The 57,671-nt window shown below is 33.9% G+C and carries 49 protein-coding genes (1 of these 49 running past the window's edge); 21 read left to right on the top strand and 28 right to left on the bottom strand.

All coding sequences use genetic code 11. From position 1 onward, the window contains the following. The 3 genes from AC0NBN_RS11435 to AC0NBN_RS11425 all read right to left on the bottom strand — a co-directional run. Positions 1–138: the start of a TraR/DksA family transcriptional regulator gene (locus tag AC0NBN_RS11435; protein ID WP_089741706.1), read on the bottom strand. 243 nt of this gene lie to the left of the window's left edge; only the first 138 of its 381 coding nucleotides appear in the window; its start codon is at positions 136–138; its stop codon lies off the left edge, out of view. A gap of 59 nt (positions 139–197) precedes the next feature. Continuing rightward, positions 198–3,587: an isoleucine--tRNA ligase gene (gene ileS / locus AC0NBN_RS11430; protein WP_160812680.1), complete on the bottom strand. Its 3,390-nt coding sequence runs from the start codon at positions 3,585–3,587 to the stop codon at positions 198–200. A gap of 136 nt (positions 3,588–3,723) precedes the next feature. Next, positions 3,724–4,674 carry an HNH endonuclease signature motif containing protein gene (locus AC0NBN_RS11425; RefSeq protein WP_160812681.1) on the bottom strand — a complete coding sequence of 317 codons (951 nt, stop codon included), beginning with the start codon at positions 4,672–4,674 and terminating at the stop codon, positions 3,724–3,726. Positions 4,675–4,995: 321 nt separating this feature from the next. Here AC0NBN_RS11425 and flxY point away from each other — a divergent pair, with 321 nt between their 5' ends. Beyond that, positions 4,996–6,288 carry a flexirubin biosynthesis putative acyl-CoA ligase FlxY gene (gene flxY / locus AC0NBN_RS11420; protein ID WP_160812721.1) on the top strand — a complete coding sequence of 431 codons (1,293 nt, stop codon included), beginning with the start codon at positions 4,996–4,998 and terminating at the stop codon, positions 6,286–6,288. 34 nt (positions 6,289–6,322) lie between these two features. Here flxY and AC0NBN_RS11415 read toward each other — a convergent pair whose 3' ends face one another. Beyond that, positions 6,323–7,567 carry a tryptophan 7-halogenase gene (locus AC0NBN_RS11415; protein ID WP_160812682.1) on the bottom strand — a complete coding sequence of 415 codons (1,245 nt, stop codon included), beginning with the start codon at positions 7,565–7,567 and terminating at the stop codon, positions 6,323–6,325. A gap of 97 nt (positions 7,568–7,664) precedes the next feature. Between AC0NBN_RS11415 and flxA the strand changes: the two genes are divergently transcribed. The 10 genes from flxA (at position 7,665) to AC0NBN_RS11365 (ending at position 18,315) form a co-directional block, all read left to right on the top strand. Continuing rightward, on the top strand, positions 7,665–9,185 hold the full coding sequence (gene flxA / locus AC0NBN_RS11410) for a flexirubin biosynthesis tyrosine ammonia-lyase FlxA (protein WP_160812683.1): 1,521 nt from the start codon (positions 7,665–7,667) through the stop codon (positions 9,183–9,185). Between the two features lie 43 nt (positions 9,186–9,228). Continuing rightward, the gene (gene flxB / locus AC0NBN_RS11405) at positions 9,229–9,960 is read left to right on the top strand and encodes a flexirubin biosynthesis SDR family reductase FlxB (protein ID WP_160812684.1); all 732 of its coding nucleotides are present in this window, start codon (positions 9,229–9,231) and stop codon (positions 9,958–9,960) included. 87 nt (positions 9,961–10,047) lie between these two features. After that, positions 10,048–11,268: a beta-ketoacyl-[acyl-carrier-protein] synthase family protein gene (locus tag AC0NBN_RS11400; RefSeq protein WP_160812685.1), complete on the top strand. Its 1,221-nt coding sequence runs from the start codon at positions 10,048–10,050 to the stop codon at positions 11,266–11,268. Positions 11,269–11,271: 3 nt separating this feature from the next. Then, a complete protein-coding gene (locus AC0NBN_RS11395) occupies positions 11,272–11,523 on the top strand; it encodes an acyl carrier protein (protein ID WP_160812686.1) in 252 nt (83 codons plus the stop codon). Between the two features lie 78 nt (positions 11,524–11,601). Continuing rightward, entirely contained in the window at positions 11,602–12,486 is an 885-nt protein-coding gene (locus AC0NBN_RS11390; protein ID WP_160812687.1) for an LpxL/LpxP family acyltransferase, read from the top strand. A gap of 334 nt (positions 12,487–12,820) precedes the next feature. Next, complete coding sequence (locus AC0NBN_RS11385; RefSeq protein WP_160812688.1) at positions 12,821–14,350, top strand: FAD-dependent oxidoreductase; 1,530 nt, start codon at positions 12,821–12,823, stop codon at positions 14,348–14,350. Next, positions 14,350–16,011, top strand: coding sequence for a C45 family autoproteolytic acyltransferase/hydolase (locus AC0NBN_RS11380; protein WP_160812689.1), 1,662 nt, complete (start codon positions 14,350–14,352; stop codon positions 16,009–16,011). The genes AC0NBN_RS11385 and AC0NBN_RS11380 overlap by 1 nt, the downstream gene beginning before the upstream one ends. A 197-nt stretch (positions 16,012–16,208) precedes the next feature. Further along, positions 16,209–17,177, top strand: coding sequence for a tryptophan--tRNA ligase (gene trpS / locus AC0NBN_RS11375; RefSeq protein ID WP_143883257.1), 969 nt, complete (start codon positions 16,209–16,211; stop codon positions 17,175–17,177). A 35-nt stretch (positions 17,178–17,212) separates the two neighbouring features. Then, positions 17,213–18,088, top strand: coding sequence for an SDH family Clp fold serine proteinase (locus tag AC0NBN_RS11370; RefSeq protein WP_143883258.1), 876 nt, complete (start codon positions 17,213–17,215; stop codon positions 18,086–18,088). A 2-nt stretch (positions 18,089–18,090) separates the two neighbouring features. Continuing rightward, on the top strand, positions 18,091–18,315 hold the full coding sequence (locus tag AC0NBN_RS11365; RefSeq protein WP_143883259.1) for a hypothetical protein: 225 nt from the start codon (positions 18,091–18,093) through the stop codon (positions 18,313–18,315). Between the two features lie 42 nt (positions 18,316–18,357). Here the strand turns inward: AC0NBN_RS11365 and AC0NBN_RS11360 are convergent, their stop codons facing one another. The 5 genes from AC0NBN_RS11360 to AC0NBN_RS11340 all read right to left on the bottom strand — a co-directional run bounded on the left by AC0NBN_RS11360 (position 18,358) and on the right by AC0NBN_RS11340 (position 23,124). After that, positions 18,358–19,053 (bottom strand): YjjG family noncanonical pyrimidine nucleotidase, encoded by a 696-nt coding sequence (locus tag AC0NBN_RS11360; RefSeq protein ID WP_160812690.1) that lies wholly within the window; start codon positions 19,051–19,053, stop codon positions 18,358–18,360. A 202-nt stretch (positions 19,054–19,255) separates the two neighbouring features. Next, entirely contained in the window at positions 19,256–19,843 is a 588-nt protein-coding gene (locus AC0NBN_RS11355; protein ID WP_089741733.1) for an RNA polymerase sigma factor, read from the bottom strand. Between the two features lie 190 nt (positions 19,844–20,033). Next, positions 20,034–20,522 carry a hypothetical protein gene (locus AC0NBN_RS11350; protein WP_160812691.1) on the bottom strand — a complete coding sequence of 163 codons (489 nt, stop codon included), beginning with the start codon at positions 20,520–20,522 and terminating at the stop codon, positions 20,034–20,036. Between the two features lie 148 nt (positions 20,523–20,670). Then, positions 20,671–21,951, bottom strand: a complete 1,281-nt coding sequence (metK, locus tag AC0NBN_RS11345; RefSeq protein WP_143883263.1) for a methionine adenosyltransferase — start codon at positions 21,949–21,951, stop codon at positions 20,671–20,673. 222 nt (positions 21,952–22,173) lie between these two features. After that, a complete protein-coding gene (locus AC0NBN_RS11340) occupies positions 22,174–23,124 on the bottom strand; it encodes a LysR substrate-binding domain-containing protein (RefSeq protein WP_160812692.1) in 951 nt (316 codons plus the stop codon). Between the two features lie 107 nt (positions 23,125–23,231). On the opposite strand from AC0NBN_RS11340, the gene AC0NBN_RS11335 reads away from it, so the two are divergent. From AC0NBN_RS11335 to AC0NBN_RS11315, 5 genes are all read left to right on the top strand, one after another. Beyond that, positions 23,232–24,719, top strand: a complete 1,488-nt coding sequence (locus AC0NBN_RS11335; RefSeq protein WP_160812693.1) for a catalase — start codon at positions 23,232–23,234, stop codon at positions 24,717–24,719. Between the two features lie 106 nt (positions 24,720–24,825). Then, positions 24,826–25,593 carry an enoyl-CoA hydratase-related protein gene (locus AC0NBN_RS11330; RefSeq protein WP_160812694.1) on the top strand — a complete coding sequence of 256 codons (768 nt, stop codon included), beginning with the start codon at positions 24,826–24,828 and terminating at the stop codon, positions 25,591–25,593. Positions 25,594–25,625: 32 nt separating this feature from the next. After that, a complete protein-coding gene (locus AC0NBN_RS11325) occupies positions 25,626–26,051 on the top strand; it encodes a deoxycytidylate deaminase (protein ID WP_143883267.1) in 426 nt (141 codons plus the stop codon). A gap of 20 nt (positions 26,052–26,071) precedes the next feature. Further along, positions 26,072–26,986, top strand: coding sequence for a site-specific tyrosine recombinase XerD (gene xerD / locus AC0NBN_RS11320; RefSeq protein ID WP_160812695.1), 915 nt, complete (start codon positions 26,072–26,074; stop codon positions 26,984–26,986). Next, entirely contained in the window at positions 26,983–27,501 is a 519-nt protein-coding gene (locus AC0NBN_RS11315) for an NUDIX domain-containing protein (RefSeq protein WP_160812696.1), read from the top strand. The genes xerD and AC0NBN_RS11315 overlap by 4 nt, the downstream gene beginning before the upstream one ends. On the opposite strand, the gene AC0NBN_RS11310 is transcribed toward AC0NBN_RS11315, so the two are convergent. The 14 genes from AC0NBN_RS11310 to DarG form a co-directional block, all read right to left on the bottom strand. Beyond that, positions 27,498–27,956, bottom strand: coding sequence for a heme-binding domain-containing protein (locus tag AC0NBN_RS11310; RefSeq protein WP_143883270.1), 459 nt, complete (start codon positions 27,954–27,956; stop codon positions 27,498–27,500). The genes AC0NBN_RS11315 and AC0NBN_RS11310 overlap by 4 nt on opposite strands. After that, the gene (locus AC0NBN_RS11305; protein WP_160812697.1) at positions 27,956–29,731 is read right to left on the bottom strand and encodes an Ig-like domain-containing domain; all 1,776 of its coding nucleotides are present in this window, start codon (positions 29,729–29,731) and stop codon (positions 27,956–27,958) included. Before AC0NBN_RS11305 ends, AC0NBN_RS11310 begins: the two co-directional genes overlap by 1 nt. Before the next feature lie 25 nt (positions 29,732–29,756). Continuing rightward, positions 29,757–31,016: a serine hydrolase domain-containing protein gene (locus AC0NBN_RS11300; protein ID WP_160812698.1), complete on the bottom strand. Its 1,260-nt coding sequence runs from the start codon at positions 31,014–31,016 to the stop codon at positions 29,757–29,759. 130 nt (positions 31,017–31,146) lie between these two features. Beyond that, positions 31,147–32,097 carry a 2-hydroxyacid dehydrogenase gene (locus AC0NBN_RS11295; protein WP_160812699.1) on the bottom strand — a complete coding sequence of 317 codons (951 nt, stop codon included), beginning with the start codon at positions 32,095–32,097 and terminating at the stop codon, positions 31,147–31,149. Between the two features lie 42 nt (positions 32,098–32,139). After that, positions 32,140–32,397 carry a phosphopantetheine-binding protein gene (locus AC0NBN_RS11290; RefSeq protein ID WP_089741758.1) on the bottom strand — a complete coding sequence of 86 codons (258 nt, stop codon included), beginning with the start codon at positions 32,395–32,397 and terminating at the stop codon, positions 32,140–32,142. A 103-nt stretch (positions 32,398–32,500) separates the two neighbouring features. Beyond that, positions 32,501–33,037: a 3-oxoacyl-ACP synthase gene (locus tag AC0NBN_RS11285; RefSeq protein WP_160812700.1), complete on the bottom strand. Its 537-nt coding sequence runs from the start codon at positions 33,035–33,037 to the stop codon at positions 32,501–32,503. Positions 33,038–33,217: 180 nt separating this feature from the next. Further along, on the bottom strand, positions 33,218–34,126 hold the full coding sequence (locus AC0NBN_RS11280) for a hypothetical protein (RefSeq protein WP_160812701.1): 909 nt from the start codon (positions 34,124–34,126) through the stop codon (positions 33,218–33,220). A gap of 116 nt (positions 34,127–34,242) precedes the next feature. After that, on the bottom strand, positions 34,243–35,382 hold the full coding sequence (locus AC0NBN_RS11275; protein ID WP_160812702.1) for a beta-ketoacyl synthase N-terminal-like domain-containing protein: 1,140 nt from the start codon (positions 35,380–35,382) through the stop codon (positions 34,243–34,245). Next, entirely contained in the window at positions 35,379–35,801 is a 423-nt protein-coding gene (locus tag AC0NBN_RS11270; protein WP_143883276.1) for an acyl-CoA thioesterase, read from the bottom strand. The genes AC0NBN_RS11275 and AC0NBN_RS11270 overlap by 4 nt, the downstream gene beginning before the upstream one ends. A gap of 142 nt (positions 35,802–35,943) precedes the next feature. Further along, on the bottom strand, positions 35,944–36,324 hold the full coding sequence (locus tag AC0NBN_RS11265) for a GxxExxY protein (protein ID WP_160812703.1): 381 nt from the start codon (positions 36,322–36,324) through the stop codon (positions 35,944–35,946). 155 nt (positions 36,325–36,479) lie between these two features. After that, the gene (locus AC0NBN_RS11260) at positions 36,480–37,739 is read right to left on the bottom strand and encodes an ABC transporter permease (RefSeq protein WP_160812704.1); all 1,260 of its coding nucleotides are present in this window, start codon (positions 37,737–37,739) and stop codon (positions 36,480–36,482) included. Beyond that, positions 37,729–38,481 (bottom strand): ABC transporter ATP-binding protein, encoded by a 753-nt coding sequence (locus AC0NBN_RS11255; protein ID WP_160812705.1) that lies wholly within the window; start codon positions 38,479–38,481, stop codon positions 37,729–37,731. Before AC0NBN_RS11255 ends, AC0NBN_RS11260 begins: the two co-directional genes overlap by 11 nt. A gap of 1 nt (position 38,482) precedes the next feature. Then, a complete protein-coding gene (darH, locus tag AC0NBN_RS11250; protein WP_160812706.1) occupies positions 38,483–39,478 on the bottom strand; it encodes a BtrH-related acyltransferase DarH in 996 nt (331 codons plus the stop codon). 2 nt (positions 39,479–39,480) lie between these two features. Continuing rightward, on the bottom strand, positions 39,481–39,885 hold the full coding sequence (gene DarG, locus AC0NBN_RS11245; RefSeq protein ID WP_143883281.1) for a flexirubin biosynthesis protein DarG: 405 nt from the start codon (positions 39,883–39,885) through the stop codon (positions 39,481–39,483). A gap of 835 nt (positions 39,886–40,720) precedes the next feature. On the opposite strand from DarG, the gene AC0NBN_RS11240 reads away from it, so the two are divergent. Together AC0NBN_RS11240 and AC0NBN_RS11235 are read left to right on the top strand one after the other, a co-directional pair. After that, positions 40,721–43,633 carry an insulinase family protein gene (locus AC0NBN_RS11240; protein ID WP_160812707.1) on the top strand — a complete coding sequence of 971 codons (2,913 nt, stop codon included), beginning with the start codon at positions 40,721–40,723 and terminating at the stop codon, positions 43,631–43,633. 274 nt (positions 43,634–43,907) lie between these two features. Then, positions 43,908–44,414 (top strand): hypothetical protein, encoded by a 507-nt coding sequence (locus AC0NBN_RS11235; protein ID WP_160812708.1) that lies wholly within the window; start codon positions 43,908–43,910, stop codon positions 44,412–44,414. 42 nt (positions 44,415–44,456) lie between these two features. Here AC0NBN_RS11235 and AC0NBN_RS11230 read toward each other — a convergent pair whose 3' ends face one another. The 5 genes from AC0NBN_RS11230 to AC0NBN_RS11210 all read right to left on the bottom strand — a co-directional run bounded on the left by AC0NBN_RS11230 (position 44,457) and on the right by AC0NBN_RS11210 (position 51,179). Continuing rightward, the gene (locus AC0NBN_RS11230; RefSeq protein ID WP_160812709.1) at positions 44,457–44,897 is read right to left on the bottom strand and encodes an ApeP family dehydratase; all 441 of its coding nucleotides are present in this window, start codon (positions 44,895–44,897) and stop codon (positions 44,457–44,459) included. Positions 44,898–44,993: 96 nt separating this feature from the next. Beyond that, positions 44,994–45,425 carry an ApeP family dehydratase gene (locus AC0NBN_RS11225; protein ID WP_160812710.1) on the bottom strand — a complete coding sequence of 144 codons (432 nt, stop codon included), beginning with the start codon at positions 45,423–45,425 and terminating at the stop codon, positions 44,994–44,996. Further along, positions 45,425–46,564, bottom strand: coding sequence for a dialkylresorcinol biosynthesis protein DarB (darB, locus tag AC0NBN_RS11220; protein WP_160812711.1), 1,140 nt, complete (start codon positions 46,562–46,564; stop codon positions 45,425–45,427). The genes AC0NBN_RS11225 and darB overlap by 1 nt, the downstream gene beginning before the upstream one ends. 1 nt (position 46,565) lies before the next feature. After that, the gene (locus AC0NBN_RS11215; protein WP_160812712.1) at positions 46,566–47,480 is read right to left on the bottom strand and encodes a dialkylrecorsinol condensing enzyme DarA; all 915 of its coding nucleotides are present in this window, start codon (positions 47,478–47,480) and stop codon (positions 46,566–46,568) included. 39 nt (positions 47,481–47,519) lie between these two features. Beyond that, positions 47,520–51,179 carry an MMPL family transporter gene (locus AC0NBN_RS11210; RefSeq protein WP_160812713.1) on the bottom strand — a complete coding sequence of 1,220 codons (3,660 nt, stop codon included), beginning with the start codon at positions 51,177–51,179 and terminating at the stop codon, positions 47,520–47,522. 185 nt (positions 51,180–51,364) lie between these two features. On the opposite strand from AC0NBN_RS11210, the gene AC0NBN_RS11205 reads away from it, so the two are divergent. From AC0NBN_RS11205 to AC0NBN_RS11195, 3 genes are all read left to right on the top strand, one after another. Continuing rightward, complete coding sequence (locus AC0NBN_RS11205) at positions 51,365–52,354, top strand: hypothetical protein (RefSeq protein ID WP_160812714.1); 990 nt, start codon at positions 51,365–51,367, stop codon at positions 52,352–52,354. Next, entirely contained in the window at positions 52,355–53,494 is a 1,140-nt protein-coding gene (locus AC0NBN_RS11200) for an EpsG family protein (RefSeq protein ID WP_160812715.1), read from the top strand. Between the two features lie 257 nt (positions 53,495–53,751). Next, positions 53,752–57,195, top strand: a complete 3,444-nt coding sequence (locus AC0NBN_RS11195) for a T9SS type A sorting domain-containing protein (RefSeq protein WP_160812716.1) — start codon at positions 53,752–53,754, stop codon at positions 57,193–57,195. Positions 57,196–57,671 lie beyond the last annotated feature (476 nt).

The following is a 57,671-nucleotide window of genomic DNA, read 5'->3' as shown; positions in this document are numbered from 1 at the left end:
TGTACCATTGTTCTGGTCATTGATGAAACTTTCTCTGATCAGCTGAAGATCTCTTTCAGCTTTATCTATTTTTTCTTTGATTACTTTTTTAAATTCCTGTAAATCAGCGTCGCTGTATCGCACTCTTTCGTCTTGCATGGCTCTTTTTCTTTTTAATAAAATTATGAATTGGAATTTGAAAAAACAACAATTAAATATTAATTTTTTTCAACATTCACTTTAAAATTTTGGTCATCAATGTCGATTTCGTTAAAATTTGAAAGTGAAGATACAACTTCTATTTTGTTTGACAACACCTCAGATGAAATATATTCTTCATTTTGTCTGATTTGTTCAAGAAAAGGATTGTTTTCTTCCAAAATAATGCTGATTTTATCTGTTAAATCAAAATCTTTTTCTTTTCTAAGATTCTGAATTCTGTTGATAAACTCTCTTGCGATGCCTTCAGATTTTAACTCATCTGTCAGCTTCAAATCTAGTGCCACAGTTGTTTTTCCGTCTGAAGTTACCGTCCATCCCGGAATGTCTTTGGTGGAAATTTCAACATCCGCTGTTGTAATTTCGTATCCCTGAATGTTGATGCTTCCGTTTTTCTCTAAAGATGAAATTTGGTCTGCAGAAAGATTATTGATTTCATTACCAACAACTTTCATATCTTTTCCAAGTCTTGAACCCAAAGTTTTAAAGTTCGGTTTAATCTGTTTTACAATTAAATGGGATGCTTCTTCCGCATTGATTAATTGTAATTCTTTAACATTAACTTCTTGTTTAATTAATTCTGCAACCGCTAAAATTTGCTCTTCTGTTTTCTTATCCAATACCGGAATTAAAACTTTTTGAAGTGGTTGACGCACTTTTATACTTTCTGCACGTCGAATTGACAATACTAAACTTGTAATATTTTGTGCCAAATGCGTTTTCTCTACCAAATCCTGATCAATCAAACTTTCATCTGCAACCGGGAAATCTGTTAAATGTACCGATTCATTGCTGTCATTTCCCGTTACTTTATTCAGATCCTGATACAGCTGATCCATAAAGAATGGAGCGATCGGAGCGGATAATTTAGCAACCGTTTCCAGACAGATGTATAAAGTCTGATAAGCAGAGATTTTGTCATCAGAATAATCTCCTTTCCAGAAACGTCTTCTGCACAATCTTACGTACCAGTTTGATAAATTGTCATTCACAAAAGTGCTGATGGCTCTTGCAACTCTTGTCGGCTCATAATCTTCGTAGAATGCTTTTACTTCCTTAATTAAAAGATTTAATTCAGATAAAATCCATCTATCGATTTCTGGTCTGTTTTCAACTTCTTTTTCAGAATAATTAAATCCATCAACATTTGCATATAAAGCGAAGAATGAATACGTATTGTAAAGAGTTCCGAAGAATTTTCTTCTCACTTCATCAATTCCGTCTTTGTCAAACTTCAAATTTTCCCAAGGATTTGCATTGGAAATCATGTACCAACGCGTAGCATCGGGACCATAATCTGCAAGCGTTTCAAAAGGATCTACTGCATTTCCGAGACGTTTAGACATTTTCTGACCGTTTTTATCCAAAACAAGTCCGTTACTCATTACATTTTTATAAGCAACAGAATCAAAAACTGCTGTTCCGATCGCATGAAGGGTATAAAACCATCCACGAGTCTGGTCAACGCCTTCAGCGATAAAATCTGCCGGGAATGCTTTGTTGTTATCAATTAATTCTTTATTTTCAAAAGGATAATGCAACTGCGCATAAGGCATCGATCCGGAATCAAACCAAACGTCGATCAAATCACTTTCACGGTTCATTGTTTTTCCTGACTCTGAAACCAAAACGATCTTATCAACAATATTTTTGTGTAAGTCAACCAAAGAATAATTTTCTTCAGACATATTTCCGATTTCAAAACCTTTAAAAGGGTTTTCTGTCATTAATCCTGCAGCGATAGATTTCTCAATTTCATTATATAATTCTTCTACAGAACCGATGATTTTTTCTTCTTTCTGATCTTCTGTTCTCCAGATTGGCAACGGAATTCCCCAATATCTTGAACGGGAAAGATTCCAGTCGTTTACGTTTTCAAGCCAGTTGGCAAAACGCCCTTCTCCGGTAGATTTCGGTTTCCAGTTGATGGTTTCGTTGAGTTCTACCAAACGGTTTTTCACCTGAGACATTTTCACAAACCATGAATCAAGCGGATAGTACAAAACAGGTTTATCTGTTCTCCAGCAATGAGGGTAGCTGTGAACATATTTTTCTACTTTGAAGGCTTTATTTTCTGTTTTCAGCAAAATGGCAAGTTCTACATCCCAGGATTTTTCGGGAGCAGTTCCTTCATCGTAATATTCGTTTTTAATATATTTTCCTGAGAAAGTTTCCGGAACATTTTCTCCTTTAATAAATTTACCCTGCAAATCTACCAGAGGAACCAGATTATCATTTTCATCTTTTACCAACATTGGTGGAATTCCCGCATCTTTCGCTACTCTCGCATCATCGGCACCAAAAGTAGGAGCGATGTGAACAATTCCGGTACCGTCTTCCGTAGTTACAAAATCTCCGATAATCACTCTGAATGCTTTTTCAGGGCTTTCATTTGGGGTAAACCAAGGAATTAATTGCTCGTATTGAGTTCCTGCTAATTTTTCTCCGGTAAATTCTTTTAGAATTTTAAATGGAATGGTTTTGCTGTCTGAAGTATAATTTGCCAAATCATCATCAGTTCCTTCCACGAATTTTTTACCGAAATTTTTCTCCAATAAAACTCTTGCCAAAACAACGGTTACAGGCTCAAAAGTATATTGGTTGAAAGTTTTCACAACAACATATTCAATATCTCTTCCTATCGCCAAAGCTGTGTTTGAAGGTAAAGTCCACGGAGTTGTCGTCCAAGCTAAAATATTTACATCTCCGTCAACATCATTGAATAATTCTGAAGAATCTTTTTTTACTTTAAATTGGGCAACAATTGTAGTATCTGTAACATCACGGTAAGTTCCCGGCTGATTCAGTTCGTGAGAAGAAAGTCCGGTTCCTGCTTTCGGTGAATAAGGCTGAATTGTATACCCTTTATACAACAATTCTTTGCTGTACAATTGTTTTAGCAACCACCAAACGGTTTCCATGTATTTTGATTTGTACGTGATATACGGATCTTCCAGATCTACCCAATATCCGATTTTTTCGGTAAGGTGGTTCCAGACATCAGTGTAACGCATTACTGCTTCACGACAAGCTTTGTTGTAATCTTCAATCGAAATTTTTTTGCCAATATCTTCTTTTGTAATTCCGAGTTCTTTTTCAACTCCAAGTTCTACCGGAAGTCCGTGTGTGTCCCAACCAGCTTTACGGAAAACCTGTTTCCCGTTCTGAGTTTGGTAACGGCAGAAAATATCTTTCAACGCTCTTGCCATAACGTGGTGAATTCCGGGCATTCCGTTGGCTGAAGGCGGACCTTCATAAAACACAAACTCAGGATTTCCCTGACGCGTTTCCACACTTTTTGCAAAAGTGTCATTTGCTTTCCAGAACTCCGAAACATTTTCGGCTACGTCTATAAGGTTGAGGTTTTTATATTCTTTAAATTGGCTCATTGTAATTTCTCAATTTCGTTGATTAATCAAGTTGGCAAATTTAGTGAATTTTGTCGGTTTATAATATATGTTTTATTTTGATGCGATTTATTAAAAAGCTGTAAGAAAACTTAATGTTTGAATTTTGAATTTGTTTTTAAATTATTTTTGCTCCTTTTGTTCTATTACATTTCCAACATAAAGTTTGGAGATTATCTAATGTAGTCATTCCTCCTTTTGATAATGGAATTATATGATCAATTTCTAATAATAAATTTGGTTCATGTTTTATTCCTATATTACAAGCACAGCATTGATAATTATCTCTTTGCTTAATCTTCTCTCTTAAATTTGAAGTCATTAGAGCTCTTTGTCCAGCAATACTTTTTGTTTGTTCTATAATATCGTTTAAATAATTTATTAGCTGATTCAAATTTTTAATATTTAGAGGTATAACACAATTTGAGGAACTGTTCCCTCCTGCTGAAACATATTGAAATGTGAAAGTTGGAATATATGTATCACTTATATCTATTGTTTCAAAACCTAATTTTGTAGTTAATTTTTCTTTGCTGAATTTTTGTATTAAAAAAGGAATTGATTTGGAGATGCTATTAACTATTGATTCTCTTTCTTTTAGTAATAAATTTTTACCTTGTTCAACAGAAATAAAATCATTTAATATACCTTCAAATTTAGAAAGTGATTCTTCGTCTATTTTTATATTAAAGTATTTACAGAGATACTTAATTGGTTGTCTACTTGCATTTGTACAAATACTTGCTGAACATTGAAAGGTTTGGTTATTATATGTGATTTTATTCCACTCTTTCCTTTGGAAATTAAATATACTATTATCAATAACTTGACTTGTGCCATAATTATAGGATGCAACTCTTACGTAAGATTTTTTTAATTCTTCGATGTAATGATTTAGATCATTACAATTTATAGTATGTTCACTAATACTTTCCTTTATTATTACAAATTTTTTACTTCTAAAATATATTTCTGTATAAATATCGTAGCCAAACTTTTCAACGAATTTGTAGATTATAAATGCGATGAGTAATACTATAGTGATTACAATGAGTTTATTCCAAATCATTATTGGAACGGATAAAAACAATCTATATACTATATAAAACGGGATGGTTATTAATATCAAAGTTCCTATAAATTTTTTATGCATAGATCATTAAAGTTTAAATTTATAATTAGATCAAATTCTAATTTATATAATTAAGCCATTATTAATTTTGCGAAATATACAAAAGAATTTAAAATAAGTGTATTTGTAACAATTGGAGACTATAACTGTATTATATCCAAATGGTATAAGTCCAAATGCATTTTTGAGCTGGAAAACTAATATTACGCATAATAAATAATTTTAAATTAAATAAATTTGTCATCTAAATTTAAACTATTGGAATTCTTCCCACTCATCGAAAAATCAGACATTCAGGACATCAAAAAGTTTCAGGAAGAAAAACTGAAAGAGCTTTTGAAATATCTTGAAACTTATTCTCCTTTTTATCAGAACTTATTTAAGGAAAAGAGCATCGATATTTCTAACATTTGTACGTTAGAAGATTTGTCTAAACTTCCTGTCACTACAAAGACTGATTTGCAACTTCATAATGATGATTTTTTCTGTGTTCCGATGACCGAAATCGTAGATTTCAGCACAACATCAGGAACGTTGGGAGATCCTGTTACATTCGGACTGTCTGAAAAAGACATGGAACGAATTGCCTACAACGAAGCAATTTCTCTCTCTTGTGCAGGAATTTCCAAAGGTGATGTTGTACAGATGATTACCACAATTGATAAGCGGTTTATTGCAGGTTTGGCATATTTGCTTGGTTTAAGAAAAATCGGAGCGGGAGTTGTGAGAATGGGACCCGGAATTCCGGAGTTGCAATGGGATTCTATTTTCAGGTATCAACCAAAATATTTAATCACCGTTCCGTCTTTTTTGCTGAAAATGATTGATTATGCTGAGAAAAACAATGTAGATTATAAAAATTCAAGTGTAATTGGTGCAGTCTGCATCGGTGAAAGCATCAAGAATCAGGATTTTACAGATAATATCCTTTCTCAGAAAATCAAAGAAAAATGGAATATTCAATTGTATTCAACCTATGCTTCAACAGAAATGAGTACAGCTTTTACAGAATGTGAATTTCAAGTTGGCGGACATCAACATCCGGAATTAATCATCACCGAAATTCTTGACGATGACGGAAATCCTGTAAAAGAAGGCCAAACCGGAGAATTAACGATTACGACTCTTGGTGTAGAAGCACTTCCTTTGTTGAGATTTAAAACAGGAGATATTGTAAAAGCGCATTATGAGACTTGCAAATGTGGAAGAAATACGATGAGATTAGGTCCGGTTATCGGCAGAAAACAACAGATGATTAAATATAAAGGAACGACTTTATATCCACCTGCGATGAATGATATTTTGAATGATTTTGACGGGATTTTATGCTATCAAGTTGTGATTCAGTCAAATGAAATAGGTTTGGATGAAATTATAATCAAATTAAGCACAGAAATCAGCGACGAAAATTTTGAAAACGAAGTTCGGGATCATTTCAGAGCAAAATTAAGAGTAAGTCCGAAAATTGAAATAGTAGATTTTGATATTTTGTCTAAAACAGTTTTTAACCCGAATAGTAGAAAGCCAATTAACTTTGTAGATTTAAGATAAACAAAAGCGGTCTGAAAATTCTCAGACCGATTTTTTATGCTTGTATTTTTTCTGTTTTAATAAATTCTGCCAGATTTTTGATGGCTGTATCGTGTATTCTCACAAAAGTATTTTTCTTGTCCCAAACGTAACCTGCTAAAACTGCGCAGATTTTTCTTTTCACGTCCGGATTTTCAGGTTGATGGAAAAATAATTCCTGAAGATTTCCGGTGTACCACTCTTTTACGTACGTTGTGAAAACATTAACGCCGTATAAAATATAATCTGAATATTCTTTTTGCCAGTCAATTTTTTCTCCGTTCAATTGTCTGATTGCTAATTTTGCAGCCAACATTCCGGATTCTGTTGCGAATGCCATTCCCGATGAAAAAACAGGATCAAGAAATTCTGAAGCATTTCCGGTTAATGCAAATCCGTCTCCGAATAGCTTTTTGACGGAACACGAATAATCTTTCAGATGTTTTGGTTCAAATAAAAATTCTACATCCCCGAAACGCTTTACATAATAATCTGAAAGCGAGATTGCTTTTCGTAAAGCTTCGGCAGTGTTACCATTTTCAGAAAGTTTATCGATATAATCAGTGGGTCCTACAATTCCTACGCTTGTATTGCCATTGGAAAAAGGGATTACCCAAAGCCAGACTTCAGTTTCAATAATGTCAAAAGAAATTAAAGTTCCTTCCGTGCCTTCTTCTCGGTTAATATCTTTTACGTGAGAAAAAATAGCAGAATGCGGAGATAGTTTTGAAGGTTTTTCTAAATCTAAAAGTCTCGGTAAAACTCTTCCGTAACCGCTGGAATCAATCACAAACTTTGCGTGGATTTCTTTGGTTTCTCCGTTTTTATTTTTTACGGTCGTAACAGAATCTGTTCCGTTAAATTCAATTCCGGTTACTTCTGTTTCAAATTCCAGATCTACACCTTTATTAATGACTTCCTGAGCCAGAACTTGATCAAAATCTGCTCTCGGAACCTGCCACGTCCAGTCCCATCCTTCTCCAAATTTATTACTAAAATCAAAAAGACAAACTTCATCGCCTCTTAAAAAACGGGCGCCAAGTTTTTTTTCAAATCCCATTTTATCCAGAGCAGGAAATAGTCCCGCTTCATCAAAATGATCCATCACTCTTGGGATTAAGCTCTCGCCTACAACCAATCTGGGAAATCTGGTCTTTTCAACCACTTTTACATTGATGTTGTTGTTCTTTAAGTATGAGGAAGATACACATCCTGATGGGCCAGCTCCTATGACAAGAACATCAACAAATTCTTTGCTCATCTCCGATTTTTTATTTTATAAATAACTTCTATCTTTGCCGCAAAATTAATTACAATTAATTTTAGATCTGCAAAATTATACATTATTACTTTACTGAATGAAAATAAATAACTTTTTAAAGCTCAGTGATTTTCAAAAAATCATTATTAAAAATGAAAAAATTGAATTGGATGATGAGCTTTTATCTCGGGTAAAAGAAAGTTTTGAGTTTTTGAAGGAATTTTCAAAAAATAAGGTAATTTATGGAGTGAATACCGGTTTCGGACCGATGGCTCAGTTTAAAATCAGTGATGAAGATACCCATCAGCTTCAGTATAATTTAATCAGAAGCCATTCTTCGGGTATTGGAAACCCTTTACCGGCAGATGAAGTAAAGGCCTGTATGTTGGCAAGAATGAATACGCTTTCGAGAGGAAATTCAGGAATTCACGTTTCAGTTGTTAATTTACTTAAAGAATTAATTAACAGAGATATTACACCATTGATTTTTGAACACGGCGGCGTTGGAGCAAGCGGAGATTTGGTTCAGTTAGCACATTTGGCTTTGGTTTTAATTGGTGAAGGCGAAGTTTTTCATCAGGGTGAAAGAAAATCTACAAAAGAAGTTTTTGCAACAGAAGGTTTAACGCCTATTAAAGTTGAGATTCGTGAAGGTTTAGGTTTAATGAACGGAACTTCTGTCATGTCGGGAATAGGTGTAGTTAATGCATATAAAACCAATCAGTTAGTTGATATTTCCTTAAAACTTTCTTGCGCAATTAACGAGATTGTTCTGGCGTATGACGATCATTTGTCGGAAGCTTTGAACCAGACAAAACTACATTCCGGACAGCAAAAAATTGCTGAAAAAATGAGAGCGCATTTGTCTGACAGTCAATTGGTAAGAAAAAGAGCAGATCATTTATACACTCATTTTGAAGAACAGGAAAAGGTTTTTAAAGAAAAAGTACAGGAATATTATTCTATTCGATGTGTTCCCCAAATTTTAGGACCTGTTTTGGATACATTGGAATATACAGAGAAAGTCCTTGAAAACGAGATTAATTCTGCCAATGACAATCCGATTATAGATGTTGAAAATCAGCACGTTTATCACGGCGGAAACTTCCACGGAGATTATGTTTCTTTAGAAATGGACAAGCTGAAAATTGTGGTGACAAAACTAACAATGTTGGCGGAAAGACAATTAAATTATCTTCTGAATTCTAAAATCAACGAAATTTTGCCTCCTTTTGTCAATTTAGGTAAATTAGGATTCAATTTCGGGATGCAGGGAGTTCAGTTTACGGCAACTTCTACAACGGCAGAAAGCCAGATGTTGTCTAACCCGATGTATGTTCACAGTATTCCTAATAATAATGATAATCAGGATATTGTAAGTATGGGAACCAATGCTGCAGTTGTTTGCAGAAAAGTCATTGAGAATGCTTTTGAAGTCTTGGCGATTGAAGCCATTACCATTGTTCAGGCGATTGAATTTTTGGAGTATCAGGATAAAATTTCATCTTCTACAAAAGAGCTTTATGATCATATCAGGGAAATTATTCCTGCATTTTCAGATGATATGGTGATGTATCCGTATCTGGAAAAGGTGAAAAAATATTTAAAGACAACGTAACAATTAAGACCATAAAAATGTCTTATCATAAAAACAAGTAACGATGAAATGTGCAATTGTAACAGGAGGTTCCAGAGGTATTGGTAAAGCGATCTGTATAAAACTGGCTGAAGAAAAAAACTATCATATATTAATCAATTATACTTCAAACGAAACGGCAGCTAAAGAAACATTGGCCAAAGTGAAGGAATTGGGATCTACAGGAGAGATTCTAAAATTTGATGTAGGAAATACCGAAGAAACACAGAAAGTTTTAACGGAATGGCAAGAGAATAATCCTAAAGCGATTGTAGAAGTCATTGTCAACAATGCCGGAATCACAAGAGACGGATTATTTATGTGGATGCCAAGTGAAGATTGGAACTCTGTTATTAACACGAGTTTAAATGGTTTTTACAACGTCACCAATTTCTTTATTCAGAAATTACTGAGAAATAAATACGGTAGAATCATCAATATGGTTTCGGTTTCCGGAGTGAAAGGAACGGCAGGACAAACCAATTATTCGGCAGCGAAAGGAGCTTTAGTAGGAGCTACAAAAGCTTTGGCTCAGGAAGTTGCCAAAAGAAATATCACTGTAAATGCTGTTGCGCCGGGTTTTATCAAAACAGATATGACGCAGGATTTTAATGAAGACGAATTAAAAGCAATGATTCCTGTGAACAGATTTGGCGAAGCCGAAGAAGTTGCAGATTTGGTGGTGTTTTTAGCCTCAAGAAAATCTTCTTACATTACAGGAGAAGTCATTAATATCAACGGTGGAATTTATTCATAAAATAATGTAACAATGTAATAATGTACCAGTTTACCAATGTTTTTAATTGATACATTATTAGACTGATACGTTGTTAAATTTAAAAAAATGGAAAATAGGGTAGTCATTACCGGAATGGGAATTTATTCTTGCATCGGAACTTCTTTGGAAGAAGTGAAAGAATCCCTTTATCACGGTAAATCCGGGATTGTTTTAGATGAAAACAGAAAAGAATTTGGTTTTAGATCAGGATTAACGGGCGTTGTACCAAAACCTGATCTCAAAAATCTTCTCAATCGCAGACAGCGTATAAGTATGGGAGAAGAAAGCGAATATGCTTACATCGCAACACTTGATGCTTTGAAACAGGCAAATATTGACCAGGATTTTTTAGATACTAATGAAGTAGGAATTCTTTATGGAAACGACAGTGTTTCAAAAGCCGTGGTAGAATCCATCGATATTGCCAGAGAAAAAAAAGACACCGCGTTGATGGGTTCCGGAGCAATCTTTAAATCTATGAACTCTACGGTAACGATGAATCTTTCTACTATTTTCAGATTAAAAGGAATCAACTTAACAGTTAGCGCGGCTTGTGCAAGCGGTTCTCATTCATTAGGTTTAGCGTTTATGATGATTAAAAATGGTTTTCAGGAAATGATTATTTGCGGAGGAGCTCAGGAAACCAATCATTATTCAATGGCGAGTTTTGATGGATTAGGCGTTTTTTCGGCAAGAGAAAATGAGCCTACAAAAGCATCCAGACCTTTTGATATAGATAGGGACGGCTTAATTCCCAGTGGAGGAGCGGCAACTTTAATTGTTGAAAGCCTGGAATCTGCCCAAAAAAGGGGTGCGGATGTTATTGCTGAAATCGTAGGATATGGTTTTTCATCAAATGGAGGACATATTTCTACGCCTAATGTTGACGGACCCGCTTTAGCAATGAACAGAGCATTGCAACAATCTGGCTTAGAAGCAAAAGACATAAATTATATCAATGCTCATGCTACTTCCACGCCAATTGGTGATGCCAACGAAGCGAAAGCAATCCACGAAATTTTCGGAAGCGAAGTTCCTGTAAGTTCTACGAAATCAATGACGGGGCACGAATGCTGGATGGCAGGAGCCAGTGAAGTGATCTATTCTGTTTTGATGATGCAAAACGATTTTATTGCACCTAATATCAATCTTGAAAATCCTGACGAAGATGCTCAAAAGATAAATCTTATAGCTGAGACAAAAAGTCAAAAAATTGATGTATTTTTGTCAAATTCTTTTGGATTCGGAGGAACCAACTCCGCGTTAATTGTTAAAAAATTTGAGTAAGAAATGGAAAGAGAAAAAATTGTTGACATTGCTAATGATTTTTTGATCAATGAATTTGAAGTCGATGGCGATGAAATCAGCAATGATGCTCATTTTAAAAAAACTTTGGGTTTAGACAGTTTAGATTATATAGATTTGGTTGTTGTTATCGAATCTAATTTTGGGGTGAAACTAGGTGAAGCTGATTTTAAAAACATTATCACTTTCGATGATTTTTATTCAACAATAGAAAACAAAATCAGCTCTAAAATGTAACAATTTTCCAGTTTAGCAATGTACCAATAATTTTAATTGTTACACTGTTACATAAGTAAATTGTTAAATTAAATTGTTATGAACAAATGGAAAGGTAGATCTAAAGGAACGATTCTGGGTTATCAGATTTTCGTTTGGTGTATTAGAAATATCGGAATCAGAAGTTCGTATTTTGTTCTCTATTTTGTTGCCTTCTATTATTTTTTGTTTGAAAAAGGCAGCAACAGATATTATACTTATTACTTTCGCAAAAGACTTTATTACAGCTATTGGAAAACAAAACTTTCGCTGTTTAAGAGCTATTTTACTTTCGGACAAACCCTTATTGATAAAACTGCAATTTCTGCAGGGCTGCGCCAAAAATACACTTACGAATTTGACGGAATTGATACATTGCGCCAGCTTTTAGCGGAAAAAAAAGGAGGCGTCCTCATCAGTGCGCATATCGGGAATTTTGAAGTGGCAGAATATTTTTTTGCTGATATAGATTTTGACTGTCAGATAAATTTAGTCACCACAGACCAGGAAGTTACAGTGATTAAAGAATATCTGGAAAGTGTTTCTATTAACAAAAGCAGCATCAAATTCATTTACATCAAAGAAGACATGTCACATATTTTCGAGATTAATGAAGCGTTATCTAAAAACGAACTCATCTGTTTTACCGGAGACCGTTATTTTGAAGGTTCTAAGTATTTAGAAGCAAATCTTTTAGGTAAAACGGCAAAGTTTCCGGCAGGTCCTTTTCTTATTGCCTCGAGATTGGGAGTCCCGGTTGTTTATGTATATGTGATGAAAGAAAAAAATCTTCATTATCATTTATATGCGAGAAAAGCCCAAAACATCAAAAAACGTGATGCACAGGGACTCTTGAATTCTTATACCCAAAATCTTGAATTAATGATTCAGAAATATCCGCTTCAATGGTTCAATTATTTTGATTTTTGGGATGATGTAGACTGATTTTTTTCCTCCTTTGACATTTGTTGAAGACTTTTCCAATTTTTAGGGCAGCTATGAACTTCGTTCGTAAATATCAACAAAAGCCTTCGCTTTTCTCTCATTTATGTCTTCCGCTCCCGCTTTTTTGCTCGTCGTTCCTCCTCGTAAAAAGAGCTCCGCTCAAGTCGGGCTGCGTTATTCGGTGTTTATTCTTTCGCTTTACTCAAATGGTAGGTTCACCATTAAATCCTTGTGAAGGTTCAAAACCTTGACAAGGATGATGTAAAATAACCAATATCCATTTTCAAGTAAATAAACTTTTGTACCTTTTGCAATTAAAAACGATAATCAAAATTTGAAAAAACACTACGACATACTGATAATCGGAAGTGGGATTGGCGGTCTTGTTTCAGCACTTATTTTAGCTAAAGAAGGCTTAAAAGTCTGTGTTTTGGAGAAAAATAATCAATACGGCGGAAATCTTCAGACATTTTCACGCGACAAACTCATCTTTGATACGGGAGTTCATTATTTAGGCGGACTTTCAAAAGGTCAGAATCTTTATCAGTTTTTTTCTTATCTGGAAATTATGAAGGATCTTGATCTTCAGAAGATGGATGAAAACGGCTACGATAAAATTACTTTTGGAAATGATAAAACTGAATATCCGCACGCTCAAGGTTATGAAAATTTTGTCGAGCAATTGTCAAAATACTTTCCGGAAGAAAAAGAAAATTTAGAAAATTATTGTGAAGAACTTCAAAGAGTATGCAGCAATTTTCCGAGATATAATTTAGTTGGAAAAGATAATTATAACGAAGAAATTTTACATCTCAATACTAAAAGATTTATAGAATCCATTACACCAAACAGAAAATTACAGTCCGTTTTATTGGGTTCCAACTTTCTCTATGCAGGAGATTCCGAAAATATTCAGTTTTACGTTCATGCATTAACGGTTAATTCTTACATTCAAAGTGCGTACAAATGTGAAAAAGGCGGAAGTCAGATTTCAAAACTGCTCGTCAGAAAACTGCGTGAATACGGAGCAGAAGTTTATAAACGGACAGAAGTTTCAGAATTTGTTTTTAATTCGGAAGGAAATCTAGTTGCTGCGAAAACTAAGGAAGGAAATGAGTTGTATGCCGATAAATTTATATCAAACATTGAAATCCGCTCCACAATCAAAATGATTGGGGAAAAACAGCTGAAAAAGTCATTTGTTAATCGGGTTTTGAGTTGGGAACCTGTTTCCTCGTGCTTTAGTGTCTATCTTGTTCTGAAGCCGGAAAAAATCCTAAATTTCAATTACAATATATATCATTACGCTTCTGAAAATATGGTTTGGAATGCTTTTAAATATACCACAGACAATTGGCCACAAACCTATATGCTGTCGTCAACTCCTTCTAAACAAAATTCTTCTTTTGCAGAAAGCCTAACGGCAATTTCTTATATGGATTTTGAAGAAGTGCGAAAATGGGAAGATACATTCAATACTGTTACGGATGAGCATGACAGAGGAGAATTATATGAAAAATTTAAGCTTGAGAAGGCTTATAAAATGATTGATGCACTTGAAAAAAAGTTTCCTGATCTGCGTGATTCCATTAAAAGTATTTACACATCTACTCCGCTTTCCTATCGTGATTATATCGGCAATTTTGAAGGGAATATGTATGGTTATGCAAAAACATCTGAGAACCCTTTAAAAACAATGGTTTCTCCGCGAACAAAAATTAATAACCTTTTTCTTACCGGACAGTCGGTGAATATGCATGGAATTTTAGGCTGTACTATTGGTGCATTTAATACTTGTGCAGAAATTTTAGGTAAAGAAATAATTGATGAACGGCTCAATGAAGTTTTAAACAAGACAAACTAATGAAAAGTAAATTTCTGCTCTATTTATTTCTGAGTTTAAATCTTATTTCCTGCGGTGTTCGGAAGTCAATGAAACATCTTCCTGATATACAGCAATATTCACTTGAAATTCCAAAAGTTGATAAAATTAATGACTCTACTTTTAGTTTTAAACAAAATTATTTAACAAAAAACAAACAGCAGCTTTGGGAATTGTACATTAAAGGAAATTCTTTGCAGCTGGGATATAATAACGGAGCTTTAACTAAAGATTTAATGCAGATACAAGAGAAGATTTTCTTTTCTAAAGTAGAAGATATTGTTCCGTCAAAACTGAAGCAAAGCCTTCTGCGTGGTTTTCTGAAATGGTATAACCGGAAAATGCATCTCAATGTAAGAGAAGATTTCCAGGCGGAATTGTATGGTTTGTCACAATATTCATCAGATCAGTACAATTTTATTGCTCCGAAGTTTCACCGAACTCTATACTTACACGGAGCTCACGATATTGGTCATGCAATGCAGGATCTGATGATGGTGGGATGCAGTTCTCTCGCAGCGTGGAATGATAATACAGAGGATGGAAATTTGCTGATCGGAAGAAATTTTGACTTTTATGCAGGTGATGATTTCGCCAGAAATAAATTGATACAGTTTGTTGAACCAGAGAATGGGATTCCGTATTTTTCTGTAAGCTGGCCCGGAATGATCGGAGTGGTTTCTGGGATGAACAAAGAAGGAATTACCGTAACCATCAACGCCGGAAAATCTAAAGTTCCGTTGACTGCAAAAACACCTATTTCTTTGGTGACAAGAGAAATTTTGCAATATGCTGCAACCATTGATGAAGCAATTGCAATTGCAAAAAAGCGTAAAGTTTTTGTATCAGAATCTATTTTAGTAGGAAGTGCAGCTGACAAAAAAGCAGTCATTATTGAAGTTTCACCTAAAAACTTCGGTGTTTATGATGTTGTAAATTCTGATGCGATTGTTTGTACTAATCATTTTCAGTCAGAAAATTATCAAAATGATAAAAGAAATCAAAAACATCAAAAAGAAAGTCATTCAGAATACCGGTACAAAAAACTTCAGGAACTCTTAGATCTCAACAAAAAACTAAATCCCGAAAAAATAGCTTCAATTTTAAGGAATAGATCAGGATTGCGTGGGAAAAAAATAGGTTATGGAAATGAAAAGGCAATCAATCAGCTTTTGGCTCATCATGCGGTAATTTTTTCGCCTGAAAAAAAGCTTGTTTGGGTTTCTTCAAATCCTTATCAGCTTGGAGAATTTGTGTGCTATGATCTGAATGAGATATTTTCGGATAAAAGATTAGAGAATGGAAAATTTTCAAAATCTGAATTGAATATTCCCGAAGATCCGTTTGTAAATTCTAAGGAATTTGAAGACTACGAAGTTTATAAATTGATGCAGTCGGAAATTCTTAATGCCATTGAAAAAGATAATATAGTTTTGAGCGAAGATTTTATATCAGAGTTTCAGACTCTGAATCCGGATCTTTGGTCAGGTTATTTTTTGGCTGGAAAGTATTATTTTAAGTTTAAAGATTACCAACGTGCAAAGATTGAATTTGAAAAAGCGTTGACCAAAGAAATTACGACTTTACCTGACAAAAAACAGGTTGTAAAGTATTTGAATCAAACTAAAAGAAAATTAAGATAGTTCTGGTAGTTTTCCACAGTTGTAAAGTTAATTTTCCATCTTGAGGGTTAATTTAGAGTATTGGTGGAAAATCATTACTCCATCGTTTAATTAAATACAAAACGAGCTCTTAGTTTAGATCAAAATCTTCGCTACAATTCTACTAATCTGCCGGAGAAATAATTAAATTTGCACTTTGTTAATTTAAAAATTAAAAAATGTCAAGAATTCTTACCGGCATTCAAGCCACCGGAACACCGCATTTGGGAAACCTTTTAGGTGCAATTATTCCTGCGATTGAGCTTTCAAAACAATCGGAAAACGAATCTTTTTTATTCATTGCCAATCTGCATTCTTTAACGCAGATCAAAAATGCTGATGAACTGAAACAAAACACCTACGAGATTGCTGCGGCTTGGCTTGCTTGTGGATTAGATACCGAAAAAACTTATTTTTACAGACAAAGCGATATTCCTGAAACCTGTGAACTTTCTTGGCATTTATCATGTTTTTTTCCGTATCAGAGATTAACTTTAGCGCATTCGTTCAAGGATAAGGCAGACAGACTACAAGATGTGAATGCCGGATTATTTACCTATCCTATTTTGATGGCTGCAGATATTTTGCTGTACGATGCAGAAATTGTTCCGGTAGGAAAAGACCAGCTGCAGCATTTGGAGATTGCACGTGATGTGGCTTCAAGATTTAATAACCAGATGGGAGAAGTTTTTGTGCTTCCACAATCTGAATTACAGGAAAATACCAAATATGTTCCGGGAACTGATGGAAATAAAATGTCTAAATCAAGAGGAAATATTATTAATATTTTCTTGCCCGAAAAAGAATTAAAAAAGCAGGTAATGGGTATTGAAAGTGATTCTAAAACTTTAGAGGAACCAAAAGATCCGTCAACAGATAAAACTTTTGCAATTTACGAACTGATTGCAACTCCAGAACAAACTGAAGAGCTAAGAGCAAAATACTTAGCAGGAAACTTCGGTTATGGTCATGCTAAAAAAGAGCTTTTGGATCTGATTCTTACAAAATTTGAAAAAGAAAGAGAGTTGTTTTCTTATTATATGAACAATCTTGATGAACTTGAAGCAAAACTTCAGGAAGGTGCATCCAAAACGAGAGTGATTGCTGTAGATACATTAAAAAGAGTTAGAAAATATTTGGGACTGTAAAAATTTAATATATATTTGGAATATAATTTGTTGCGATGAAATTAGATCACATCATTACTTTAGCAAAACAAGATTTAACAAATAAATTAAATGATTTAGCAAATCATTTTAATGCAGATGTTATTTCATATACTGGACATTTTTTCAATGGTATTGAGAAAACTTTTTTAAATATTATAGAATCTTTAGTAGCAGACGGAGATAAAAAAGATAAAATTTATATTATATTAACATCCACGGGAGGTTCAGCAAATGCAGTGGAAAGATGTGTCAATATATTAAGATATCATTACGAAGAAGTTCATTTTATAGTTCCTGATTATGCATATAGTGCTGGAACAATCTTTTGCATGAGCGGAGATAGCATATTCATGGATTATTATTCTGTATTAGGACCAATAGATCCACAAATTCAAAACAGGGAGGGTAAATTTGTTCCAGCTTTAGGTTATTTAGATAAAATTAATGAAATGTTAGAGAAATCAAAAACTGGAGACTTAACACAACCAGAGTTTTTAATCTTAAAAGATTTTGATTTAGCTGAATTAAGAAGTTACGAACAAGCTAGAGAATTGTCAGTTGCTTTATTGAAAAAATGGCTTGTTAAATTCAAATTTAAAAATTGGGATAAACATACTACTACGAATATTGGCAGTCCTGTAACTGATGAGGATAAAGAAAGAAGAGCTGAAGAAATCGCAAACGACTTAAGTAATAATAATAAATGGAAATCACATGGAAGACCAATTAATATTGAAACTTTAGAAAAGGACATCCGACTCAAAATAAACGACTATTCTTTAGATCCCGTGTTAAGTAATCTTATAAGGTCATATAATGAATTATTAAACTCATTTTTAGAATTCACTAATAATCAAGGTATATTTATACACACAAAAAATCATTTTTAAATATGGAAAAGTTAGAGAAAAAAATAGAAAAAATTGCTTCTGAGCAAGTAGTAAAAGGGAATCCTAAAGAAAAATTAGAGGAATATTTAGCAGCTTCTAAAGTTTTTGATGATTTAGTAAAAAAAGGATTGGCAAAAAGAAGAGGTTTTAATTTATTAAGTATTGATAAAAAAAATAATTTTCAATCAAATGATATTTCTCTTAATGATTATTTATTTAAATTATAAGAGTTTCGGCGGCACCAAAGATGCCGCCGAAATTTTTAGTGTTTATAAATAATCCTTTATCTGTAAAAGATGTTTTATTACTTTAAGATTTTCCTCTTGTGGATTGTCATTTAATGCATCAAAGAAAATTACATCTATTCCGAACTGTTTGGCTCCGATAATATCAGCAATCCAGTCATCACCAATCAGTATGCTTTCTTCCTTTTCTGCCTCTGCAAGTCCTAAAGAATATTTAAAAATAGCAGGATGAGGTTTTCTTATGCCTACAGAATCTGCGCTGGTAATTGATTTGAAATAATGATCAATTCCTGAAAGGATACATTTTCTTTCGGTAACTTCCTGAAAACCGTTAGAGATCACATGAATCGTATAGTTTTTGCTTTTTAAATAATCCAAGATATACGCTGCGCCTTCTACCAGATGATTATGATTTAAAATTTTATCCAGAAAATGCTCCTCAAAATACATAGATAACTGCGGATCATCAACTCCGAAACGGATGAACGCATCATAGAAACGATGTTTTCTTAAATAATCTTTATCTATTTCGCCGTCTCTGATCTGTTCCCAAAGCCTTTCATTTATCTCATGATAGACAGAATGAAATTCTTCAAAATCTATATTGTATTTTAAAGTAATTTCTTCTTTATCAAAAAGATCTTTAATGGTAAGATATGCATTTCTGCGATGATCCCAAAGTGTATTGTCTAGGTCAAAAAAAATGTGCTGAATTTTCATACAGCACAAATTTAGATATTTTTAATTTTTTGTCAGGTGAAAATTTTTATTTTTTACCTTTACGACTTGCAGGTTTTTAGAGAAACTCAGAAGAAAATCAATAGTTTGTTTTTTTGGTTTCAAGCTTTTCAATTTTAAAGAATCGTTATTTTTCATAGGCGAAAATTGTAGTTTCTTTAAAAACGAAAATTGTACCAAAATATTATCTAGTCAGAATAATATTATTGTCCTCCATTATTTTTCTAAGGTTAATAAGAGCGTACCGAACCCTTCCCAAAGTTGTATTGATGCTCATATCAGTGTGTTCTGCAATTTCTTTAAAGCTTAAACCGTCAAAAAACCTGAGTTTTATCACCTCCTGCTGATTTTCGGGAAGAAAATGGAGCATTTTCAGCAGATCCTCATGTATTTGTCTTGTTATCAGATGATCTTCAATATTTTCTGATGGTTCTCTGATAAGATCAAATATAGAAAACTCATCATTCTCAAAAGTTGTTTCGGATATTTTTGTGTTTTTTGCTTTGGCTCGATAATAATCAATAATCAGATTCTGAGCAATTCTTTTTGCCCAAAGGATAAATTTTCCTTCCTCGTTGTAACGTCCTTCTTTCAGCATCACAATGATTTTCATAAACGTGTCCTGGAAAATATCATTTGCCAGATCCTGATGATTTATTTTATATAAAATAAACGTAAAAAGCTCTCTTTGATGTCTGTGTATAAGGGTAGATAATGCCTCTTCGCTTCCTTTTTGGTATAAGGATATTAGTTGACTGTCTGTAGATTTCATAACTCTTCTCAAAAATTTATTATAGTACAAACCTTTTCCTGATTCAATTATCAAGCTATATATGGTTTGCCGTAAAACGGATTTTAAAGTAGAGTATATTCTATAAGCATTAAATTATGCTGTAAATATAATAAAATTTTAATAAGTATTAAATAAATATTAAATATTTACTAATTTTTTACAAGAAAAATTACTTTAGCATATCATGTAAGAATGTGGTAGGGATATTTAATGTGAAATTGATATTTAGTCCTTTTAATTCTTTTCCGTTCAATCCTTTATCTCCTATAGGGAAAGCATAGCCTCCGGTAAGATCCAAAAGCCCGAAAAGGGTAATTCCTATTTTAGGAGCTACATACTTATTGGTGCCTTCCACACCAGCTACAAAGTAATAGGAGTGATAAAAATCTACATTTCTTTCAAAATTGAGCATTACATCTGCCTGTACTTTTGGCATGATCGCAAAATCTGAGTTTGCAGAACCCATTAGTGCAGAAGCACCTAATCTGTATATAACATCATCGTTTTTCAGAAATAAAAGCTTACCGCCTAACTCTCCAAAACTTTGATTTTGGTATGCATAGCCAACATTTACCATTTTGTGAACAGTATATTGTGCTTTTATTGCAATACTTGCCAAAGAGAAAAATAAGATAAAAATAGCAGGTTGTATTTTCATGTGTAGATATTTATTTGTTTTATAAGCAGTATGTTTCGCTGATCTCCATCTTTTTTTAAACTTCATACTGGAACTATTGAGGTGTAAAAATAAAAAAAACTGCTTTAGCATCTTCATGTTAAAGCAGTTTCTATACCGAAAACCTGAATTAAATTCCGAAAGCAGATTTTATTTCCTCTACTTTGTCTAGTTTTTCCCATGTAAAGAATTCCAGACCTTCAAGAGTCAATTCATTTTTTTGTCCTTTATTGAACGTTTTATCAGCAATATAATGCTCTCTTCCCATGTGTCCGTAAGAAGCAGTTTCCTGATAAATAGGGTTTCTCAATTTTAAGTTTTGCTCAATAGCATAAGGTCTCAGATCAAAAATGGTTGAAACTTTTTTAGCAATTTCACCATCATTTAAACCAACTTTAGAAGTTCCGTAAGTATTGATATACAAACCGCAAGGTTCAGCCACACCAATTGCATATGAAACCTGTACCAAAACTTCGTCAGCAATACCCGCAGCAACGAGGTTTTTGGCAATATGTCTTGTAGCATACGCTGCACTCCTGTCTACTTTTGAAGGATCTTTCCCGGAGAAAGCACCACCACCGTGAGCGCCTTTACCACCATAAGTATCTACAATGATTTTTCTTCCTGTAAGACCTGTATCTCCGTGAGGTCCTCCAATTACGAATTTTCCTGTAGGATTGATGTGATATTTGATCTGATCATTAAATAAAGCTTTAATCTCTTCAGACTGTTTAGAAACAACTCTTGGAATCAGGATGTTTTTAATATCTTCTCTGATTTTGTTTAGCATCTCTTCTTCAGATCCGAAATCATCATGCTGTGTTGAAACAACAATAGAATCTATTCTGATAGGTCTGTGGTCATCAGAATACTCAATAGTAACCTGAGATTTTGCATCAGGACGAAGGTAAGTAATTTCAGAGTTTTCTCTTCTGATCGCAGAAAGTTCTTTAAGAATAGTATGCGCAAGATCTAAAGCCAAAGGCATATAATTGGCTGTCTCGTTGGTTGCGTAACCAAACATCATTCCCTGATCTCCTGCTCCCTGAGCATTTGCTTTAGCTTCAAAAGATTCATCATTTACAGCTCTGTCAACACCTTGGTTGATATCCGGCGACTGCTCATGAATTGCAGAAATAACACCACAAGAGTCACCATTAAACATATATTCTCCTTTGGTGTAGCCAATACCATTGATGACTTCTCTGGCAATAGTCTGTACATCAAGATATGCATCAGATTTTACTTCACCTGCTAATACAACCTGTCCTGTTGTAACAAGTGTTTCACAAGCTACTTTAGACGCTTTGTCGTATGCTAAAAAGTTGTCAATTAATGCATCGGAAATCTGATCGGCAATTTTATCCGGGTGCCCTTCTGAAACTGATTCAGACGTAAATAAATAAGACATATTATTCTTTGTATTTTTATTTTAATATGTGAAGAAAAAAATGAATAATTGCCCGTAAATAGCTAAAAGAATTACTGTTTTAGCATTTTTTTAGAGAGGTTGCAATCAGGTCAAATTTTTCCTCGTTAATAATCGAACGCAAATTTAAGCACTATTTTTTTAATACTCAAAAGTTTTGCAGAATTATAGTAATTTTCTTTAAATTAATGATTTAAATCACTTTTATTGTGGTTTAATACTTACAAACTCTTTAGGGTTTTCATTATAGTTAAGTTTTGAATCTAACGAGTTTTTAATGAAAGATCCCAGTTCATCAATAATTTTTTGCTTAAAAGTAGGCTTGTAGTAAATAATGCTGATCTCTCTGTAAGGAAATGGTTTCTTGAAACGGAAAACTTTGTTTTTCTGCTCTTCTGAAAGTTGATTCAGAGCCAGTTCCGGTAAAATGCTTATTCCGCCCACTTTATCAACCATTTGTATCAATGTCTGGATGTTTGAAGCTAGAAAGTCAAGATTTTTAGGTTTAAGTGTGTTTTCTTTCAGGTGACAAATGTTTTCAAACTGATTTCTTAGGCAGTTTCCTTCCTCCAGAAGCCATACTTTTTCTACATTAAGTTCATCAGGTACGATAAATGTGTTTTTTTTGTTGGCTTCGGTATCAGAGCTGTAAATCATTAATTCTTCATTGAAGAGAAAGTCATGATAAAATTCAGAGGCATTGTCATAAGGCGTAGAGATAATACCGGCATCCAACTCACCGGTTTTCAAAGCTTTGATGATGTTATCCGTAGTCATTTCCTTTACATTCATCTGGATCTTCGGATTATCCTGCAGAAAATTAAAAATTTCGGTTGGTAAAATGAAAGATGAAACTGTTGGAATGATACCGAGATTAATAGTTCCACCTAAAATATTATTAAGAAGATTGGCTTTATTTTTCAGTTCGTTTACAGATTCTATAATTACCTTTGCCTGGTCTATAATTTGTACACCTACGTCTGTTGTCCGGATCGGGTGGGTGGTTCTGTCAAAAACTTTGACATCCAGTTCGTCTTCAAACTTTTGTATCATTGCGCTCAATGTAGGCTGGGTAATAAAACAAGCCTGAGCTGCCTTTCCGAAATGTTTGTACTTATCAACAGCGATAAGATATTCCAATTGCTGAATGTTCATTTGATTAATATTATCTATGACAAAGATATGACGTTTTTGGCAGAAGCAATTAAAAATTCAACTAAATTTGAAAGATTAAAGTAGAAATAAAACTCAAATCATAATATATGGATAATAAAAAACTTACAGCGAGCAACGGGGCTCCATATTATGAGCATCAGGATTCTCAGACAGTAGGAGCCAGAGGTCCGGTTTTGCTGCAGGATTTTATATTACAGGAAAATCTGGCTCATTTTGTAAGAGAAAGAATACCTGAAAGAGTGGTGCATGCAAAAGGAACAGGAGCTTATGGAACCTTTACCATAACCCACGATATTTCGCAGTATACTAAAGCAAAAATATTTTCAAAAGTGGGAAATTCATGCAGAATGTTTGCAAGATTTTCTACGGTAGGAGGAGAAAAAGGGAGCGCAGATACAGCAAGAGACCCTAGAGGTTTTGCCCTGAAATTTTATACAGAAGACGGTAATTGGGATTTGGTGGGGAATAATACGCCTGTATTTTTTATAAAAGACGCTAAAAAATTTCCGGATTTTATTCACACCCAAAAGCGTGTTCCCAAAACCAATTTAAAAAGTGCTACCATGATGTGGGACTTCTGGAGCCTTAATCCGGAATCTCTGCATCAGGTTCTTATCCTTATGTCAGACAGAGGTACACCTTACGGTTACCGGCACATGCATGGTTTCGGATCTCACACTTTTTCCATGATTAATGATAAAAATGAGAGAGTGTGGGTTAAGTTTCATTTTAAAACAAAACAGGGAATTAAAAATTTCACAGATCCTGAAGCGGTGAAAATGGCAGGTGAAAACCCGGATTTTGCTCAGGAAGATCTTTGTAATGCTATTGATAAGGGCGATTTTCCTAAGTGGACAATGTATATTCAGGTGATGTCGGAAGAACAGGCAAAAGAATTTCGCTGGAATCCTTTTGATATTACGAAAGTTTGGTTTCAGAGTGATTTTCCACTTATTGAAGTCGGCGAAATGGAGTTGAATGAAATTCCGGTAAATTATTTTGCGCATGTTGAACAGTCGGTTTTTTCACCTAGTCATTTAATTAACGGAATCAGCTTTTCACCGGATAAAATGCTTCAGGGAAGATTGTTTTCTTATCCAGATGCACACCGATATAGGGTTGGAGTAAATGCACATTATCTCGAAGTTAACAGATGTCCTTTTGAAATTAACAATTATCAGAGAGATGGTTTTATGGCAGATTCAAGCTATTATCGGGATAAGCCGAATTATTACCCGAACAGTTTTGATGATATTAAGCCCGATTCATCATATAAAAATTTTGAATATGAATTAGACAGCAATCAGGTTGCTAATTTCAGCAGAAATGAGAACGATGATGATCATTACACTCAGCCCGGACTTCTTTACACAAAAGCAATGAATCAGCAGGACAGAGAAAACCTTGTTAATAATATCATTGGAAGTATGAAGGGAATTGACGGACCTAAAAGAGATGAAATCATTAACCGTCAGCTTTGCCATTTTTTCAGAGCAAATATAGAACTGGGAATGAAGGTGGCAACGGGATTAAATATCAATATAGATTCCAATATGATGAATCATTCGAAATAAAGGATGCTTAAACAATAAATGCTTATAAAAGGAAAAAATACACATTTTTTCCTTTTTATTTATAATTTTTCTTTAATTTGCATTTTATTTTAGATTAAAGTATATAATGACTTACGAAAATATTCTTATCAGTAAAGAAGAAAGAACTGCTGTAATTACCATCAACAGACCGGAGAGCCTCAATGCTTTGAACGCTTTAACGATTAGTGAAATCAGTTCTGTACTGGATGAATTACAGAATGACCACGAGGTAAGAGTAATTATTTTGACTGGAAGTGGAGAAAAATCTTTTGTTGCCGGTGCAGATATAAAAGAATTTAGTAACTTTAATCAGGAAGAAGCAGAAGAATTAGCGAGAAACGGTCAAAACAGTCTTTTTGATAAGATCGAAAATCTGAATAAGCCTGTAATTGCTGCTGTAAACGGATTTGCTTTGGGAGGAGGTTTGGAACTTGCAATGTCTTGTCATATAAGATACGCATCAGAGAATGCAAAATTGGGTTTACCAGAAGTAACGTTAGGATTGATTCCAGGCTACGGAGGAACTCAAAGACTGCCTAAACTTGTAGGGAAAGGTATTGCCAATGAAATGATTTTTTCTGCGAAAATGATTCCTTCACAAAAGGCAAAAGAAATTGGCTTGGTAAATGAAGTTTTTCCTGTTGAAGAGCTCTTAGCAAAGACAAAGGAATTAGCTTCCATAATTGCAAAAAACTCACCGATGGCAATTTCTAAAGCAATTAAAGCAACTAACCTGTCAGATACAGATAAAGGTTTTGAAACTGAAATTAAATCTTTCGGAGAACTTTTTGATATGAATGACAAAAAAGAAGGAGTTTCTGCCTTTCTAGAAAAAAGAAAGCCGAACTTTTGATTATACAAAAGCAAATTATTTCGTAAACACCAATGCAGATGTATAGTAAGTTTGATAAAGCTTATCTGAAAATGGCTCAGGAGTGGGCAAAACTTTCCTATTGTGAAAGAAAACAGGTGGGAGCGCTTATCGTAAAAGATAGGATGATTATTTCGGATGGTTATAATGGTACACCATCAGGATCTGAAAACTGCTGCGAAGACGAAAATGGTAAAACCCATTGGTACGTTCTTCATGCAGAGGCAAATGCAATCTTGAAATTAGCAGGCTCCACACAATCAGCAAGAGGAGCAACGCTTTATTTAACATTGTCGCCATGCAAAGAATGCAGCAAGCTGATTTTGCAGGCAGGAATTTCGAGAGTTGTCTATATTAATGCTTATTCAGATGACGAAGGCATAGACTTTTTAAGGAGTCACCATATTGAAATAATACAAGTGTCAGAAAATGAATTATAAATAATTAAAAACAAAACACAATGACTTGGGATGAAAAAATTAAAGATTTCGAAATTTTTTTAAGATTCGAGAGAAATTTCTCAGAAAATACACTGGATGCTTACATACGTGACATCAAAAAGCTAAAGGATTATGCTGTAGAAGAATTGGATAGTGTTGATCCTAAAGCAATTACCTACGATAACCTTCAAGAGTATATTTTCAAATTATCAAAACAAAAATTCAGCGAACGATCTCAGGCTAGATGGATTTCTTCTATCAAGGCTTTTTTTAAATATCTTGTTGAGGAAGAAGTAAGAGATGATAATCCTTCTTCTTTGCTTGAAGGTCCTAAACTTGGATTATATCTGCCGGATACTCTGAGTCTTACCGATATTGAAAAAATTATTGATGCAATTGAGAAAAATTCGGATCTTGGGAAAAGAAATCACTGCATTATAGAAGTTTTGTATGGATGCGGACTTCGTGTTTCAGAATTGATTGATATTAAAATCTCTAATATCAACTTTAGGGAAAAGTATATAAAAGTAACAGGAAAAGGTAATAAAATACGTTTGGTTCCTTTGGCTCAATATACCGCAAAACTGTTGAAAGAATATATCAACGAAGTACGCTCAAAAGTTAAAGTGAATAAGAAACATGAAGATACTCTTTTCCTTAACAGTAGAGGAACTTCAATGTCAAGAGTAATTGTCTTTATCATTATTAAAGAACTTACAGATAAGGCAGGAGTAAGCAAGAAGATATCTCCACATACATTCAGACACTCTTTTGCTACTCATTTATTACAAAACGGTGCAGATTTACGTTTCATTCAGGAAATGCTGGGACATTCCAGTATTACAACGACGGGTATTTATACCCATTTAAAAACAGAAGAACTTCGCGATGTGATATTGAATTTTCATCCGCGAAATGCTAACTTTGCTGGATGAAAGCATTAAAATTTTGTCCAAACTGTGGAAAACAGACCCTTCACTGGGATCAGGAAAAAAAGTGGAGCTGTCCCGAATGCAGCTTCACTTTATACAATAATGTAGCAGGAGCTGTGGCGGTAGTCATAAGATATAAAGATGAAGTTTTTCTTACAAGAAGAAATCAGGAACCTAAAAAAGGAAAGCTGGATTTAGCCGGAGGATTTGTAGATCCTAAAGAAGGCGCAGAAAACACCTGTAAAAGAGAGCTTTTTGAAGAACTGAAATTAGATATTAATAGTGATAACCTTACATATCTTACAAGTTTACCAAATATATATACTTATAAAGAAATAGATTATAATACGATTGATCTATTCTACGAATATCAAGTTACGAGTAAATTTGAGGTTGATATGGAACTGTCGGAGATTTCTGAAGCAGTTTGGATTCCTTTAAAAGAGCTGAATCTTGAAGATATTGCTTTTGATTCACAGAAAAAGTTTTTTGAAAAATATCTGAAAGATTTTATCTAATAGCTTCGTGAGTTTAGGATTTCCTGAAAATAATTTTTAAGTAAAGTTTTTTCAACATCAGTAAGATTAGCTTCGTTATGGTAGATAATGTAAGCAGGCATTGGCATTGACTTATTTTCAATAGTCTGAATTGATTTCTCGAGCATACCTTTTTTTAAATCGTCATTATAAGTATTCCAGACAGAGAAATTAAGGTGTTCTCTGCCTTCATTAATGTGGCTTTTTACAGACCATGAAAACGGGGCAATATAAGCATAGCCAGGATATTGGGTTTCATTGGAATGACAGTCATAACAAGCGTTCTTCAGAAGTGAAGTAATGTTTTCTGGTGTTTTCTGCACATCTGTGAAATTTTCACTTTTTTTTACCGGCAGATTCTCTTTATCAACAGGGATTAGCTGAATCACAATGAGGCATACAATAACCCAGAAAATTATCTTTATGGTCTTATTCATTATCTGGTATTTTGGAGATTGCGTCCTCTTGTGGCACCTCCCGGAACTGTGTTTTGAAAAGGAGTATTATTTTGAGGGATATTATTCTGAGGATTAGGGTCTTTCTTATCCTGATTTGGCTTGTTGGTATTGTTGTTTATGAGTTTGCTGGCATCCAGAACTCTTGTGTCTTTCAGATCCCAATCTTCATTTGACTGCCATAAAGGTCTTGTAATTACTGTTTTGTAATATATATAGGATTCTTCCGCAAAAATTCCATTCTCAAAATCTGCTTCATCCCAAAATCTGTTTTCGTTGTTGTCTACCAGAATTCGTACAATGTATTCTGCAGGTTTTACAATGTCAAAAGTAACCTGATTTCCGTTGGCGTACTTTTGATAAACAGGTTTTTCTGATGAATCTAAAAGCTGGATCCAGTATTTTGTAGCAGGAGCATTTGTCAGATTAAAAGTAAGACTGCCGTAATTTTCAATTTTATCCACTTCAAAATCAAATCTTTTAGATTCAGGATTTTTATCATAATAGGAAGAAACGGTCGTTTTTGGTACTGTCAGCTGATATTTTTTTCCTTCCGCAAAGTCAGAACTTATCAGGATTTCATAAGGATTGGTTGACGAAATTTTTGCAGTAAAAGGCTGCGTTGTCAGACTGTCAATTTTAAGAGTCCATTTTTCCGTATTAATTTTATCAATCACATAATTAGAAACCAGCCTGAAATCTGATTTTGGAGCTAAGGTTCCGCCACCACTATCCAGAGTCATGGCGTTTTTCTTATTATACCTGTAAAAAACGGTTGCAGTATCTTTTTTAGTCTCTGTTTCATAGGCAAACTGAAGTTTTTCATTTGCTGTCTGTCCTGCATCAGCTTTTACAGCATCAAACCAGATTTTTACCGTATCAGATTTTTTATTGTGAGTTACTTTAATATCATTCAGCTTTTCGCCGATAGGAGACACTTTTACTTCTTCCGGATTTCCTTCAAAGAGCATCAGAATTCCGCCTGGTATTTCCTTCAGTTCAGGCTTTTTAAAAGGTTTTTTGGATGGGTATAGTTTTAAATTTAATCCTGAAATAGATTTTTCAATGACTACCGTATCTTTCTGAAAAGCTATTTTTTCTTTTCCGGGATTGAAGATCGAATTTTCGTTTTCGTCATCAAATGCAATAATTTTATATTTTCCTGGTGCAAGATAATTCAGTTCATAATATCCATCGTCATCTACTTTAGTGATATAGTAAGGCTTTTTCTTATAATCCATACTGTCTTTCAGCTGATAAAGACCTACCACCATTTTGTTTTGTGCATTGGTCTGTTTTTTTATTGCCATTGCGTCTTTTACCTCACCACTGATGTAAAGATCATCAAGCTTTTCGCCGGTTGAGAAAGCAAAATTATAATATCTTAAAGGATTGCCTTCACTATTATCTACAATTGCATTTCCAAAATTAAAATTGTAGGTAGTATTTGCCTGTAAAGTGTCGGTCCACTGGATCACCAGAAATTTATTGGCAATATTGGAAGGCAGGATTCTCTTGATATTATTAATGGGTGGTGATATATTCAGATTTTTGTTGATATCTTTTAAAGTGATGTATTCATCGAAATCAATTCTCAACTCTCTGATGTCTCTTCTTACATTAATTCTTGAAGTGTCTATATTGGATCCCACAACATTTGGGGCGAGCGTATCTTTTGAACCACCGATAGGCGAACCTACTCTTGCACAGGATTGTACAAGTATACCGATAATGAATAGAAGAAATAATCTTTTCATGAAAATATTTCAACAAAAATAAACATTATTCTCCAAAAACTTCAGTTCCTGATTTTAAAGTATCTTCATTATCTTTCATCACACTGTGAAGTTTGTCTTTCTGAGCCGGAAAATCCTCAAACAGGCCTGATAAAGCAAGTGCAGAATACACTCTTCCTGAGTATTTATTTCCTATAGCAACAATGGTTACTTTAGATTTCAGAAGATGGGCAAAAACAGAATTGCTTCCGTGCCACCATCCGTTATGATAAGTTAGTTTTTCACCGTTATCAAATATTTTCATTCTAAATCCTAATCCGTAATTGTTCTGTCCTGCTTTTTCGTTGCTGTAAGGCGTGAAAACCATTTCCATCAATTCAGGTTTCAGAAAATCTTTTGAAAACATTGCTTTTGAGAAATTCAGAAGATCTCTTGGAGTAGTATACACATTTTTGTCACCGTAGATTAAATCTAAACGGTCTAAAGGATATAAACGGTTTCCGCCAAAGTAAAAAGACTGGGAAGCCGTTGGAATGTCTTTTTCCTGAAAGATAAAAGTGTTTTTCATTTTCAGAGGAGTAAACACCATTTCTTCCATTGCCTGCGGAAAAGGGGTGTTGGTAAGTTTTTCAATCAGTAAAGCCAAAAGAGCGTAATTTGTATTGCAATACATGAATCCAGTGTCTGTTTCTCTTGCGAGATCCGGCTTATATTTAATAATCATGTTTAGAATGTCCTGATTGGTTAAATAATTTTTTGAAAGTTCTGCAGGTGCCGGTTGAATTTTTGTGATAAAATATTCGTATTTTGGAAGACCGCTCCTTTGATCCAAAAGACTTTGTACTGTCACATTCGGATACGGAAACTGCGGAAAAAATTGGGTGAGATAATCTGAAAGTTTTACTTTGCCTGCTTCTACCAGTTTCATCATTGCCATTGCCGTTAATGTTTTGGAAACCGAAGCTACATGAAGCGGAGCATTTTTATCAATGGGTTTCTGGTTGTTTTCTCTGGCAAAACCTCTGTAATTTTCATAAATAATTTCATCTCCCTGTGCTACCAGAATGCTTCCGCTTAGATTGCCCTGCTCCCAGATTTTTTTGTAATACTGATCTATATACCCGGCAAGAAAATTTTTATTGGAAATATGAATACTCTCATTTTCAAAAATTTTATTCAAATCTACATTTCCAAAATTAGGCAGATTGGTTGTCGGTTCTTCAGCAGCAGATTCTGCTTTATCTTTTTTACAAGAAATAAGAAATATAAATAGACCTAAAAGGAGTAAAATGCTAAGCTTCTTCATGAGTTTTCAAAAAATGAGTGGCAATTTAATAAAACTCAAAACAAAAGATAAAACTTGAGAATAAATTAAGATTAATTTAACATAATCAAAAACTGGAATAGCTAGTTTGTGTAGAGATATCTTTTGTCAATTAGCAAAAGGATGCAATAATCTTATCCACAATAAACTGCGCCAGCTTTTCTTTGCTTTGGTGCGTCCAGCCTGCAATGTGGGGAGTTAATATTACTTTTTCTGAGTTTAAAAGATATTGCAAATCTTCATTTTCTCCTGTATTGAGCGAAGTTGAAGTGTCAAGATTTTCGAATGAGGATTTTTCGTATTCCAAAACATCAAGACAAGCACCTTTTATTTTTCCAATCTTTAAAGCCTCTACCAGACTTTTAGTATGTACATTTTTACCTCTTGCTGTATTAACGAAATAAAAATCATTTTTCATTTCATTAATAAATTCAGCATTGATAAGATAATGAGTGTCTGATGTAAGAGGAATATGTAGGCTGAGAATTTCTGCTTTTGCTTTCAATTCTTCCAGACTTACCTGTTGTGCATATTTATCAGAAAGGTTAGGCAAAATATCGTGGAAGATCACCTTACAGCCAAAACCCGAAAGTCTTTTTGCCGTTGCTTTTCCCATGTTGCCGTAACCAATGAGACCGACTGTTTTTCCTAAGAGTTCATCACCACGGTTTTCTTCACGCAGCCAGATTCCGTTTTTTACCTCGTTGGAAGCTATAAATAAACGGTGCATGATGATTAAAAGCATCCCAACTACATGTTCTGCAACAGAATCCCGGTTTCCTTCCGGAGAATTGATGAGCTGTATTCCCAATTTTTCGGCTGTAGGGATGTGTATATTTTCCATTCCGGCTCCAACTCTTGCGATAAACTTTAGGTTTTTTGCTTTTTCTAGAAAGTTTTGGTCTAAAGGAATTCTGCTTCTGATGATAATTCCGTCATAAAGTTCAATTTTTTTTAGAACCTCTTCGTAGGTGGAATAAAAGTCTTCTTCAAGAATAAAATTTTTAGCCAAAAGCTGCTCTGTAATGAGCGGATGGTTTTTATCTAATAGTAAAATGCGCATATTCTGTTCTTAAAAAAGACTTTTAAATTGAAACAAGAGCAATTATTTCGTTCTGTTTTCTTCAATATACTTTGCCATTGTTTCGATGGAAGAGAAAATCTCTTTTCCTTTTTTCGGATCTGCCAGTTTAATTCCGTATTCTTTATCCAAAAGAACAATCAATTCCAAAGCGTCAATAGAATCCAATCCAAGACCACCTCCGAATAACGGATCTGTATCTTTAATTTCTTCTACTGCAATATCTTCCAGGTTAAGTACTTCAATGATTTTGTGTTTTAATTCTTCTTTCAAGTTTTCCATAAATAAATTTCATTTATAATGTACCTATGTATAAGTTTAACAGTAGCAATAATTATTTGCGTATTTAAAAATTGGTAAACCGGTACATTTTTACATTGTTATATTACGTCAGCAAATATACAAAAGCGCGGTAACTTTCACCATATAGTTCTACCCACCCGCACAACACTTTTTCGGCTTTTCCTGACTGCAAAATCTGTTCCGAGTAAGTGTTCAAAAACTCTTCATCAAATTCATCCAAAACAAAAAATGCATTTTCAGTCTGCATTTTGTGTCTGATGCTGATTTCACCTACACAAATATTGGGTAAGGTATACACAAAAACCGCAGGACTCGGAAAATAATTTTCCTGGGAATTAATGCTTTCCTGATATTTAGAATCAGTATCTAAACTTGATGATTTATTGGCAAAAACCAAAGCTGTGCTGCTGTGGTCTTCATTCTTTAAAATTATTTCGGAAGCAAGAAAAGCCAGTTTGCTTAAGTTATCCATTTTATGAAATTTCGGATAATTCAGTTCTAAACTTTTATAAGCTTCTTTTGCAAAATCTGAGAAATTTTGAGTCGGAGTTTCAAAAATGATTGTCTGATTAAAATTAATCTGTGACTTTTGAATTATGCAAACGTGAGATTTTTTCATCTGCTTTTACCTATTTGGGTAGAAAATTAATGGTTAATTTATAATGTAACTATAAATTTCTATTCAATCAGTAATATTGCGTTTAATGCTGAGGATTATGGGATCATTAAATGCAATTAACAAACGAATTTAGAAATTTACTTTGCTATAAGCTCTTGACTAGCATATGCTTTATATACATTAATAAGAATCATATTCAAAAGTTGCTTTGCTTCCGAAATTCGAATTGTTTGAATCAATTTTTTTTGGAAGACCATTTAAATTTGGATCAGTTTCATAATTAAAATAATAGTCTGAAAATAATGATTGATATGTATATGTTGTTAAGTTATTTTTTGCGTTTTTTGAAAGAGAATCAGCATAAAATAGATTACTACTTTCCATTTCTATTGATACTAAGTAGAGTTGAAACTCTACTGGAAAAGTGGAATATGGGTTAATTATTGAATTGTTATAAGTATACAATTTTGTAATTGGAGCTGAAGTATCTTCATTAATTACTCCTGTACTTCTACTAAATTGCCCATAAGTGTAAGCTGTTTTTATTACGTTTTCATTAGAAAATTGTAATTCAAGTATTTTACAGTTACTTAAAACATCATCTATATAAAATTGCGGAAAACTATAACCGGTTTGTACAATACGATATATTTTTGAATTATTGTATGAAATATTATGGCTTTTATATGCTCGGATGTTACCATTTGTGTCTTTATATACATTTAAAATTTCTGAGAGCAAATTGTTATTATATTTAAACTGTGCTTCATAACTATTAGGAAGGGAGGGCTCAGAAATTGATATTTTGTCAATTTTACCCATTGAATTATAGCTTATCGAGTGTATGAGAGCATTGTAACTAGTATTATAACTAGTATTCCATAAAACTATTTTGCCATTAGAACTCTGGAAATAATGGGTAATACCATAATAATCTTTTATAAATTTTAATATTTTATTAGAGCTTTGGACAGGATTCTGTGAACCAATATTATTTGTGGTTGATTGTATTTCATCTCCGTTGGAGCAAGAGTTATTAAAAATAACAAGAAAAATCAATAATAAAAATGTAAAAAAATTAGATTTCATAGAAGTTTTATAAAGAACAAATATATTCAAAAGTTTAATATAACCATTAAAAATAGAATTTCCCTTAACATAAAATGTAAGAATTTGCGATAGTTAACGATTTAGAAATAAACTTTTTATAAAGATTCAATTTGTAATACAATCGCCGCATTACATCCTCCAAAACCAGAAGCCGTTTTCAGAATATATTTAATTTTTGCCGGCTGATTTTCTTTTATAATATTCAGAGGTTGTGATGTTCCGATTTCTACAAAGTTCTTTGATGGAATTAATGTATTTCGCAAAGCAGATTCCATTGAAATGATGCTTTCTAACAATCCGGAAGCGCCAAGACAATGTCCGTAATAAGCTTTCAAACTGTTTAAAGGAACGTTTTGCAAATCTATTCTGTTGAAAGCAATGGCTTCCATTTCATCATTGTAAATTGTAGCTGTTCCGTGTGCAGAAATGAAATCAATTTGCTGTGCCGAAACATTGGCTTCTTTCAATGCGTTTTTGATACTTGCAAACAGTCCATCTCCAGTCCTTGAAGGTCCGGAAATATGGTTTGCGTCATTGATGGCAGAATCTCCTGAAACTTTGAAACTAAAACTTCCGTTTTGAGTTGGTTCTGAAGTCATATACACCGCTGCTGCTGCCTCACCGATATTGATTCCGTTACGGTTTTTATCATAAGGTTTACATATTTCAGATCCGATTGCCTGAAAAGAATTGAATCCTGAAATCACAAACTCCGAAATTTCGTCTCCGGCAATAACAAAAGCATCTTTATATTTTCCAGCCTGAATCATATTTTTGGCAACAGCAATTGCCATTACTCCGGAAACACAGGCATTGGAAACCACAATCGGTTTTGTTTTAAATCCGAAAAAATCAGCAATCTTTTGAGCTAAACTGGAAAGAAAAACGCTTTCCGGTAAAGTATCCTGATTTTTTAGTAAGCTGATATTTCCTTTTGTTGTTGATAAAATAAAAGCCGTTTTATCTGAAATGTGATTCTTTTCAATCAGTGGTTTTAAGCTTAGCAAAAACATTTTTTCAAGCCTTGTAAAATTCTGATTGTCGAAGTTTTTATTAAATTCTTCATTCAGTTTTTCAGAATCAATCATTGAGGCATAAAAAGGCTCCTGGTTTTCTATGATTTTATGTAAACCTACACCAGATTTCCCTTCCAAAAGAGCACTCCAATTGGATGAAACATCAAAACCTAAAGGAGTGATGCAGTTGTAATCTGTGATGTAAATTTCCTTCTTCATGATAATCCCATTTTATCTTTCCAGTCCTGAAAAAACTCTGGATTATACAGGCATAAATTGTTGCCGGAATCCAAAAAAACCTGAATGGTTTCTCCCGAACAGACCAATTTATTGTCTTCGTTAAAAAGTTCGTATTTGTAAATTAATTTCGCTGATGTTGAATTTACGAAAGTGGTTACAATTTTAAATGTCTCTCCATATCTCAACGGGAGAAAATGTTCACAGGTACTTTTTACAATCGGTGTTACAAATCCTGCTTTCTGAATATCAAGGTAGGTTAAACCATGCTGCCTTCCGAAAGCTTCTCTTCCGTCTTCAAAATACACAATATAATGACCGTGCCACACAATTCCCAGCGGATCTGTTTCATTGAATCTTACGCGTACTTCCTCAGTACAAGTTAAATCTTTAGACTGCATTCTGTTTTATTTTTTACCACAAAGGCACAAAGTTTTCACAAGGTTCACAATAATCTTCATATTTCCGCTTGTGTTTTTTGTGGGAAATCATTGCGTTATTATTGGATAAAAACTACAAAGTATACAATGATTATTTAAAATTTTATATTGTTCCGTTGATTAATCTTTTAACACCATTCTTAAACAAAACCGAATTAAAATTAATCAATAAACCTAATTTGCAATTGCTTAATTTTAAATACGTTAAAACTTGAGCAATATGAATATCATTTAATGATTCTACAGATTTTATTTCTACAACAACTTTTTTTTCAATCAAAAAATCAAGTCTGTAGCCAATATCAAGTTTTATATCCTCATATATCAACGGCATCGGTTTCTGTTTCTCTATCAATAGTCCGGATTTCTGCAATTCAAAATATAGACATTCTTCATATGCACTTTCTAAAAGTCCAGCTCCTAGTTGGCGATGAACTTTTAATCCTGCATCAAATATAATCCTTGAAACATCATTTTCATTCATATTATTTGTGTTTTTAAGTTTAAATTTATTATGTTTAAACTGTTCATTTTTACCACAAAGCTCACAAAGGATTCATAAGGAACTCAAATTTATGTAAATTTTTAGAAACTTATTTTATTTGTGCTCTTTGTGAAAAATCTTAGTGTTCTTTGTGGTTAAACCGCATTCTGTTTCCTTTCGTAAAATAATGCAATGGCAACCATCGTTACATAGAATAAAAATAAGAAAATCAATTCTTTGGCAATATCGCCGATTCCACTGTTTCTTAAAATGATGTCGTAATAGGCATTCAATCCCCAATTCATCGGGGAAAATGCAGCAATTTTCTGCATAAATTCAGGCATCAAAAATACCGGAACCCAAATTCCACCGACTGCTGCCAAAACAACAACCGAAGTTGCACCAAACGGAGCAGACTGTTCCTGTGTATCGGCAATTGTTCCCAATAAAACACCGAATCCTATGGCGGCTAATCCGGCAAACAATGTAACAACAAGAAGATTAAACATTTTTCCGGTCACGTCAAATTGCGGTAAATCCAAATAAGGAAAAAGATAAATTCCTACTGCAACCATGAGTAAAAACTGAATGATGCAGATGATAAGATATGTAAATGTTTTCCCTAAAATATGAATATAATACGGAGTAGGACTCACGCGAACTCTCACGCTCGTTCCCTGACTTTTTTCTTTTACTAAATTAATCGACAAAGGGACAACGATGAAAAATATTGCAAACAAAGCCCAAGCCGGAACATTATGCTGCACAGAGTTTGGTTTGGCTTCTAAAGCAGATTCCGGAACGATTTCTTTAAAAGTAATCAAACTCTTGTTATCCAGATCTTCTGTTGTTCCAAGTTGGTCTTGAAATGCTTTGTAGATTTTTTTATTTTCAATCTCAAAAACCATTTTGTTAATGGCATTTATCACAGAGTTTTTAAATCCGGCATTGGTTGCAGGATCGAAATATAAATGAATATCTTTTGCTTTTGAAATTTGTCGGTTAATTGTGGCAGAATCTGTTTCCAAACCAAACGAACTGACAACAGTCTGAACTTTTGAATCTATATTTGAATTGATATCTTTTGTAAGATTCTGAGGAATAACAATTGCCATTTGATATTCTCCTGAAAAAACAGCTTCTTTAGCCGAATTTTCATTATAGTCAGTCAATAATTGAAAACTTTTGCTGGCATTCAGTTCGGATTCTATTCTTTTTGAAATTTCAGAATGGTCTTTGTCGATGAAAATAATCGGGATTTTTGAACCTTCCAGATTTTTAAACGTTGAATCCTGGATCAATGTAATGGTAATAATCAGCAGCAATGGCATTAAAAAAATAATGACAATTCCGCCAATATCACGCTTGAGCAATAGAATTTCTTTAAAAAAACTTCTCCACAGTTTATACAACATCTCTCAGTTCTTTTCCGGTTAATGATATGAAAACGTCTTCCAGATTTTCGGCGTTATCAACTTTTTGAATCAGTTCTTCGGGAGTTCCGGCTGCATGAATTTTTCCGTGATCAATAATAGCGATTCGGGTACAAAAGTCTTCTGCTTCCGATAAATGGTGCGAAGTGTAAATGATGCACGTTCCTTTTTTGTTTAAATCTAAAAGGTAATCAATAATCGCTTTTTTGGACTGAACATCAACGCCAACAGTTGGTTCATCCAGAAATAAAACTTTCGGATTGTGAAGTGTTCCGGCAATTAGATTGCAACGGCGTTTCATTCCTCCAGAAAACTGGTCAACTTTTTTATCGGCAAACTTTGATAAACCCATCAATTCCAGAGATTCATCAATAGTTTTTTTTAAGTTTTTATGGCTTAAACCGTATAAGCTTCCGAAAAACATAAGGTTTTCTTTTGCGGTTAAAGTCGGATACAATGCATATTCCTGCGGAACAACACCAATGATTTGTTTCAATTTTCTGCTGTTTTTCTGAGGCGAAAGTCCGTTGATGGTAAAGCTTCCTGATGTTGGTTTAATTAAACCTGAAAGTATAGAGATCAAAGTAGTTTTTCCAGCTCCGTTAGGACCAAGAATTCCGTAGATTTCGTTTTTATTAATATTCAAAGAAATATTATTTACAGAGAAATCTTCTGCATTTTTGTACTTTTTGTATAGGTTTTTTATTTCGATGATATATTCCACCTTAAATCGCTTTTCTCAGTTTCTTATAAAAAGCCTCCTCCAAATCAGCAATATGCAGCATTGATTTTGATAGCTGATTGTAAATGTCACTTTTTGAATTTCTGTTTTTATACACTCTTGCAATATCCACGGCGAAGTCTCTCCAAAGATCGCCAATGGCGGTAATTTCTTTAGAAAGTTCTCTCAATTGATCATTTTTAAGAATTTCTGCCGCTTCCTGAAGAAAAGCTCCGTAAATAAAGCGGAATCCTCCACCGCCGGTACCGATTTCTTCCTGCATTCTGATCAATTGTCCGAGATAATGATTGGTTGTTTTTGTACCTTTTTTCTCAGCCCATTTCGGAATGTTTTTTGCAACCCACCTCATGGCTTTAATACCGATAATAGGGACAGGAGTTAGCATATTTTTACAAGTGTCTTTGATGCCTTTTTTAATGGCTTCTTCAAGATTTACAGTTTCCGGAATATAAGTTGGGAAGTACATATGACCTTTTGGAGCTAAAGCACCCTTTGCATACCTTACTTTTTCTAATTCTGCTTCGGAAAGAGTAGTCGTGAAGTCCATTACGGGATCGCTGATCAGAAATTTGCCATTTTCTTTTCCGTAAACCACAAGATTGTGAGCGTTGAAATGGAATTTATATTCTTCAGGGAAATAAGTCAGGTTGAAAACCCCAACCTGTAAACCTGTAGGAATATTTTGTTCTAAATTTTTTTCTAAAGCAGTCTGCGCTTCTTTTGGATTAGAAAATTTTTGTCTTTTGATTTTAATTCCCAATCTTTTTGCAGCTTTGCTGAAAATTGCACCCGGCATAGGACGGTAGCTGAATCCCGGTGCAAAATTTACTTTTAAAAAAGGTAAATACACAAAAAATAATCCGGAACCTATTCCAAAAATCATAGGTTCGCTGATTTTTAAACCTTTATTAAGCAATAAATTAGAAGCTACACCGTTTTCACAGTGTGCAGTCTGATGATGTTCAAAGTTGATTTGCATAACTATTTACCGTCGAAGTTTTTTAGTTCGTCTACTGAAATTCCGAAAGTGTCGGCATATTTTTTCAGGGTTGAATCACTAAGTTTTTTGAATTTATTGGGTTTAGCATGGCGTTTTACCGTCCATTGCCACATCCCTACGTAGGAAGCAAGTACCTGAAAATCCATTTTATTAAGTTCCATAAAATAGATAATTGGACTTACCAAATTGTCTGCCACTTTTTGTTTTGCCTCTTCAATTCTTTCATTAATGAGTGAAAGCGACTCTTCGAGAGCGGCTTTTTTAGCATCCCAGCCAATACTGTTGGCGGTGGTATAATTATCATTTTCATCAGTAACGTATAACACCTCGGTCATATTTGCTGATTTCAGATTACTTTCGTCTTGTGGCAGATCTTGTTTTTTCACAAAAAAATCTATTAAATAATTATGTTATTAATTGGCTAAAATAAGAAAATTGCAGGACATGGGTTTGTCTGTGTTATAATTAGCTTTATTTAAGCTTTTAAGAGAATATATTTTACATTAATTCGGTAGCTAAATAAAAAAGACTGCCTTTTTGGTGACAGTCTCTTTTTTGGTTTGATGATTTCTAAATTTTGTCTTGTAATGCAATTTTCTTAAAACTTATAAAAATTAATGTGATTGAACTAATTATGAAAATTAAAAAAGGCAATAAAAAGTATAAGCTTGAAATCGAATAATTGAAGTTAAAAATTCCAGAAAATACTGTTAAAGAAATTAGTAGTACTAAAAAGCAAAATATCTGTAAATACCTATCTGCATATTTCTTACATTTAAAAAAGACAAATAGGGTTGCAATTGTTAATGTGCTGAGGATAAAGGAACTCCAAGAGATTCCTAAATTATTGTAAGTGAAGCTTTGAAAAAAATCTACTAAATATATTAATAACATTATAATGATTGGGAATCCCTTTTGATCTGTACTACAGATCAGTAAATACGATATAATAGATTTGATTTTCAGTACTTTCATAGTTGTCTTAATTTAATTACATGTTCTTTTAGCAGGATGTTCCATTTATTTTAAATTAGCTTGCTAGAATAGAAAAAGAAAGGTAAAAAGAAAATATTTTTAGCCGTTTAATTTGTTGTTCGTTACTTAAATTTTTTTTAATGGTCGTAAAATTATATAAATTTTCGGGCAATGGTGAAAAAATAAAGATTCTGTAACATTCCATTCATTTATAACACTAATCTGTTTTAAAATTTTAAATTCAATATGAAGAAATTTTTTATATCTGTTTCTTTTTTCTGTACCATCATTGCAATGGCTCAGAAGTTTGAAACTCAAAAACAGACCGATCCACAAGGTTACAGCTACGAAACCGTAAAAAATGATCTTGCCGGAGTAAGAGTGTATACTCTGAAAAATGGTCTTAAAGTGTATCTTGCTAAAAATGATGATGCACCAAGAATTCAAACCTATATTCCGGTAAGAACGGGATCTAACAACGATCCGTCAGATAATACTGGTCTTGCTCATTATCTGGAGCATATGGTCTTTAAAGGGACTTCTCATTTGGGAACTTCAGACTGGGCAAAAGAAAAAGCTTTATTAGCCCAGATTTCAGATCTTTATGAGCAGCACAAAGCTGAAAAAGATCCTGAGAAAAAGAAAGCTTTATACAAAAAAATAGATGAGGTTTCTCAGGAAGCTTCAAAGTATGCCATTGCTAATGAGTATGATAAGGCTATCTCGTCTTTGGGAGCAACCGGAACCAACGCTCATACTTGGCTTGATGAAACAGTTTACAAAAACAATATCCCGTCAAACGAGCTTGAAAAATGGCTTAAAGTTGAAAAAGAACGTTTTTCTGAATTGGTTTTAAGGCTGTTCCATACAGAATTAGAAGCTGTTTACGAAGAATTCAACAGAGCACAGGATAATGACGGACGTCTGGTAAATTATGCATTAATGGATGCACTTTTCCCTAAACATCCTAACGGTCAGCAAACGACAATCGGAACTTCCGAGCATTTGAAAAGTCCTTCTATGAAGGCGATTCATAAATATTTTGACACCTATTATGTGCCTAATAATATGGCGGTAGTTTTGGTGGGAGATTTAGATTTCGACAAAACGATAAAATTAGTTGATCAATATTTTGGCACATTCAAATACAAAGAGTTGCCGATGAAGAAAATGGTTTCTGAAGAGCCAATGACTAAAATTGTAGAAAGAACTGTAAAAAGTCCGTCAACTCAAAGAATGACAATGGCTTGGAGAACAGATTCTTACGGAACTCAGCAGGCAAGACTGGCTACAATGGTTGCGGAGATTTTAAGCAATAATGGTGATGCAGGTTTAATAGACCTTAATATCAATCAGAAACAAAAAACATTAGGAGCGGGAGCTTATGCGAATCCTTTGAAAACTTACGGATCTTTCAACTTATCGGTTACTCCAAAAGAAGGACAAAGTTTTGATGAGGCTAAGAAACTTCTTTTGGCACAGATTGACCTTGTGAAAAAAGGTGAATTTCCGGACTGGATGATGAAAGCTATTGTGAATGACATGAAAGTTCAGCGTATGAAATCCTGGGAAACTGCAGATGGATTGGCAACAGAGCTTTACGGAAACTATATCAATGAAAGAACCTGGGAACAGGAGCTGGATGAGATCAATCAGTATGAAAAGATTACAAAAGCTGATATTGTAAAATTTGCCAACGATTTCTTTAAAGATAACTATGTGGTTATTTACAAAGAAAAAGGAGTGAATGATAAGTTGGTTCGTGTAGAAAATCCGGGAATTACGCCGATCAAAATCAACAGAGAGGCACAGTCACCATTTTTGAAAGAGGTTTTAGGAATTAAGCCTGCAGAAATTAAGCCTCAGTTCGTTGACTATAAGTCTGCCATTGCAACCAGTCAGATCAAAGACAAAAAAGTAAGTTTTGTAAAGAATAAATACAATAAAGTAGCTCAGGTAAGCTATATTTTCCCTTTTGGGACTGACAATGACAAGGAACTTTCTTTAGGAGTAAGTGTTCTGCAATATTTAGGAACGGACAGATATACGCCTGAACAGTTAAAAGAAGAGTTTTACAAACTCGGAATCTCCAATAGTTTCAGAACTTCAAATGACCAGATTTTCATCACATTAACGGGTCTTGAAGCAAATATGAAAAAAGGGGTTGAGCTTCTTAATCATTGGATGAACAACGTAAAAGCAGATCAGGCTATTTATGATCAGACTGTAAAAACTATTCTTGAATCTCGTGAAGCTGCCAAAAAAGATAAAAACAGAATTATGGCTGCTCTTACCAATTATGCTAAATATGGTAAAGAATCGAGAATGACCGATATTATCTCAAAAGAGCGTCTGAAAAGTATCAATGTTAATGAACTGATGTCTAAAATCAAGACAATGAATAAATATCCTTATGAAATATTTTTATATGGAGACAGCCAGTCAGATTTAGAAAAATCGGTTAAGCCATTTATCAGCAATGCATCTTTACAGCCTTCAAAAACAAAAGATTATCCTGAACCGGCAGCGCAGGGGAAAGTTTATTTTACCAATTACGACATGGTACAAATGGAAATGTCTAAAGTTGCCAAAGGCAGCGATGTAAACATTTCAGATTTTGGAAAAGTGAATGTTTTTAATGAATATTTCGGAAGAGGTTTGTCATCTATTGTTTTTCAGGAAATCAGAGAGAGTAAATCACTGGCATATTCTGCTTACGTTTCTTTCGCAAATGCATCCGAAAAAGGTAAGTCTAACTATGTGACCAATTATATCGGAACTCAGGCAAATAAATTACCTTTAGCGGTAAGTGCAATGAATGATTTAATGGCAGATTTCCCTCAGGTTCCAGCGCAGTTTGAGAACTCAAAAGGTTCAGCTTTGAAACAGATAGCATCAAACAGAATCAATAGAACGAATATCTTCTTTAATCAAATGGCTCTTAAAAAATTAGGCGTAGATTATGATATCAGAAAAGATATTTATGCTGAAATTCAGACACTGACTTTACCTCAACTCACCAATTTCTACAACACAGAAATAAAGCCGTTGAAGTACAATACAGCCATCATCGGAAAGAGAGAAAATCTGAATATGGAATCAATCAATAAAATGGGAGAATTTAAAGAAGTAACTTTAGAAGAAATCTTCGGATATTAATTTCATTAATATAAATTGTTTGAAGTGAGGCAGAAATGTCTCACTTTTTTTATAATAATTATGAATGTGTTGAATAAATATATCAGAAAATATGGCTGATTTAAAAGATAATGAGAGCGTTTTATATTACTAAAAATTAACAATGTGGTATTTTTTTTATATTATATGATTGTGATAATGGAATATTGTTTAATTTTATTCTTAAATTAAGAAGTATTTATGTGAATTTAAAACATTACTAATAATATCTTAACTCGTCACTAAAAATTATATTATGAAAAAATTAGTATTCTCAACACTATTTATTGTGCTGTTTTCTCTAACAACTTTTAATGCGCAAAAGATTACCGACGGCTCTACTGTCGATGTGAATGGTATATCGGTAACATTTAATATTTTAAATAAAGAATCTATCACTGTCGGAGGTAAAAATTTTGACCGGTATAAAGTTTCAGCAACCGCTACCAATAACAGTGGAAAAAGTATTAACATGAGAATGGCAACCGCACCACAAATTGTAACCAATATTGCTTTAGTTGAGGTAAACTGCATCAATGCGACCGGAGCAAAATTAACCTCAAAAAAGATTGATTTAAAACCTAAAGCACATAACCTTAACGTAACTTATTGGGCGTATAACAAAGAAGGTAAATATGTAAGTTCAGTAATTCCGGTAGTTGCAGGTTATTATCTTGATCCCGGTGACACGGTAAGTGATAATGCAATCTTCATTGTTCCTCAAGGCGAAGCACCGGATGTTTCTGTAAGAAAGTTACAATAATAAATTGAGTTGTATTATGGTAGAAATTTTTGCAGATAATATTTATGCAATTTCCTGAATAAACAGACTCATTTCCGTACGAATTAGTAATTTTTCATCTAAAAAGGTTTCACAGGAAATCTGACAGATGTTTTCGTATTTTGAAATTAAAGAAGCTTTGGAAATAATCTTTTCTCCAGCTTTTGGAAGTTCAAAAATTTCAATTTTTTTAATGTTGGTGATAAATCCGATAACTTTAGTTTGTGTGTTGGGGTTTTCAAAAAAGCTCTGTCCCAGAATCGAAGAAGAAGTCTGTGCCGAATGTTCAATCAGTCCCGCTTCTATAAATTTATTATGGTAAACGAAAATATTTTCCGGTTTAATCTCAAAAGAAGTAACCACTTTCTCCGGAGTAAGTTCAAGAATAAAATCTACCATCAGCATCGGCTCGCGATGCGGTAAAAAATGATGAATGTTGATCAGGTTTTCTTGTTGTAACTCCATATTTGAATTTATTAAACCTAACAGACTTCTTAGCCCGTTAGGTTTTTATATAAAAGTTGATTATTGAGTATTAAATTATAATATTCCTCTTTTTGGCTACTTTACCACTGTTTTCATCTGCGATTTTGCAATCATTTTACCGTTGATACTGGTTGTGATTTCTACCAGAGTTACACCCAGCATTTCGTTGAGAATATGAACTTCTGTTTTCAGAATGTCGCCCGTTTTGGGTAATGCTTCAGCTTCAAAAGATTTGATCGCACCAATATATCCGGTTGGAGCTTCTTTTCCCAACAGATAAAACTGATATCCGGTGTGAAGTGCAACACTTTGAGCCTGATGCTCAATCAGTCCTGAAGCCTGAAAAATTCCGTTGCTTACAAAGATGTTGTCTTCATTAATTGTAAAGCCCGAAACCAGATGATTTTCAGAATACTCCGTAAGTTCACTCACCATTACAAAAGGAAATTTCTGCGGAATAAGGTTTTCCACAAAATTTTGATCGGATGAAGGCAGCTGATTTACCATTAAACGACTGTTAGTAATGAGCAAGAATAGGCAAATCTTCCGCTTTCGGGAATACAAAGGAGTACTTTTTCACCCTTTTTAAGCTTACCTGAATTCATCAGCTGTTCCAGCGCAATAAAAATAGAACCTGCGCCAATATTTCCTACTTCAGAAAGGTTGTAAAACCATTTTTCCCAAGGAAAATCAAGACCCACGTTGGCAAACTCTTCTTTCAGACCTTCTTTGAAATAGCCGGAAGAAATATGAGCGAGTACATGATCAATAGAATCAGGATCAAGCTCGTGTTTATCAAAAGAAGCTCTCAGACTCTCTGCCCCTTTTACCAGAATGTACTGGTCTAAAAGTTTTGTATCTTGTTTTAATGCAAAAATAGATTGGTTCAGCCATTCTTCTGCGGGATATTCTGCCCAGGATTTCAAACTTCCGTCTTCCTGCTTTTCACAGCCGGAATACATACAGGCTTCAATCTGATGAGCGTAAGAATAAAAATCAATCCATTCTACTCTTAAAGAAGTGCTGTTTTCTCTAGGTTTATTTTCTAGCAAAAAAGCGCCCGCACCATCAGAAAGCATCCATCTTAAAAACTCTCTTTTGAAAGCAACAATGGGTTTTTCTTCTAAAAGCTTAAGATTCTCAGCTTCATGATTGAATTTGTCGGCAGTCATCCATGCAGAAAACCTTTCAGAACCTACACAGACAGCGTTGTTTTTTACTCCGGCTTTTACATTTAAAAAAGCATAGTTAAAGGCATTCATTCCGGAATTGCACAATCCTGTTGAAGTATTAATTTCTACTGATTTTCCTATATTCAGCTCTCCATGTACCATAGATGCATGAGAAGGCTGGATCTGATCTGCAGAAGTGGTTCCGCACGAAAGAAGTTCCATGTCCTCTTTTTTGAAATGTTCATCAAAGAGACCTTCCACAGCTCTTGCGGTAATCTGTGCGTTGGTATGTGTGGGTTTTCCGTTTTTATCTAAAGCGTAGTATCTCGTAGTGATCTTATTGTTTCTAAGAATTAAAGCACGAGCTTTAGAAGGTGTATTATTGACCAGGCCAAGATAGCTTTCCATTTCATCATTAGAAATCGGCTCATTTGGCAAGTATGTAGATGCCTTGGTTATAAATACTTCGTTCATTTTATTGTTTTAATTTTATACCTTGTAAATATTCTCTTTGTTTTTGTCTCTTTCTCCACAACAGCGGAGCAAGAAGTATGTGAAATATAAGAACAATCGGAGAAATAATCCAAATCGCTGCCATCAAATATACCTTAAAGAATTTGATCAGCAAAGGACGCTTCTCTTTTTTCTTGATGATGAGATGAGACCATACTGTGAAGATTTTGTTGCCTACTTTTTCTACTCTTACCAGGAAAGGACGTATTTCTACAGCTCCGTTTTGTACGAGTTCCGGCTGTAAGTTTTCAAAATTGTTTTCAAAATGCTTTTCAATAATTCTTCCATACTTTACAGAACCCTGTATTTCTTCATCCGAAACTCCGGCTGCAGGAAGCATTCCCGATTTTTCCTTTTTTCCGGTGGTCATCCATCGCAGGATTGTCAGAACGCTGGTGTAATTGTCATGTCTGTCCACCAGAGCAATATTTCCTACCAGTTTTGCATTGAGGTTTTTCAGGTAGACTTTTAGTTTTTCCTGAGAAAGCATCCACATATTTCTGGTTCCGGAAATGGTTACCAAGGGAACATCTTTCATAATGCTTTCGGCATAACCGCTTTTCAGAAAAGAAATTGTAGGAATGGAAGGAGTAAGATACCAAACCTGATACCCAAAAAGAATCAGATCAAATTTTGTATTGAGCACTTCTTGCGGAGGAGGAAGGATTTCGCTTGGAATCTGCAGGTAAGACTCGGGAAATGTGTTGAAAAAAACATCACTTGGCCACGGAAAAGGAAAGTCTTCTTTAAGCTGAATAGAATAGTAAGTTACGTTGTATTCGTCTTTTTTTTCTTCAAAAGGACGGGCAATATTCTTTACAATATCTTCCAGCTGACCGGTTTGTGTATAATAGATGACAAGTATGTTCTTTTGCATCAAAATATTTTAATAATTACAAAAATAAGATTTTAAAATTTATTTTTTCACGCGGAAAATGCTTACAAATTCAGAGCCATATTCTTTGGTATAATTTAAATTTTCAAAATTTTTATTTTTAATGTTGAATAAAATAATGAAAGGATAATTTTCTTTTATTTCATCAAAATCAAAAGCGGGATCTGAAATTAAAAGAATGTCAGCTTTTTTGGTGATTTCAAATGGGTTTTTAATATAAAAAACTGATCTTTTCTGAACTAAGTAATTGTTTTCGGCAATATTTCTCTTCTCTTCATCACGAATCCATGAAAATATCTTTCTTTTTGCCTGCTGAAGTGAGAGAAGAATATCTTTCTGCCCAAAATCATCGGCAATATGAAAAACAACGGCATCTTTAGGAATTATTTGATTCAGTTCAGAATAAACAGATTTATTTTGGTTAAAATCTTCTTTTATCGATTTTACCACCTCATTTTCCTTATATAAAAAGCTTAGAAATAATTTGTATCTAAAGTAGTTTTCATCTTCAAGCTCATGTCTGAGTGCAGCAAACTCTTTACGGAAATAGGCATTGATTTTCTTGGTTCTTTCAGAATAAGTTGTTCCGAATGATTCGTCCCTGAGCGGGATTCTTTCACCAATTTTTATTGTGATTTTTCCATTGTAAATAATAAAATCTCCCTTCGGCAGAACTTCTGAATTTCCATGAATGTATACGGGTAAAATATCAAGCTGCAGCTGTTCGGCAAGGTAAAATGCGCCTTTATGGAAGCGCTTTACATCATTATCATACGATCTTTCTGCTTCAGGAAAAACGATGAGAGAATATCCCTGATCTGCTTTTTCCCGCAGTTTTTCAAGTCCGTTCTCAATTCCCTGAGAAACAGGATAGAAGCCTAAAGCTCTTACCATTTTTCCGAAAACTGGAGAATTGTACACCCAGTCATTCACTAAAAAAACAATTTTAGGCGTAACCAAAGCTACTGCTAAAGTATCCAGAAACGAAGTATGATTAGCAATAATCACAGCGGGTCTGCTGAAGTCTTCTTTTGGATTTCTGATGATTTTTTTCTTCACAAAAAAATTGGTGTACAAAACAGATCCCAAAAATTTTGCAACGAACAATTTAATGATATATAAAGATTTTCCTTTGGCGTTTTTGGCAAAAAAACTTCCTAAAACCGAAATGACAAAACCGAATAAGCCGTAATATAAAAATGATACAACAGAATGTAAAAAAAGTCTCAGTGTAATAGGTGAGAGTCCTTTTTTTGTACGGTTAATAATTAAAAACCTAAACCAGAAAGGATATAAAGTTGAGGTGATAACAATTACGGAAAACATCCCTATTAAAGCCACCAAAGCCAGAGAATGCAAAGCGGGATGCTTAGCAAAAATCAATGATCCGATGGATAGAACCGTGGTGAAAACTGCCAGAATAATTGAAATTCTGTATGTAGGAAGTTCGTTTTTTCCTGTTGTATGCTCTTTCTGCATTGCTTTTGTAAGAAAAATGCTGAAATCGTCTCCCACACCAAAAACCAGCGTGCAGACTACCGTGCTGAAAATATTGAGTTCCAATCCTAAGAAATAAAGAAGCCCTGCAGTTACAATTCCTGTTAAAACAATAGGAAACATTGTAAGAAGTGAAAGTTCAAAGTTTCGGAAGAACAGAATAATGGTAAGAATAATGGCAAGAAGAGAATAGTTGATCAGCGTATTAAAATCATCTTTCAGTAAACCCAGAAAATTCTCGTTCATCTGCTGTCGGTCGATTGCTAAAGCCTTCTGATTGTTTTCAACATCCTGTATGAAAGCATTTCTGTTATTTTCATCTACTTTCACAACATTTGAAATGGTGTAAAAACCATGTTCAATACTGAGAAATTCTTTTATCTGAATTGCTTTAACTGCGGAATAATCTTTAAGGTTTAAAAGAGCGTAATTTTTGTTCAGATTTTCATCAAACCGACTGAATGCGGAAGAATTAAAGCCAAACTTATCACCGTTTTTAACCAGTTGATGAATGGTTTCTGTTTTGCGGTCTGAATTCCAGAAACGGTTCCACTGTTCTAATTTTTCACGTTGTTTTTTTTCAGATAAAACAATGTTTCCGATGGAATTATAGCTGAGGATTTTACCGTCTTTTTTTTCTTTTTCTAAAAGTTGTGATAGCTGAGAGTTTTTTTCCAATGCTTCCTGTTCAGAATTGCCGTAAGAGATGGCGTAAACAGATTTGGAAGTTATATCTGAAAGTTTCTGAATTTTAGCTTCATTTATTTTTAATTCTTCAGGAATATAATTTAAATCTCCAATGTTTTTATTAAAGCCAACATGTCTGAAACCAAAAAGACAGGCAATAATAATCAGTGTGCAGATGATAACAAGCGGTTTGTTTTTTTCATACGGATAGTTTCCGATAGCATCAATAAAATTTGTTTTAGAATTTTGGCTTTCAGATTTGGGATGATACAGCTGCGGAACAATGATAAGCGCAGCAACAGAAGATATGAAAACCGTCATGGCTGCGAAAAGCCCGAGGTCTTTGAGTGCTTCCGATTTTACAAAAACAAGACATAAAAAAGAAACCGCTGTTGTAACACTGCTTAAAATAACAGGCTGCGTAATTTCTTTATAAAGTTCCTCGATATTGTTATTGTGTTTGTAATGCGTAAGAATGTGCAGCGCATAATCAATAGTAATTCCGATGAGAATAGCGCCAATTCCCAGCGAAATGGCAGAAACTTTATCTTTTATAAAATAAAGAATCATCAGTGATATGAAAACTGAGACAATCGTGGGTAAAAATACAATCAGCGGAGTGAAAAAGTTTCTGAAATAATACATCAGCAAAATCAGGAGAACCGTCATCGAAATAATGACCGTATTCTGAATATCTTTCTTAATTTGTTCTGCATTGGCAACCGCTATCACGGGTGAGCCGAAATAACTGATTTCTGTTTTTCCTTTGAATGTATGATTGAGGTTTTCTTTAATTTTATTCAGTTCATCAACAAAAAATTCGTTGTTTTTGGTTTCGCTGCCCTTGTTTTTGGGACTGATAAACAGCAGCAGGTTTTTCCCGTCTTTTGAAATAATATAATTGTCTTCCAGCTTAAAATCTTCGCTAATGTTGAGAGTATTCAGTTTTTTTAAACCTAAAAAAGTAATTCCTAAAGGATCTTTTTTGATAAACTCTTTGGTCACCAAACTCGTAGGAGAAACCAAAGACCTGTAATTCTTTTCTACCTGTTTTGCAATGCTGTCATTATTGAGCTTATGCTCAATCTCTTTATAATCTTCTTCATCTAAAAAAAGCGGAAGGTTCTGATTGACAAAATCAAACGTTTCGGAAATCTGGTTTTCATCAACTTTTCCTTCTACAGCATCAATATAATTTTGAAGAGGCTTGATTTGAGCCAAAAAAGCATCTGCAGTTTCTGAAAGCCGGAATTCATCATTTAGATTATTTTTCTTTTCGATGATGACAACGATTTTATCTGAAAAGTTGAGCTGTCTGAGTACTTTTGCGGTGAGATCAGATTTTTCGTTTTTCGGTATAATCTGGCTGATGTCTTCTTCAAAATTAATTTTTGAAGCAAAAAATCCGCAGAATAATAAAATCCCCAAAGTCAAAACGGCGGACAGGACACGGTTTTTGGAAATTAGATAATATAAATAAATGAAAATGCGGTGCATTGCCTGAGAAAATCAAGTTGCAAATTTAATTTTTTAAGAGTTAGATTAAACTATTAATCCGTAAGTTTTAATTGAAAATCAGTAAAATATTCATTATAAAAAGAAAAAAACTTATACTTTTGCATAAGTTCCCTTTTTGGCAAGAAATAAAAAAACAAATTCATCTTAAAAAAGATGCTGATCGTATGTTGAAAACGATTGATGAAAAATTTTCCGGATTTCTGTTTGTAGTAATTTTACCGTTTCTGCTGTTTTTCATGTCGTATTATGGCTTCGAATCGGCCTATGTCGGTTTAAAAACTATGCAGAAAGCTCCCGACTTTATGTTTTCTTCAGTATATGCCTATCGTGTGATCCCGAATTTTTTAATGTTGGAAGTTGTTGATTGTCTGAATTTTCTGATAAAGAATTATTTTGCATCACAGGAAAGTTTTATTCTGAAAAACGGCACTGTTTTTTATCACAGCATTTTTGTGATCAATGCTTTCTTTTTTATTTTTTCATCTATTGTTTTAAACAAAATTTTAAATGAAAATTCAACGGGGATTATATATGGGAGGTTTAAAAGGATTTTTCATCTCCTTGCCGTTTTTTTTATCGTTATTGTGCAGTACGTTCCAACCAATTGTGACTTGATTGCAGTATTTTTTTACCTTTTGGGAGTTTTACTGACAATAAAATATTATCACAACAGAAAAATATCAAATTTGCTGTTGCTTTGTTTTACTGTTTTTATTTCAACCTTTGTAAGAGAAACCGCCTGTCTTAATATTGCTTTTTTCGGAGCGTTGTTTTTAGATATTAGAGATCTGAAAAAAACTGAGTTTTTAAAAGAAACTGTACTTCTGATTATTTCGTTTTTGCTGCCATATTTTGCATTAAAGCTGATGATTCCTCAGGAGACTTCTTTTTTTGAGGGTGTTTATGTTATCAAAAATTTCACCAGCCCTTTTAATCTTGCGGGACTGATGTTCGGAGTGTTGGGATATTATTTTTTCTTTCAATTGGGGAATTCTGAGCAAAAAATCATAATGAAAAAATATTTGTTTTTTTCACTGCCTTATTTGCTTATGATTACTTTTGTTGGGCTTTTTTGGGAGAGCCGGCTGTTTTTGCCGATGATTCTGACGTCTTTTATTATTGTTTCTTACCGAGTTAACACTTATACTGTATAAATGAGTTTATTACATCCATATTATATCATTGCTATCGTCATTATGATATTTTTTAGCTTTCAGGAAGTTTACGGAAGAAAAGTTGAAAAAAAATGGCTTTGGTTTTTGGGTGGGTATCTTATTATTCTTGCCGGTTTGAGAAATCAGGTTGGTCCTGATTATGGCAGTTATGTAGGTATTTATAATTATTCGGATACCAAACTTTATATAAGTATCATTATGAAGGCTTTGTATATGGAAGGCCCGCAACCAATGGAACTTGAGTGGCTGTTTGTCCTTATTAATAAACTTTTGCTTAATATTTTTGATGCTCCTTTTTATATGCTGACTCTTGTTATTGCTGTAATAACAATTATATTGAAAGTAGAGTATATTGAGGATAATACGTTTTATCCTTTTACATTTATGCTTTTCATGTTTATTCCGGGGTTTTTTATTGGGGAAAGCGGTCAGATAAGACAATGTCTGGGATCTTTTATTGTTTATTACGGTATAAGATATATAAAGCAGGAAAATCTGCTGATGTATCTTTTGTGTATTTATCTTGGCGCAGGAATTCACAATGTCTGCTATGTTTTTCTTCCGATGTATTGGGTAGCCAAAATTCCGATTAATAAATTCTGGATGCTTATTTTTATTATCGGATCTATTTTTGCCTCTCCTTTCGAGGTGTATCGTGTTTTCGGAAGTTTTATGGATAGTGTAGCAGGAGATGTGATGATTGTAGAAGGTTTTAACGGGTATGTAGATGAATCCATTCAGCGAATTAACGGAGGAATTGGTATACCGGAAGCAATGATGGCGATTCTTACTTTCTTTTTATTCTATTTTGATACACCTATGAAAGAGAAGTATCCTTATTATGAATATCACAGGAATTATGCGGTTATAGGAATATGTTTTTATTTTATCTTCAGGAATAATCCTATTTTCTCCTCAAGACTTGCAGGTGCTTTTATTGGTTTTTCCTACATTATTATTCCTAATGCCATGTATGTTGTTTCATATGGCACCAAAAGGCTAATCCATACATTTATCATTACTTTGTTTTTATTCAACTTTATTGTTTTTGCCAGTTTCCGAAATATTGTTAATGGTAATTTCACGGTTGATCGATATAAGAATTTTTTACTTCCGTAATCATATTCATAATACTTTCATTATTTTGCGGATGAATAAATTTTTATTAAATCTTAATAAAAATTTATTCAATCATATTGTAATTTCTTTCAATATTGTAATTTTGTATTAAACCAAATCGAAATTAAATTTATTCCTAAAAGAATTTATCTTAACTGATTTTTAATTTATTTAGTTTAAATATTATATAATTCTAATCGGTTGTGGTATTTTAATTATTTTTTTTATAAATTTAAAAATCACAAAATTATTACATTATGAAAAAGCATTACCTATTTTGTATTGCGGCAGCTCTATATCTTCATTCTGCTGATGTTTATGCTTATAATCTACGAGAAAATACAAAAATATTTGTCTCCGATAAGTCTGAAAAAGACAGTCTGAAAAATAAAATTCAAGAAATAGAATTTCTAAATGCCCGAAGAACTACAGGTAAAGACTGGATGAAAGCCCCCAATACCTATTGGTTTGATCCTTCTCAGGCAGAAGACGGATTATACATACCTGTAAAAAAAGCTTATGCAATGTGGCTGGGTTACAAATATTTGGGGTACTCCAGTATTCCTTCCGGCGCTGTTACGGCTGATGTTCTCTGGGAAGACAATCACGGATTGATCAAATCTGGAAACAACTATACATTAGAAATTGAAGGTTCGGGAGAAGATGCTAAAATCAAAGTTCCCATTAATAAATCAAAAGAAGGAAACGCTGTAATTGCTTATAAGGTAAATGGAGAGATTTTCTGGTCTTGGCATATCTGGGTAACAGATAATCCTACAAACGGCTCTTCGTATAAAAGTTTTGATGCTGTAAAAAGACAGAAAAGCGATGGTACAGTTGAAGTAATACCAAACTCAGAATGGGGTTGGATGGATCGCAATCTGGGAGCTATCAGCAGTTCCAATACTGCGGACGACTGGATCAAAAATGGCGGACTGCTTTATCAATGGGGAAGAAAAGATCCAATACCTCCATTGGTATATAAAGGAGATGATTTTTATGAAGTTTCCGGTTCTGTAGGGAGAATCCGCCACAGAGGTGCCAAAAACTTTGTGAATGCAACCAACTTCGATAATTTACGAAAATTTGTTTTACTATCTAATGCTACATTAGATAATAATATTAGGCTTTCTGTAAGAAATCCGTTAAGTCTTATTTATGTTAACAAGAATGATAATTCAGGCCTTGCTTTTTACAATAATAACACCAATTTAATGGTCAATTGGTTTGGTAGATCGGTAAGTTTGTCTGATGACCGTCTTACAGAGCTCAATCTGTGGTCAGACAACTCCCGAGGAAGACTTGAAGCTGATTACACAACAGATGCGGCAGCGGCTCCTTATCAGGATAAATCGGCTTTTGACCCTTGTCCTAATGGATGGAGACTGCCATCAGTTTTAGTAGCTAATCAGGCTTCGGGCAGTTATATTGATGATATAAGAATTGATTTTTCACCGTTTGGCGTAAGAACCAATTTAGGGAAAAATACTTTTGAATCTAATGGTTACCACATCCTAAAGCCAAATAATAGTGGTGTACCGTCTTTTATGACCGATTTTAAACTGTATATGAATGCTGGTTTTGATTTATCAAATGCAGGAGGTTTTGACATGGGCATTTTTCCCGGTACGGGAGGTGTGTTAATTGATGCACATAATGGACAATATAGTGATCAGCATCACGTAGCTTTATGGACAGCGACAATGACAAGATTTTATGATACGACCCCTGCTGTAGGTGCAAGAATGTTATTTATGATTCCGGATCAGTATCAACCTGATATTCCGGATCCTTCAAATCCCAATATCAAAGGCAGATATTGGTATAAGCCCCTTTCTGCGGCTAAAACTTCCGATGCAAATGCATGCCGTTGTATAAAAGATCCGCTTTACCTTCTTAATAATTATGATTTCCCGACTGAGTTTATTACTTCTTCCAATAGTTTTACCGAAGGTTTAAATAATCCAAATACGTATCAAGTGGTAAAAAGTACTGTTGCAACAGTAATAGAAATTCCTGTTACGAAAGCATTTTCTGCCCAAAGTCAGTTACTGAACAATCCTGATATTTTAAATCCCTCAAGCTTTAATGATCTTAAAGTAAATGTTTTATGGTCTACCAATACAGCTTTAATCAGCACGGTTAATATTATTAATCCTTCTCCCGGATCTGTTTCAGCATTATCAAGTTCCAAAATTGTTGTCAATATTGCTCCCAACCAAAGTGGAAACGCTGTTGTTACTCTGCATAATGGCAATACTGCTAATCCTGTTTACTGGTCTTGGCATATTTGGGTAACCGATACTCCTGTGGGAACATACAATTACACTACCGAAATGCCCAATCCTTCTGCCCCGAATTACATTAATTATGTAGAAAAAGGAGGTATTTTGAAAACAGAGTTTATGGATCGTAATCTGGGCGCTACAGATGCTTTTCCGATTGTTGCCAATCCTTTAACGCCTACAGCCGCAGAATATGCTAAAATAAGAGCTTCTACCGGGTTACAGTATCAATGGGGAAGAAAAGATCCCATTCCGACGTTTCAGCATGCTGATACAAGAGCTTCTTATAATGTTTTTTTAGGAACAGTGGGTTCATCGGGATCTGTGGTTTATACTACACTTACTCCGGCAACGTATAATAATTTGTCAGGTAATTACATTGTTCCTTACAATACATACACCAATTCCGCAAATGCGAATGTTTTAGCAACCGATAAAGTAAATGAGAAAATAGCAAAAGTTTTGTCCTATTCGGTTAGAAATCCTCTGGTTTACATGATTCCAAGTTCATTTGCACTATACAATTCAGCGGTGCCTAATTACACCAATGGTACAGACTGGCTTTTGAATGAGCCTAATACAGCTCCCGAAAGATGGGGCAGAGGCGGAGAAAAATCGCCATTCGATCCTTGTCCCGAAGGATGGAGAATTCCTGATCTTACAGGTGTAGCCATTATCACAAACAAAGATTATGGAATTTCACCTTGGTATAAAAAGGATAAGAAAGTAGCGACAAGTTATAGTGTAATTACTGATTATGCAGGAGTAAGAGTAAGAAATACCACGACGACAACAATTGGTTATATGTTCAATAATCCTACTTATTCCGTAGGAAATTATCCCAACTCAGGTTCGCGCGGATTCAGAAGTGTTACCGCTAATCAGGCAGCGACAGGAACTTTCAATGTTAATAATTATCAGTTTCCGGGAGTATGGACGGCAGCCTTAAATTCAAATTATATCGGAAGACCGGTGAATATTCTGTTTAATGCCGCTTCTACCGCCAATCGGCTTATCGCATTTCACGACAATAATGATCCTTATTTTGGAATGAATTGCCGTTGCGTAAAAGTAAAAACCAATCAGGATGGTTTTGAAGAAGGTCCTGTTCCTGCGATACTTGTTTCTCCGGGAATTTCTTCTGTAAAAGCCTCAAATATTTTTACAGAGAAAGAAATTGAAACCAAAGTGAAAGAAAATCAAATTGTTTTGTTTCCAAATCCGGTGAAAGATGTTTTATATATTAAAGCAACTGAAGCCAAAGATTATTACTACCAGATTTATAATGTTTCAGGACAGCTGATACAATCAGGAAAGTTTGAAAGCATGAAGACAGACGTTTTGTCACTTGTTCAGGGTGCTTATCTGGTAAGAATCAACAATTCTGAGAGTATTGTTAAAATAATTAAAAGGTAGAATTAAGTTATGTAATGCTAAATATTTAATCATTGAAATTATAGCAATTGAGCTAAATTTAGCTACATTCTGCATAAAATAGCTTTCAAGTACGGCAAATTTCATAATTTTGGAACTGAATATGAGATTGTCCGGATTTGAGAGCTATTTCTTTTTTGTGACAAACTTAGAAAACACAAAGACTTGAAGAATATTCTGTCTTATATCAGTATTAAAATTTTAATCTATCTTGTTATTATTGCAACAGCATTGTTTGCAATTGTATTTACGTATATCCACAATGCGAATTCAGACGGCTATATTTTAGGTGACTGGCTTATTAATTATCAGGATGGCGGTTTTAACCCAAATTACGCCGTTGCAATTTTTTGAGCTAAGTCTATGGTGTAATCCCTACTTCCGACGACCCATTTTCTGCGTTTTTTGGTGAGTTCACTCTTCCGTTTGATTGTTTCCCCTACTTTTTCTAAATAAGC

The sequence above is a fragment of the Chryseobacterium sp. L12 genome (assembly GCF_056133985.1).
This window is presented reverse-complemented; position numbering and strand designations above follow the sequence as displayed.

Bases quoted from the DNA above. Each gene is read 5' to 3' on its own strand.
- AC0NBN_RS11280 (WP_160812701.1), bottom strand. From the start codon at position 34,126: ATGAAATCTAATTTTTTTACATTTTTATTATTGATTTTTCTTGTTATT.
- AC0NBN_RS11350 (WP_160812691.1), bottom strand. From the start codon at position 20,522: ATGAAAATACAACCTGCTATTTTTATCTTATTTTTCTCTTTGGCAAGT.
- AC0NBN_RS11310 (WP_143883270.1), bottom strand. From the start codon at position 27,956: ATGAATAAGACCATAAAGATAATTTTCTGGGTTATTGTATGCCTCATT.
- AC0NBN_RS11285 (WP_160812700.1), bottom strand. From the start codon at position 33,037: ATGAAAAAATCTCACGTTTGCATAATTCAAAAGTCACAGATTAATTTT.
- AC0NBN_RS11340 (WP_160812692.1), bottom strand. From the start codon at position 23,124: ATGAACATTCAGCAATTGGAATATCTTATCGCTGTTGATAAGTACAAA.
- AC0NBN_RS11335 (WP_160812693.1), top strand. From the start codon at position 23,232: ATGGATAATAAAAAACTTACAGCGAGCAACGGGGCTCCATATTATGAG.
- AC0NBN_RS11225 (WP_160812710.1), bottom strand. From the start codon at position 45,425: ATGGTAAATCAGCTGCCTTCATCCGATCAAAATTTTGTGGAAAACCTT.
- AC0NBN_RS11205 (WP_160812714.1), top strand. From the start codon at position 51,365: ATGTTGAAAACGATTGATGAAAAATTTTCCGGATTTCTGTTTGTAGTA.
- darB (WP_160812711.1), bottom strand. From the start codon at position 46,564: ATGAACGAAGTATTTATAACCAAGGCATCTACATACTTGCCAAATGAG.
- AC0NBN_RS11425 (WP_160812681.1), bottom strand. From the start codon at position 4,674: ATGATTTGGAATAAACTCATTGTAATCACTATAGTATTACTCATCGCA.
- AC0NBN_RS11230 (WP_160812709.1), bottom strand. From the start codon at position 44,897: ATGGAGTTACAACAAGAAAACCTGATCAACATTCATCATTTTTTACCG.
- AC0NBN_RS11330 (WP_160812694.1), top strand. From the start codon at position 24,826: ATGACTTACGAAAATATTCTTATCAGTAAAGAAGAAAGAACTGCTGTA.
- AC0NBN_RS11200 (WP_160812715.1), top strand. From the start codon at position 52,355: ATGAGTTTATTACATCCATATTATATCATTGCTATCGTCATTATGATA.
- AC0NBN_RS11290 (WP_089741758.1), bottom strand. From the start codon at position 32,397: ATGGAAAACTTGAAAGAAGAATTAAAACACAAAATCATTGAAGTACTT.
- AC0NBN_RS11305 (WP_160812697.1), bottom strand. From the start codon at position 29,731: ATGAAAAGATTATTTCTTCTATTCATTATCGGTATACTTGTACAATCC.
- AC0NBN_RS11400 (WP_160812685.1), top strand. From the start codon at position 10,048: ATGGAAAATAGGGTAGTCATTACCGGAATGGGAATTTATTCTTGCATC.
- AC0NBN_RS11300 (WP_160812698.1), bottom strand. From the start codon at position 31,016: ATGAAGAAGCTTAGCATTTTACTCCTTTTAGGTCTATTTATATTTCTT.
- AC0NBN_RS11240 (WP_160812707.1), top strand. From the start codon at position 40,721: ATGAAGAAATTTTTTATATCTGTTTCTTTTTTCTGTACCATCATTGCA.
- AC0NBN_RS11365 (WP_143883259.1), top strand. From the start codon at position 18,091: ATGGAAAAGTTAGAGAAAAAAATAGAAAAAATTGCTTCTGAGCAAGTA.
- AC0NBN_RS11395 (WP_160812686.1), top strand. From the start codon at position 11,272: ATGGAAAGAGAAAAAATTGTTGACATTGCTAATGATTTTTTGATCAAT.
- AC0NBN_RS11415 (WP_160812682.1), bottom strand. From the start codon at position 7,567: ATGAGCAAAGAATTTGTTGATGTTCTTGTCATAGGAGCTGGCCCATCA.
- metK (WP_143883263.1), bottom strand. From the start codon at position 21,951: ATGTCTTATTTATTTACGTCTGAATCAGTTTCAGAAGGGCACCCGGAT.
- ileS (WP_160812680.1), bottom strand. From the start codon at position 3,587: ATGAGCCAATTTAAAGAATATAAAAACCTCAACCTTATAGACGTAGCC.
- AC0NBN_RS11235 (WP_160812708.1), top strand. From the start codon at position 43,908: ATGAAAAAATTAGTATTCTCAACACTATTTATTGTGCTGTTTTCTCTA.
- AC0NBN_RS11355 (WP_089741733.1), bottom strand. From the start codon at position 19,843: ATGAAATCTACAGACAGTCAACTAATATCCTTATACCAAAAAGGAAGC.
- AC0NBN_RS11380 (WP_160812689.1), top strand. From the start codon at position 14,350: ATGAAAAGTAAATTTCTGCTCTATTTATTTCTGAGTTTAAATCTTATT.
- AC0NBN_RS11195 (WP_160812716.1), top strand. From the start codon at position 53,752: ATGAAAAAGCATTACCTATTTTGTATTGCGGCAGCTCTATATCTTCAT.
- AC0NBN_RS11275 (WP_160812702.1), bottom strand. From the start codon at position 35,382: ATGAAGAAGGAAATTTACATCACAGATTACAACTGCATCACTCCTTTA.
- AC0NBN_RS11315 (WP_160812696.1), top strand. From the start codon at position 26,983: ATGAAAGCATTAAAATTTTGTCCAAACTGTGGAAAACAGACCCTTCAC.
- AC0NBN_RS11215 (WP_160812712.1), bottom strand. From the start codon at position 47,480: ATGCAAAAGAACATACTTGTCATCTATTATACACAAACCGGTCAGCTG.
- AC0NBN_RS11210 (WP_160812713.1), bottom strand. From the start codon at position 51,179: ATGCACCGCATTTTCATTTATTTATATTATCTAATTTCCAAAAACCGT.
- AC0NBN_RS11360 (WP_160812690.1), bottom strand. From the start codon at position 19,053: ATGAAAATTCAGCACATTTTTTTTGACCTAGACAATACACTTTGGGAT.
- AC0NBN_RS11390 (WP_160812687.1), top strand. From the start codon at position 11,602: ATGAACAAATGGAAAGGTAGATCTAAAGGAACGATTCTGGGTTATCAG.
- AC0NBN_RS11325 (WP_143883267.1), top strand. From the start codon at position 25,626: ATGCAGATGTATAGTAAGTTTGATAAAGCTTATCTGAAAATGGCTCAG.
- darH (WP_160812706.1), bottom strand. From the start codon at position 39,478: ATGCAAATCAACTTTGAACATCATCAGACTGCACACTGTGAAAACGGT.
- AC0NBN_RS11260 (WP_160812704.1), bottom strand. From the start codon at position 37,739: ATGTTGTATAAACTGTGGAGAAGTTTTTTTAAAGAAATTCTATTGCTC.
- AC0NBN_RS11295 (WP_160812699.1), bottom strand. From the start codon at position 32,097: ATGCGCATTTTACTATTAGATAAAAACCATCCGCTCATTACAGAGCAG.
- AC0NBN_RS11270 (WP_143883276.1), bottom strand. From the start codon at position 35,801: ATGCAGTCTAAAGATTTAACTTGTACTGAGGAAGTACGCGTAAGATTC.
- flxA (WP_160812683.1), top strand. From the start codon at position 7,665: ATGAAAATAAATAACTTTTTAAAGCTCAGTGATTTTCAAAAAATCATT.
- xerD (WP_160812695.1), top strand. From the start codon at position 26,072: ATGACTTGGGATGAAAAAATTAAAGATTTCGAAATTTTTTTAAGATTC.
- trpS (WP_143883257.1), top strand. From the start codon at position 16,209: ATGTCAAGAATTCTTACCGGCATTCAAGCCACCGGAACACCGCATTTG.
- AC0NBN_RS11370 (WP_143883258.1), top strand. From the start codon at position 17,213: ATGAAATTAGATCACATCATTACTTTAGCAAAACAAGATTTAACAAAT.
- AC0NBN_RS11265 (WP_160812703.1), bottom strand. From the start codon at position 36,324: ATGAATGAAAATGATGTTTCAAGGATTATATTTGATGCAGGATTAAAA.
- flxB (WP_160812684.1), top strand. From the start codon at position 9,229: ATGAAATGTGCAATTGTAACAGGAGGTTCCAGAGGTATTGGTAAAGCG.